Annotated in this window: 49 protein-coding genes and 1 pseudogene; 27 read left to right on the top strand and 23 right to left on the bottom strand. The window is 72.9% G+C overall.

Annotation, left to right across the window (positions count from 1 at the left end; translation table 11 throughout):
* Nucleotides 1–464, top strand: a pseudogene (locus tag AB0I15_RS61010) (hypothetical protein); the annotation flags it as partial.
* 125 nt (nt 465–589) lie between these two features.
* Here the strand turns inward: AB0I15_RS61010 and AB0I15_RS61005 are convergent.
* From AB0I15_RS61005 to AB0I15_RS60995, 3 genes are all read right to left on the bottom strand, one after another.
* Nucleotides 590–1,234, bottom strand: a complete 645-nt coding sequence (locus AB0I15_RS61005) for a TetR/AcrR family transcriptional regulator (protein WP_358118566.1) — start codon at nt 1,232–1,234, stop codon at nt 590–592.
* Between the two features lie 63 nt (nt 1,235–1,297).
* Nucleotides 1,298–2,887 (bottom strand): NAD(P)/FAD-dependent oxidoreductase, encoded by a 1,590-nt coding sequence (locus tag AB0I15_RS61000; RefSeq protein WP_358118564.1) that lies wholly within the window; start codon nt 2,885–2,887, stop codon nt 1,298–1,300.
* On the bottom strand, nt 2,884–3,798 hold the full coding sequence (locus AB0I15_RS60995) for an alpha/beta hydrolase (RefSeq protein ID WP_358118562.1): 915 nt from the start codon (nt 3,796–3,798) through the stop codon (nt 2,884–2,886). The genes AB0I15_RS61000 and AB0I15_RS60995 overlap by 4 nt, the downstream gene beginning before the upstream one ends.
* Before the next feature lie 223 nt (nt 3,799–4,021).
* On the opposite strand from AB0I15_RS60995, the gene AB0I15_RS60990 reads away from it, so the two are divergent.
* The 4 genes from AB0I15_RS60990 to AB0I15_RS60975 are packed head-to-tail and all read left to right on the top strand — an operon-like array spanning nt 4,022 to nt 7,618.
* A complete protein-coding gene (locus AB0I15_RS60990; protein WP_358118561.1) occupies nt 4,022–4,987 on the top strand; it encodes an ATP-binding cassette domain-containing protein in 966 nt (321 codons plus the stop codon).
* The gene (locus AB0I15_RS60985; protein ID WP_358118559.1) at nt 4,984–5,775 is read left to right on the top strand and encodes an ABC transporter permease; all 792 of its coding nucleotides are present in this window, start codon (nt 4,984–4,986) and stop codon (nt 5,773–5,775) included. Before AB0I15_RS60990 ends, AB0I15_RS60985 begins: the two co-directional genes overlap by 4 nt.
* A gap of 11 nt (nt 5,776–5,786) precedes the next feature.
* The gene (locus tag AB0I15_RS60980; protein WP_358118557.1) at nt 5,787–6,983 is read left to right on the top strand and encodes a histidine kinase; all 1,197 of its coding nucleotides are present in this window, start codon (nt 5,787–5,789) and stop codon (nt 6,981–6,983) included.
* A complete protein-coding gene (locus AB0I15_RS60975; protein WP_358118555.1) occupies nt 6,974–7,618 on the top strand; it encodes a response regulator transcription factor in 645 nt (214 codons plus the stop codon). Before AB0I15_RS60980 ends, AB0I15_RS60975 begins: the two co-directional genes overlap by 10 nt.
* 8 nt (nt 7,619–7,626) lie before the next feature.
* Here the strand turns inward: AB0I15_RS60975 and AB0I15_RS60970 are convergent, their stop codons facing one another.
* A complete protein-coding gene (locus AB0I15_RS60970) occupies nt 7,627–8,325 on the bottom strand; it encodes a sulfotransferase family protein (protein ID WP_358118553.1) in 699 nt (232 codons plus the stop codon).
* A gap of 107 nt (nt 8,326–8,432) precedes the next feature.
* Between AB0I15_RS60970 and AB0I15_RS60965 the strand changes: the two genes are divergently transcribed.
* The gene (locus AB0I15_RS60965) at nt 8,433–9,278 is read left to right on the top strand and encodes an aldo/keto reductase (RefSeq protein ID WP_358118551.1); all 846 of its coding nucleotides are present in this window, start codon (nt 8,433–8,435) and stop codon (nt 9,276–9,278) included.
* A 64-nt stretch (nt 9,279–9,342) separates the two neighbouring features.
* On the opposite strand, the gene AB0I15_RS60960 is transcribed toward AB0I15_RS60965, so the two are convergent.
* Nucleotides 9,343–10,089 carry a maleylpyruvate isomerase family mycothiol-dependent enzyme gene (locus AB0I15_RS60960; RefSeq protein WP_358118550.1) on the bottom strand — a complete coding sequence of 249 codons (747 nt, stop codon included), beginning with the start codon at nt 10,087–10,089 and terminating at the stop codon, nt 9,343–9,345.
* Nucleotides 10,090–10,151: 62 nt separating this feature from the next.
* Between AB0I15_RS60960 and AB0I15_RS60955 the strand changes: the two genes are divergently transcribed.
* Entirely contained in the window at nt 10,152–11,066 is a 915-nt protein-coding gene (locus AB0I15_RS60955; protein WP_358118549.1) for a MerR family transcriptional regulator, read from the top strand.
* Between the two features lie 176 nt (nt 11,067–11,242).
* Here the strand turns inward: AB0I15_RS60955 and AB0I15_RS60950 are convergent, their stop codons facing one another.
* Nucleotides 11,243–12,673, bottom strand: a complete 1,431-nt coding sequence (locus tag AB0I15_RS60950) for an MFS transporter (protein ID WP_358118547.1) — start codon at nt 12,671–12,673, stop codon at nt 11,243–11,245.
* An 87-nt stretch (nt 12,674–12,760) separates the two neighbouring features.
* Between AB0I15_RS60950 and AB0I15_RS60945 the strand changes: the two genes are divergently transcribed.
* The 6 genes from AB0I15_RS60945 to boxB all read left to right on the top strand — a co-directional run bounded on the left by AB0I15_RS60945 (nt 12,761) and on the right by boxB (nt 20,757).
* Nucleotides 12,761–13,735, top strand: a complete 975-nt coding sequence (locus tag AB0I15_RS60945; protein WP_358118545.1) for a LysR family transcriptional regulator — start codon at nt 12,761–12,763, stop codon at nt 13,733–13,735.
* Complete coding sequence (locus tag AB0I15_RS60940; protein WP_358118543.1) at nt 13,732–14,079, top strand: hypothetical protein; 348 nt, start codon at nt 13,732–13,734, stop codon at nt 14,077–14,079. The genes AB0I15_RS60945 and AB0I15_RS60940 overlap by 4 nt, the downstream gene beginning before the upstream one ends.
* Nucleotides 14,080–14,117: 38 nt before the next feature.
* Complete coding sequence (locus AB0I15_RS60935; protein ID WP_358118542.1) at nt 14,118–16,754, top strand: hypothetical protein; 2,637 nt, start codon at nt 14,118–14,120, stop codon at nt 16,752–16,754.
* A 94-nt stretch (nt 16,755–16,848) separates the two neighbouring features.
* Nucleotides 16,849–17,709: an amidohydrolase family protein gene (locus AB0I15_RS60930; RefSeq protein WP_358118540.1), complete on the top strand. Its 861-nt coding sequence runs from the start codon at nt 16,849–16,851 to the stop codon at nt 17,707–17,709.
* Between the two features lie 32 nt (nt 17,710–17,741).
* Complete coding sequence (gene boxC / locus AB0I15_RS60925; RefSeq protein ID WP_358118538.1) at nt 17,742–19,346, top strand: 2,3-epoxybenzoyl-CoA dihydrolase; 1,605 nt, start codon at nt 17,742–17,744, stop codon at nt 19,344–19,346.
* A gap of 1 nt (nt 19,347) precedes the next feature.
* Nucleotides 19,348–20,757, top strand: coding sequence for a benzoyl-CoA 2,3-epoxidase subunit BoxB (gene boxB / locus AB0I15_RS60920; protein WP_358118536.1), 1,410 nt, complete (start codon nt 19,348–19,350; stop codon nt 20,755–20,757).
* A gap of 34 nt (nt 20,758–20,791) precedes the next feature.
* Here the strand turns inward: boxB and AB0I15_RS60915 are convergent, their stop codons facing one another.
* Entirely contained in the window at nt 20,792–21,616 is an 825-nt protein-coding gene (locus AB0I15_RS60915) for a PaaX family transcriptional regulator C-terminal domain-containing protein (RefSeq protein ID WP_358118534.1), read from the bottom strand.
* Nucleotides 21,617–21,731: 115 nt separating this feature from the next.
* Here AB0I15_RS60915 and AB0I15_RS60910 point away from each other — a divergent pair, with 115 nt between their 5' ends.
* Nucleotides 21,732–23,336: a benzoate-CoA ligase family protein gene (locus AB0I15_RS60910; RefSeq protein ID WP_358118532.1), complete on the top strand. Its 1,605-nt coding sequence runs from the start codon at nt 21,732–21,734 to the stop codon at nt 23,334–23,336.
* Between the two features lie 14 nt (nt 23,337–23,350).
* On the opposite strand, the gene AB0I15_RS60905 is transcribed toward AB0I15_RS60910, so the two are convergent.
* From AB0I15_RS60905 to AB0I15_RS60870, 8 genes are all read right to left on the bottom strand, one after another.
* Nucleotides 23,351–23,992 (bottom strand): SAM-dependent methyltransferase, encoded by a 642-nt coding sequence (locus AB0I15_RS60905; RefSeq protein ID WP_358118530.1) that lies wholly within the window; start codon nt 23,990–23,992, stop codon nt 23,351–23,353.
* 120 nt (nt 23,993–24,112) lie between these two features.
* Nucleotides 24,113–25,633 (bottom strand): acyl-CoA synthetase, encoded by a 1,521-nt coding sequence (locus AB0I15_RS60900; RefSeq protein WP_358118528.1) that lies wholly within the window; start codon nt 25,631–25,633, stop codon nt 24,113–24,115.
* A gap of 41 nt (nt 25,634–25,674) precedes the next feature.
* Entirely contained in the window at nt 25,675–26,667 is a 993-nt protein-coding gene (locus AB0I15_RS60895; protein ID WP_358118526.1) for an LLM class flavin-dependent oxidoreductase, read from the bottom strand.
* A gap of 14 nt (nt 26,668–26,681) precedes the next feature.
* Complete coding sequence (locus tag AB0I15_RS60890; protein WP_358118524.1) at nt 26,682–27,434, bottom strand: aminotransferase class IV; 753 nt, start codon at nt 27,432–27,434, stop codon at nt 26,682–26,684.
* Nucleotides 27,435–27,456: 22 nt separating this feature from the next.
* Nucleotides 27,457–28,482: a hypothetical protein gene (locus tag AB0I15_RS60885; protein WP_358118523.1), complete on the bottom strand. Its 1,026-nt coding sequence runs from the start codon at nt 28,480–28,482 to the stop codon at nt 27,457–27,459.
* Nucleotides 28,479–28,961, bottom strand: coding sequence for a SigE family RNA polymerase sigma factor (locus AB0I15_RS60880; protein ID WP_358118522.1), 483 nt, complete (start codon nt 28,959–28,961; stop codon nt 28,479–28,481). Before AB0I15_RS60880 ends, AB0I15_RS60885 begins: the two co-directional genes overlap by 4 nt.
* 141 nt (nt 28,962–29,102) lie before the next feature.
* Entirely contained in the window at nt 29,103–30,059 is a 957-nt protein-coding gene (locus AB0I15_RS60875) for an adenylate/guanylate cyclase domain-containing protein (RefSeq protein WP_358118521.1), read from the bottom strand.
* Between the two features lie 34 nt (nt 30,060–30,093).
* Nucleotides 30,094–30,837 carry a FadR/GntR family transcriptional regulator gene (locus AB0I15_RS60870; RefSeq protein WP_358118520.1) on the bottom strand — a complete coding sequence of 248 codons (744 nt, stop codon included), beginning with the start codon at nt 30,835–30,837 and terminating at the stop codon, nt 30,094–30,096.
* Between the two features lie 88 nt (nt 30,838–30,925).
* Between AB0I15_RS60870 and AB0I15_RS60865 the strand changes: the two genes are divergently transcribed.
* From AB0I15_RS60865 to AB0I15_RS60830, 8 genes are read left to right on the top strand one after another with little or no spacing between them, the layout of a single operon-like run.
* The gene (locus tag AB0I15_RS60865) at nt 30,926–32,446 is read left to right on the top strand and encodes an ABC transporter substrate-binding protein (protein WP_358118518.1); all 1,521 of its coding nucleotides are present in this window, start codon (nt 30,926–30,928) and stop codon (nt 32,444–32,446) included.
* Entirely contained in the window at nt 32,443–33,381 is a 939-nt protein-coding gene (locus AB0I15_RS60860; RefSeq protein WP_358118516.1) for an ABC transporter permease, read from the top strand. The genes AB0I15_RS60865 and AB0I15_RS60860 overlap by 4 nt, the downstream gene beginning before the upstream one ends.
* Before the next feature lie 8 nt (nt 33,382–33,389).
* A complete protein-coding gene (locus AB0I15_RS60855) occupies nt 33,390–34,211 on the top strand; it encodes an ABC transporter permease (RefSeq protein ID WP_358118514.1) in 822 nt (273 codons plus the stop codon).
* Nucleotides 34,198–35,112 (top strand): ABC transporter ATP-binding protein, encoded by a 915-nt coding sequence (locus AB0I15_RS60850; RefSeq protein WP_358118512.1) that lies wholly within the window; start codon nt 34,198–34,200, stop codon nt 35,110–35,112. Before AB0I15_RS60855 ends, AB0I15_RS60850 begins: the two co-directional genes overlap by 14 nt.
* Nucleotides 35,081–35,881: an ATP-binding cassette domain-containing protein gene (locus AB0I15_RS60845; RefSeq protein WP_358118511.1), complete on the top strand. Its 801-nt coding sequence runs from the start codon at nt 35,081–35,083 to the stop codon at nt 35,879–35,881. Before AB0I15_RS60850 ends, AB0I15_RS60845 begins: the two co-directional genes overlap by 32 nt.
* On the top strand, nt 35,878–37,056 hold the full coding sequence (locus tag AB0I15_RS60840) for a M20 family metallopeptidase (RefSeq protein WP_358118509.1): 1,179 nt from the start codon (nt 35,878–35,880) through the stop codon (nt 37,054–37,056). Before AB0I15_RS60845 ends, AB0I15_RS60840 begins: the two co-directional genes overlap by 4 nt.
* Nucleotides 37,056–38,513: a P1 family peptidase gene (locus tag AB0I15_RS60835; RefSeq protein WP_358118508.1), complete on the top strand. Its 1,458-nt coding sequence runs from the start codon at nt 37,056–37,058 to the stop codon at nt 38,511–38,513. The genes AB0I15_RS60840 and AB0I15_RS60835 overlap by 1 nt, the downstream gene beginning before the upstream one ends.
* Complete coding sequence (locus AB0I15_RS60830) at nt 38,510–39,937, top strand: aldehyde dehydrogenase family protein (RefSeq protein ID WP_358118506.1); 1,428 nt, start codon at nt 38,510–38,512, stop codon at nt 39,935–39,937. The genes AB0I15_RS60835 and AB0I15_RS60830 overlap by 4 nt, the downstream gene beginning before the upstream one ends.
* 6 nt (nt 39,938–39,943) lie before the next feature.
* Here AB0I15_RS60830 and AB0I15_RS60825 read toward each other — a convergent pair whose 3' ends face one another.
* The 5 genes from AB0I15_RS60825 to AB0I15_RS60805 form a co-directional block, all read right to left on the bottom strand.
* Nucleotides 39,944–40,705: an SDR family NAD(P)-dependent oxidoreductase gene (locus AB0I15_RS60825; RefSeq protein WP_358118505.1), complete on the bottom strand. Its 762-nt coding sequence runs from the start codon at nt 40,703–40,705 to the stop codon at nt 39,944–39,946.
* A 104-nt stretch (nt 40,706–40,809) separates the two neighbouring features.
* Nucleotides 40,810–41,352, bottom strand: coding sequence for a GNAT family N-acetyltransferase (locus tag AB0I15_RS60820; protein WP_358118503.1), 543 nt, complete (start codon nt 41,350–41,352; stop codon nt 40,810–40,812).
* A 41-nt stretch (nt 41,353–41,393) separates the two neighbouring features.
* Nucleotides 41,394–42,218 carry an SDR family NAD(P)-dependent oxidoreductase gene (locus AB0I15_RS60815; RefSeq protein WP_358118501.1) on the bottom strand — a complete coding sequence of 275 codons (825 nt, stop codon included), beginning with the start codon at nt 42,216–42,218 and terminating at the stop codon, nt 41,394–41,396.
* A 36-nt stretch (nt 42,219–42,254) separates the two neighbouring features.
* A complete protein-coding gene (locus tag AB0I15_RS60810; protein ID WP_358118499.1) occupies nt 42,255–42,875 on the bottom strand; it encodes an HAD-IA family hydrolase in 621 nt (206 codons plus the stop codon).
* Between the two features lie 10 nt (nt 42,876–42,885).
* Nucleotides 42,886–44,301 carry an MFS transporter gene (locus AB0I15_RS60805; RefSeq protein ID WP_358118497.1) on the bottom strand — a complete coding sequence of 472 codons (1,416 nt, stop codon included), beginning with the start codon at nt 44,299–44,301 and terminating at the stop codon, nt 42,886–42,888.
* A gap of 182 nt (nt 44,302–44,483) precedes the next feature.
* Here AB0I15_RS60805 and AB0I15_RS60800 point away from each other — a divergent pair, with 182 nt between their 5' ends.
* Together AB0I15_RS60800 and AB0I15_RS60795 are read left to right on the top strand one after the other, a co-directional pair.
* The gene (locus tag AB0I15_RS60800) at nt 44,484–45,170 is read left to right on the top strand and encodes a TetR/AcrR family transcriptional regulator C-terminal domain-containing protein (RefSeq protein WP_358118495.1); all 687 of its coding nucleotides are present in this window, start codon (nt 44,484–44,486) and stop codon (nt 45,168–45,170) included.
* 42 nt (nt 45,171–45,212) lie between these two features.
* On the top strand, nt 45,213–45,737 hold the full coding sequence (locus AB0I15_RS60795; protein WP_358118493.1) for a type II toxin-antitoxin system prevent-host-death family antitoxin: 525 nt from the start codon (nt 45,213–45,215) through the stop codon (nt 45,735–45,737).
* A 75-nt stretch (nt 45,738–45,812) separates the two neighbouring features.
* Here the strand turns inward: AB0I15_RS60795 and AB0I15_RS60790 are convergent, their stop codons facing one another.
* Nucleotides 45,813–45,995 carry a DUF1918 domain-containing protein gene (locus AB0I15_RS60790; RefSeq protein ID WP_358118492.1) on the bottom strand — a complete coding sequence of 61 codons (183 nt, stop codon included), beginning with the start codon at nt 45,993–45,995 and terminating at the stop codon, nt 45,813–45,815.
* A gap of 81 nt (nt 45,996–46,076) precedes the next feature.
* Entirely contained in the window at nt 46,077–46,928 is an 852-nt protein-coding gene (locus AB0I15_RS60785) for an NAD(P)-binding domain-containing protein (protein ID WP_358118490.1), read from the bottom strand.
* A 57-nt stretch (nt 46,929–46,985) separates the two neighbouring features.
* Between AB0I15_RS60785 and AB0I15_RS60780 the strand changes: the two genes are divergently transcribed.
* Complete coding sequence (locus AB0I15_RS60780) at nt 46,986–47,642, top strand: TetR/AcrR family transcriptional regulator (protein ID WP_358118489.1); 657 nt, start codon at nt 46,986–46,988, stop codon at nt 47,640–47,642.
* Between the two features lie 22 nt (nt 47,643–47,664).
* Here AB0I15_RS60780 and AB0I15_RS60775 read toward each other — a convergent pair whose 3' ends face one another.
* Complete coding sequence (locus AB0I15_RS60775) at nt 47,665–48,312, bottom strand: helix-turn-helix domain-containing protein (RefSeq protein WP_358118488.1); 648 nt, start codon at nt 48,310–48,312, stop codon at nt 47,665–47,667.
* Between the two features lie 194 nt (nt 48,313–48,506).
* Here AB0I15_RS60775 and AB0I15_RS60770 point away from each other — a divergent pair, with 194 nt between their 5' ends.
* Nucleotides 48,507–49,013 carry an isoprenylcysteine carboxylmethyltransferase family protein gene (locus AB0I15_RS60770; RefSeq protein WP_358118486.1) on the top strand — a complete coding sequence of 169 codons (507 nt, stop codon included), beginning with the start codon at nt 48,507–48,509 and terminating at the stop codon, nt 49,011–49,013.
* Between the two features lie 118 nt (nt 49,014–49,131).
* The coding region (locus AB0I15_RS60765) for a hypothetical protein (protein ID WP_358118484.1) at nt 49,132–49,360 on the top strand (229 nt) is incomplete at its 3' end.

The raw sequence follows: 49,360 nt of genomic DNA, 5'->3' as shown, positions 1-49,360 counted from the left end.
GTTCGCGACGCCGGGCTGAAGGCGGCCGGCCGCGAGGGGGTCATCACCTACAGCACATGGCCGCCCTGCTCGACGGCGACGCGCAGGGCGCAGGGGCGCCGCTCGCCGCCGCGGCGGAGCTGGCCGGTGAGCTGGCCGGTGAGGTGGCCGGTGAGGTGGCCGGTGAGGTGGCTGGTGAGGTGGACCTGCCGGTCCTGGCCGCCGTGGCGCACCTGCGGGCCGCCGTCCTGGCCGGCGACGATCCCGCCGGGGCCGCCCGCCTGCTCGGCGCGGCGACGGCGCTGCGCGGGACGGCGGACCTGAGCGGGTTCGACAACCTGCTGCGTCCCGCCGAGCGGGCCCGGGAGCTGCTCGGCGCGGCGGCGTTCGAGGCCGCCTACGGTGACGGCGCCGCGCTCCCGCGCGACGCCGCTGTGCTGACCGTGCGGTCAGTTGTTGGAGTGGATGGTTCCGCCGTGGGCTGACGCCTGTGGAGCCAGGGCGATCGAGAACGAGAACAGGCCGGCAGCCGAGATCGCGATGATGGCGATGACTCGTTTCATGCGGCCGAGGGTAACAGCGGGGGCGTCGGCGCCTCCAGACCAATCGGTCAGCCCGGCGAGGGGCAGGGCGGGGGGTAGATCGCGACGGCGGCGGTGAGGACGAACGTCGTGATGTCCTCGACGTAGCGGGCGCTCTGCGCGGTCATCTCCGGCCGCAGCTCCTCCGGTGTGGCCAGCACGTGGTTGAGCAGCCCGCCCACCAGCGTGTCGAGGATGAGCGACGGGGACGCCTGTTCGCCCAGCTCGCCCCGGGCGATGGCGCGGCGGATGATCGCGCGGGCCTCCAGCACCCGCGTGCGCCGGATCCCGGCCGCCAGCTCGCCGAACAGCGTGGGATGGGCGCGGGCCTCGACGTGCAGGCGCAGGCCCGCCAGCCCGTACGGGCCGAGGTAATGGTCCATCGTGGACCGTGCCAGCGCGCGCAGGTCCTCCCGGAGCGTGCCGGTGTCGATCACGGCCTCGGGCAGCAGCAGGGCCGCCTTCATGGCGTCGGAGACCAGCCGGTCGCGGGCCGCCCAGCGCCGGTAGATCGCCGCCTTGCCGATGCCGGCCCGCCGCGCCACCGCGTCGAGCGTGAACTTGGCCCAGCCGAGCTCCGCGTAGAGCTCGATCGCGGCCTGGAGGGCCTTGCGGTCAACCTCGGCGTCCCGGGGCCGGCCGGGACCGGCTGTGCCGGTCGAGGACTCGGGCACGGCGTCACCTCCAGGGTGAACAGTAGTGACCTCACCGTCTCGCCCGGAGGAGATCCCGCAAGGTCAGGCCGACAGGACGAAACCCCGGTAACCGTCCGCCGCGACCTGGTCGCACAGCACCCGGTACGCCCCCACCCCGCCCGCGTACGGCATGAACACCCGGGGCTTGCCCGGGATGTTGGCGCCCAGGTACCAGGAGTCGGCCCGGGGGAAGAGCGTGTATCCGGCGACCTCGTTGACGTGCTCCACCCACGCGTCCTCGGCCAGCGGGTCGGCGTCGATGGTGGCGACCTGCCCGTCCCGCAGCCATCCCAGGCATCCGGTGATCCAGTCCACGTGCTGCTCGATCGAGACGATCATGTTGCTCAGCACGGAGGGGCTGCCGGGGCCGGTGATGGTGAACAGGTTGGGGAAGCCCGCCGTCATCAGCCCCAGGTACGTCCGGGGCCCCGCCGCCCACTTGCGCCGCAGCGACAACCCGCCCTTGCCGGTGAGGTCCATGGCGAGCAGCGGCCCCGTCAGGGCGTCGTAGCCGGTGGCGTAGACGATCACGTCGGCGGGGTACTCGGCGTCGGCCGTGCGCACACCGGTCGGCGTGATCTCCTCGATCGGGGCGCGGCGCACGTCCACCAGGGTCACGTCCGGGCGGTTGTAGGTGGCGTAGTAGCCGGTGTCCACGCAGATGCGCTTGCTGCCGATCGGATGGTTCCTGGGCGAGAGCAGCTCCGCCACCTCGGGGTCGGTCACGATCTCGCGGATCTTGCCGCGGACGAACTCGGCGGCGATCTCGTTGGCCTCCGGGTTGACGGCGATGTCGCCGAAGGAGGCCATGAAGGACACCCCGCCCTTCGCCCAGCGGGACTCGAACACGCGGGCGCGCTCCTCCTCGCTGGCCTCCAGCGCGGAATCGGGATTGGGGTCGCTCAGGATGCCGGCCGCGGACTCGCGCATGGTCGTGCGCAGCCCGGCGTGGCCGGCCTTGAACCAGCCCTGGTACTCCGGCTCCATGGGCCTGTTGTGGGCGGGCAGGCTGTAGTTCGGGGTGCGCTGGAACACCGTCACGTGCGCGGCCTGCGCGGCGATGACCGGGATGGCCTGGATGCCGGACGAGCCCGTGCCGATGACGGCGACCCGCCGGCCGGTGAAGTCGACGCCCTCGTGCGGCCAGCGCCCGGTGTGGTAGCTCGGCCCCGGGAAGGAGGCGGCGCCGGGGAAACCGGGCACGCGGGACGCCGACAGGCAGCCGACCGCCGTGATCAGGTAGCGGGCCGCCACCCGGTCGCCGCGGTCGGTCTCCACCCGCCACAGGTTCGCCGTCTCGTCGTAGGCCGCCCGCGTCACCCTGGTCTCGAACTGGATGTCGCGGCGCAGGTCGAAGCGGTCGGCGACGTGCTCGGCGTACAGGAGGATCTCGGGCTGGGACGGGTAGCGCTCGCTCCACTCCCATTCCCGCTGCAGCTCGTCGGAGAAGGAGTAGGAGTACTGCAGGCTCTCCACGTCGCAGCGGGCGCCGGGGTAGCGGTTCCAGTACCAGGTGCCGCCCACGCCGGCGCCGGTCTCGTACGCGCGGACGGACATGCCCAGGCCGCGCAGCCGGTGCAGCATGTACATGCCGGCGAAGCCCGCCCCCACCACCACGGCGTCGTACGTCATCGCAGGCTCCCGTCGACGGCCCCGGTGATCAGGTCGAGCGCGGCGGCGCTGCCCGGCAGCACGTTCACCATGGTGAAGAAGGCGTGCATCTGGCCGTCGAACCGCCGGAACTCCACCGGCACCCCCGCCGTGCGCAGCCGCTCGGCGTAGGCCTCGCCCTCGTCGCGCAGCACGTCGTGCTCGGCGGTCAGCACCACGGCGGGCGGCAGGCCCGACAGGTCGGCGGCGCGCAGGGGCGAGGCGTCGGGGGACGTCCGCCGGGCCGGGTCGGGGGCGTAGTGGTCCCAGAACCAGATCATCGTGTCCCGGCTGAGCATGAGCTGGTTGGCCGGGTCGGTGTAGGAGGCGTTGTCCAGGTCGCAGTCGGTCACCGGGTAGACCAGCACCTGCAGTGTGATGGCCGGGCCGCCCTCGTCCCTGGCCCGCTGGGTCACGACGGCCGACAGGTTGCCGCCCGCGCTGTCGCCCGCCACGATGATCGGCAGGTCCGGCAGGGCGGCGGCGGCCCAGAGCAGCGCGGCGTAGGCGTCGCGGGCCGCGACCGGGTGGCGGTGCTCGGGGGCCAGGCGGTAGTCCACCAGGACGACCGCGCAGCCGGTGCGGTGGGCCAGCTCCCTGGCCAGGGTGTCGAACTCGTCGAGGCCGCCGATGACCCAGCCGCCGCCGTGGTAGTACACGATCACCGCTCTGGGGGAGGGCGACGGGGTCAGGACCCGGGCCGGGAACGTGCCGCCGTCCTCACCCTCGATGCGCACCTCGTCGACCTGGGCCATGTCGGGGCCCTTGCCGTACAGGTCGCTCAGCGCGGCGGTGAGGGCGCGCGCCTCCTCGGGCGTCATCTCGTGCAGCGGCTTGCCGCCCGCCTCGGCGAGCTGCTGCAGGAATCGTGTGGTCGCTTCGTCAAGGGACATGGGCGCGTCACCTCAGGGGTCCGAGCGAAAGGTCCCCTCAACGTAAGATCCCGGGTGCTTCGCGTCAACGGACGGAAGTCGTCCGGTTTTGGGGGCCAGTCGCGGGAGCAGCCGCGGTCACCGTCGCGCGGGACGACTGTGCTCGTATTGCGGTTTCCCGCCATTGAGGTCGGCGGTCCGCCCCCATGGTGGCGGGGACGGCCGCTGCCTAGCGTGGGGCGGCATGATCAGTCTGAAGGGCTTGAGCAAACGGTACGGCGACCGGCTCGCGGTCGGCGACCTGTCACTGGAGCTGAAGCCGGGCACCGTGACCGGGTTCCTCGGGCCGAACGGGGCGGGCAAATCGACCACGATGCGCCTGATCCTCGGCCTCGACCGGCCCACCTCGGGCGTCGCGCTCATTGGCGGAGTCCCGTACCAGCGGATCAGGAACCCGCTGCGCACCGTGGGCGCGCTGCTCGACGCGCGGGCCCTGCACCCGGGCCGCAGCGGTCACGCCCACCTGGTGGCGCTGGCCCGCGGCAACGGCATCGCGCGGCGGCGGGTGGGCGAGGTGCTGGAGACGGTCGGGATGGCGGGCGCGGCCCGCAAGCGCGCCGGAACCCTGTCCCTGGGCATGAGCCAGCGGCTCGGCATCGCGGCGGCGCTGCTGGGCGATCCCGAGGTGTTGATGTTCGACGAGCCCGTCAACGGGCTCGACCCCGACGGGGTGCGATGGGTACGCGGGCTCATGCGCTCGCTCGCCGCCGAGGGCCGTACCGTGTTCGTCTCCAGCCACCTCATGAGCGAGATGCAGCTCACCGCCGACCACCTCGTGGTGATCGGCAGGGGCCGGCTCATCATGGACGCGCCGCTCGCCGAGGTCATCGCGGGCAGCTCGCTGACGGCCGTCCTCGTACGCAGCCCGCACGCCGGCGACCTCGCGGCCCGCCTGCGCGCCGACGGCATCACCGTGGGCCGCCTCGGCGAGAACGAACTGGAGGCCACCGGCGCCCCCATCGAGCGGATCGGCGACCTGGCGCACGCGGCCGGGATCCGGCTGCACGAGCTGCGTACCAGGGAGGCCTCCCTCGAACAGGCCTACCAGGAGCTGACATCGGAGAGCGTCGAGTACGGCACTGGACACGGCACTGGACACGGCACTGGACACGGCACTGCTGCACACGGCGCTGGGAGGGCACGGGTATGAGCACGCTGAGGCAGGCCGTCGCGGCCGAGTGGGGCAAGCTGTGGTCGGTCAGGTCCACGTGGTGGTGCCTGGCCTGCGCGCTGGCGCTCACGGTGCTGACCGCGGTCACGCTGGGCGGCGGCATCGCCACCGAGGCGCTGCGGGAGGGCGCCGCGGGCGTGCGGGTGACGGCGAGCGAGCCCGTGGTCTCGGCCACGTCGTTCGTGCAGTTCGCGCTGGTGGCGCCGGCCATGCTGACGATCACCTCCGAGTACGCCTCCGGCGGCATCCGCGCCACCTTGCAGGCCACGCCCGTGCGGGGTGTGGTGCTGGCGGCCAAGGCGCTGGTGGTGGCGCCGGTGATGTTCGTGACGGGGGTGGTGACGGGCGCGGTGGCCACGGCGGCCGTGTACGTGGTGCTGTCGGCGGAGGTGTTCGGCGGGCTCGTCGTGCTGCCGGCCGGTGAGGCCGCGCTCGACCTGCTGGGCGTGGGCGTGTTCTTCGCGCTGGTGTCGGTGATGACGGTGGGCGTGGGGGCGGCGATGCGCAGCGCGGCCGGGACGCTGACGGTGGTGTTCATGCTGCTCATGGGCCTGCCGCTGATGCTGCTGATGACCGGGAGCCAGGCGGCGGTGGACGCCTCGATGCGCATGCCGATGTTCGCCGGGCTGGCGTTCATGGGCAGCACCGACAACCTGACCGGCGGGCCCATGCCGTACTCGGCGGGGGAGGGCCTGGTCTGGCTGCTGGCCTGGACGGCGGCGGGCGTGGCGGCGGGCCACGCGGTGCTCCGCCGCCGCGACGCCTAGACTCGACGCCCGTGTCAGACGGCAAGATGTCAGACGGCTCCGACAGCTCAGACGGCAAGGTGTCGGGTGGCCGGATCGTTCGGGTGCTGGCCGGCGTCCTCCTGGGGATGGCTCTCGGCCTCGTCGAGCTGGCCTTCGTCTGTGTCGCGTGGCCCGCGTCCCAGATCCCCGCGCTGCGGCCCGCCGTCACGCGCGGGCTGGCCGCGCTCATGACCCTGGAACGCGCCCGGCTCTCCCGCTGGCTCGGTCACGACGCCACCGAGCGGGACGGCGGCCTCGTCTTCCTGGCCGCCCGCGCCGTGCTGGGCGTCCTGGGCGGGTACGCCTGCTCGGCGACCCTCTTCGTGGCCGGTCTGCTGCTCTTCGGCGGTTTCTGGGACCTGCTCCGCGGCGGGTCGCCGGCGGTCCCCCTCACCCTGCCCGGCGTCAGGATCGTCACCAGCGGCTGGGCGCTCGGCCTGTCGGGCGGGGTGGTCCTGCTGGCCGTGGCGGCCCTCATGGTCCTGGGCGTGGCGGCCCTCGAACGCCGCCTCGCCGGCCACTTCCTCGGCCCCGGCGACCAGGAGCTGATGCGCCGCCGCATCGCCGAGCTGACCGCGACCCGCTCCGGCATCGTCAGGGCCGTGGACGACGAGCGGCGCAGGATCGAGCGCGACCTGCACGACGGCGTCCAGCAGCGGGGTGTGGCGCTGGCCATGCTGCTCGGCCGCGCCCGGCACAGCCCCGACCACGCCAAGACCGCCGAGCTGGTCGCACAGGCCTACACCGAGTCGCGCCGGCTCCTCGACGAGCTGCGCAGCGTGGCATGGCGCGTCTACCCGACCGCACTGGACGAGCTGGGGCTGCGCTCCGCGCTCGCGGGCGTCGCCGAGCGCTCCAGCGTGCCGGTGACCGTGCACGACGGCCTGACCGGCCGGCCCGTCTCCGAAGTCGAGACCGCCCTGTACTTCGTGGCCCGCGAGGCGATCACCAACGCGATCAAGCACGCCGGCGCGCATGACATCCTGGTCGTGCTGAGCGAGGACGAGCGGACGGTGAGCGTGGCGATCTCAGACGACGGCGGGGGCGGGGCCGACCCCGCGGGCGGCGGCCTGTCCGGGCTGGCCCGGCGGGTGCTGGCGCTCGACGGCACGTTCACCGTCGACAGCGCGCCCGGCGGGCCCACCAGGATCGCCGCCACGCTGCCGAAGGTGCCGCCGTGCGGGTGATCCTGGCCGACGACTCCGTGCTGCTGCGCGAGGGCCTGACCCGGCTGCTCGACGACGCCGGGCACGACGTCGTCGCCGCCGTCGCGGACGCGCCCGCGCTGCTCGACGCCGTCGAGCGGCACCGGCCCGACGTGGCGGTGATCGACGTGCGCATGCCGCCCACCCACAAGGACGACGGCCTGCGGGCGGCGCTGGAGATCCGCGAGCGGCTGCCGGACGTCGGCGTGCTCGTCCTGTCGCAGTACGTCGAGCCGCACTACGCCGCCCGGCTCCTGGCCGGCTCCACCGAAGGGCTCGGCTACCTGCTCAAGGACCGGGTCTCGGAGGTGGCCGAGTTCCTCGACGCGCTGGAGCGGATCCACGCCGGCGGCACCGCGTTCGACCCCGATGTCGTCCGGCGGCTCCTGGCCCGCACCACCCACGCCGACCCGCTGAGCAGGCTGAGCCCCCGCGAGGGCGAGGTGCTGCGACACCTCGCCCAGGGGCTGATGAACACGGCCATCGCCGAGCGCCTGCACGTCTCGCTCAGCACGGTCGAGAAGCACGTCAACGCCATCATGGACAAGCTCGACCTGCCCCACGACCCCGGTTACAGCCGCCGTGTGCTGGCGATCCTGCGCTATCTCGAGAGCTGAGCGGTCCCTCAGGAGAAGGGCGAGACGATCGTGCCGTCGGTGGCCAGCCGGTCCAGCGTCCGGCGCATCGACTGGGCGTCGTTCAGATGCGGGAACGGCTCCTCTCCGGGGACGTCCACGCCCAGGAACCGGCAGAGCGGCTCCCACCCCTCACGAACGTCGAACACCAGCAGCCGCTCCGCGGGCAGGGCCGCCTTCACCGCGGCCACGTGCCGCTCGAACGCCGCCACCGCGCTCTCCTCGTCGGGCAGGCCCTCCCTGAACGGCCGGTCGGTGTCGAACATCGTCCGGGAGATGTGGTCGAGCAGCGGGCCGAGCCGCATCATGGTTCTGAACACGACCGCGCCCGCCTCGGGCATGTCGTCGGGCAGGATCCGCTGGGGGCCGATGGCCATGAGCGCCCCCATGCTGAGGTACCAGGCGTGCGGGTCGCGTACGGTGAGGACGATCTTCGCCTTCGGATACGCCTCGGCCTGCTCCCGCCAGAAGGCGGAGGCCGGCCAGTCCTGTGCGGAGCGGTAGCCCTCGAACAGGTGGTCCCAGTCCACTTTCGCGCCCTCGGCCAGGGGCAGCCACCTCTCCACGCGCCCGGGAACGGTCATGAGGTCGAACATGTGGTGACAGGGACCGAATCCGAGGCGCTCCAGCGCCGCCTTCATCGAGCTGGTGCCCGTACGCGGTAAACCCGCTCCTATCACGGTCAACATAGTGCACCTCCCTTTGTGATCTACCTCATCAGAGGCTGACCGGGGGGCGAGTGTGACATTCCCCGGCGGATTGGCGGGGTGGCGCCGGGGTAAGGACACTCAGCTCTATGGAGGGGGAGGACATGACCGTCATGCTGGCCGACGGGCGCGAGATGCCGCGTCTGGGCCTGGGCACCTGGCCCATGGACGACGACGAGGCTCGCCAGGCCGTGGCCCACGCCGTCTCGCTCGGCTACCGGCTGATCGACACCGCCGCCAGTTACGGCAACGAGGCCGGCGTGGGAGCCGGTGTGGCGGACGCGGGCGTGGCGCGGGACGACCTGTTCGTCACCACGAAGCTGCGCGGCTCCCAGCACGGATACGACGCGGCCATGCGCGGCTTCGAGGAGAGCCGCGCCCGGCTCGGCCTCGATTACGTCGACCTCTATCTCATCCACTGGCCGCTGCCGGGGCGCGGGCTCTACACCGACACCTGGCGGGCCTTCGTGCACCTGCGGGAGCAGGGCCTGGCCCGCTCGATCGGCGTCTCCAACTTCACGCCCGAGCAGATCGAGCGGGTGGCCGGGGAGACCGGGGTGTGGCCCGCCGTCAACCAGGTCGAGCTCCACCCTGGCTTCTCGCAGCGCGACCTGCGGGCCTGGCACGCCGAGCACGGCATCGTGACCGAGTCGTGGAGCCCCCTCGGCGCCGGGAACAAGCTGCTCGACGACCCCGCCGTCACGGGCGTGGCCGCGGCCCACGGGCGTACGCCGGCCCAGGTGGTGCTCCGCTGGCATGTGCAGCTCGGCGCCGTGCCCATCCCCAAGTCGTCGAACCCCGAGCGCATGCGGCAGAACCTCGAGGTGTTCGACTTCAGCCTGTCGGAGGAGGAGATGGCCCGCCTCGACGCCCTTGACGCCCCCGGCGGCGGAGGGCGCCTCGGTGGCGACCCCGACACCCACGTCGAGCTCTGACCTGCTCCCGGATCTCTGACCTGCCGCCGGATCTCTCGCCTGCTCCCGAACGGCCGGCCGGCCGTCAGAACGCGGTGTTGGCCAGCCAGTGCTCCAGCAGCGCCCGATCCCCTGACACCCGCCCCGGGGGCACGCGCCGTGTGAACACCAGCATGAGCTCCCGCACCGGTCCCGACACCACGACGTCGCCGTCAGCGCGCCCGAGCTCCCAGCGGACCCCCTCGGGCGTCCTGACGATGAGCCAGCCCTCCATGCCGTCCGGCCGGACCCCGATGCTCTGGCCGCTCCCGCGCAACTCGGCCAGCTCCGGCTTGAACGTCTCCACCCCCGGCGCCGACAGCAGCTCCAGACCCTCCCGCAGCACGTCGGCCGCCAGGTCCCCGGCGAGCTCGTGCGGGACGCCCGTCGTGGCGGACGCGTCGTAGCGGTGGACGATCGTGTCGCAGAGGATCCTGCGCAGCCAGAACCTGGCCGGCGCCGGGCCCAGAACCGACCACACCTGGGCGTCCCGCGGCGACTCGACGACCGCGGCGATCAGCTCCTCGGCGCCGTCCCGCAGCCACCGCGCCCAGCTCTCCGGCGCGACCCGCTCGGCCTCGAAGGGGTCGGGGATGGGCAGGGGCGCGGTCGTGCGCACCAGCTCGGCCGCCCAGCGCTCCGCCTGCCCGATGTGCCCGACCAGGTCCCGCAGCCGCCATTCGGGGCAGGTGGGCACCTTGGCCTCGGGATCCCCTCCGGCGACCGTGCGGGCGAACGCCTCGATCTCCTCGCGCATCCCCTCCACCAGCCGCCCGGTGTCCAGCGTGGTCATGACGTGACTCCTCTCAACGGGTACGCCGATACGGTAGAAACTCCAGCCGAGTGGAGGTTCAAGTGCCTTTACGCGATGAAACGCTCGGGATCGGGGATCTGGCCGGTCTCACCGGCGTACCGGTGCGGACGATCCGCTTCTACTGCGACGAGGGGATCATCGAGTCGGTGCGCAGCGCCGGCGGCCACCGCAGGTTCGACCGGGCGGCCGTCGAGCGGCTCGGCCTGGTCAGACGGCTGCGCGGGCTCGGGCTCGGGCTGAGCGCGATCGCCCGCGTGCTCAGCGGTGAGCGCTCGGTGGCCGAGGTGGTCGCGGCCGAGCGGGCGGCGCTCGACGTACGGCTGGCCGAGCTGGCCTGGCGGCGGGCCTCGCTGCGGGCGGTCGAGGAGGCCGGCGCCGGCGACCGGGCCGCCCGGCTGGAGCTGCTGGCGGCGGTGGAGGACGGCACCGCCGCCCGTGACACGCTGGTCGGCTTCTGGCGGCGGCAGATGATCGCGCCGATCGCCGACGAGACGTTCGGGGCGTTCGTGGCCATGGCCGTGCCCGAGCCGCCGGTCGCCCCGAGCCCGCCACAGGTGGTCGCGTACGCCGAGCTCGTCGCCCTGGTCGGCGACCGGTCGCTCACGCGGCGGCTGCGTGCCAGAGGGCTGGTCAACGTCCGCGAGATCGGCGACGAGAACGCGTTCATGTTCGGCGTCGGTGAGGCGTGCACGCTGGTGGAGCCGCTCGTGCTGGCCGGCGAGCCGCCGCGCGAGGGGCCCGAGCTGGCCCACTTCGTGGCCGTCCACGCTTCCGTACGCGGCCGCCGCGACAGCCCTGGGTTCCGGCGCGAGCTGCTCGCCAACGTGGCGCCCGACCGCGACCCCCGCATGCGCCGCTACTGGCGGCTCGTGAGCGAGGTCAGCGGCGACCGCGCCACGCTCGGTGCGACCCACCTGTGGCTGACCGACTCCCTCGAACGCTCGATCACCCCGTGACGGCCCCGCCATCCTCGAGCTCTGGCCGTCACGGCTTTCGGCCCCGCCATCACGCGAACTGAGTGCGAACTGAGCGCCAGGCCGCTCGACGCCGTCTCCCGGCCCGGCCCGCCGTCTCCCGTGCCCGGTCCGGCCCACGGTCCCGGTCCGGCTCGCCCGGCTCCTGACTTATGTCGCTAGGTTCCTGGCTTGGCTCGCAAGGTTGGTGGGTGTCTGCGGCTGACGAGGACGGCGATGGCGGCCAGGAGCAGCCAGGCCGAGGTCAATGCGATCAGCCAGGTCCAGCCCGCGTGGCCGTACACGATGCCGCCCGCCGTGCCGCCCGCGCCGCTGCCCAGGTAGTAGCAGAGCGTGTAGACGCCGGCGGCGCGGCCACGGGAGTGCGGGGGTGCGGCGGCGGTGACCCAGGCGTTGGCGATCGCGTGGGCGGCGAAGAACCCGGCGGTCAGTACGGCGAAGCCGAGTGCGACGACGGGGAGCGCGGAGTGGGCGGTCAGGACGGTGCCGACGACGGTGGCGAGCAGCGCCGTGACCAGCGTCGGAGTACGGCCGAGCCGGTTCACCATGCGGCCGGTGGCGGCGGAGGAGGCGGTGCCCATGGCGTAGGACAGGAAGACCAGGGAGGCGGCGGCCGGGGTGAGGGAAAGGGGCGGCGCGGCGAGCCGGAAACCGGCGGCGTTGTACAGCGCCACGAACGCCCCCGTCGCCAGCGTCCCCACAGCGAACGGCCCCATCAGCCCCCATCCCAACCGCTCCCGCCGCCCATCCACCACCGGCCTGCCCGGCATCTCATGCTTGGGCCCGTCCGGCATCTCACGCCTCGCCCCGCCCGCTACCTCACGCCTTGAGTCGCCTGGCACCTCACCCCGCCCGGTCCCAGGCCCGTCCATCGACTCGCTCTGGCGGAGGTCGCCGACCCCGATGGCCGGGCTCGGTCCTGCGCCGACCGCCACGCCGGACCGGGCCCCCAGTTCGTGCGTGACCCGTTCGGGTGCCGCCGGCTCACGGGGGTCCGGCCCGTCCGGTTCGCCGGGGTCGGGGCGGGGTGTTCCGGGGGCCTCTCGTGGCAGGGTCATCACCGTGAACAGCACGCACACCAGCGACACCCCCGCCACCGCCACCAGCGCCGCGTGCCACCCCAGCGGACCGGCCGTGAACCCCGCGCCCAGTCTGCCGAGCATCCCGCCGACCGAGTTGCCCGCGATCATCGCGCCCACTGCGCCGGGCAGTCGCGCCGTACCGACCTGATCGGCCAGGTACGCCGCCGCCACCCCCGCGAACCCCGCGATCGCCACCCCCTGCACCCCGCGCATCACCAGCAGCGCGGGAAAGGACGGGGCCAGCGGCAGCAGCAGCCCGATCAGCGCCGACACGACCACGGACCAGAGGATCACCCGCCGCCGTCCCACCCGGCCGGCGACCCAGGCCAGCGGCAGCACGGCCACCGCCAGCGAGGCCGTCGCCACCCCGATGGCCAGCGACGCGCTCCCCGGATCCAGCCGGTACGCGGCCGCGAGCTGCGGAAGGACGGGCTGCGGGACGTACAGCAGGGCGAACGACGACAGCCCGGCCGACGCCACGGCCGCACTGACCCGCCGCGTGTTCACCGGGGGAGCCTGGGTAACCACCACACCCGCAACGCTAAGCAAGGCTAATAAATACGTCTAATGCACAAATAGGCGATAATTCATACCATGACGTATGAGTCCGACGACGAGCTGGCCGCCCGCCTCGCCCCCGCCCTGGCCCTGCTGGCCGCCGTCGGCGAAACCGGCCACGTCACCCGCGCCGCCGAACTCCTCGGCATCCCCCAGCCCACCGCCAGCCGCCGCCTGGCCGCGCTCGCGGACCTCGTCGGCGCCCCGCTCGTCCTCCCGTCGGGCCGTGGCATCCGCCTGACCAGGGCGGGCCGGATGCTCTCCGCCGCCTCCACCCGGGCGCTCGCCGCCATGGCCGCCGCCGCCCGAGAGGTCCGCGAGGAGATCGACCCGGGCACCGGCCGCGTCGTCCTCGGCTTCCTGCACCTCCTCGGCCGCACCCTCGTGCCGTCCCTCATCGGCGGGTTCCGCGAGCGCAACCCCGGCATCCGCTTCAGCCTCGCGCAGGGCTCCCGGCAGGACATGCTGCGCGCGCTCCACGAGGGCGAGATCGACCTGGTGTTCGTCGCCCCCATGCCGCTGGACGACCCCGACCTGGCCAGCCGCCCCTTGGCCGAACAGGAGCTGGTGCTGTCGGTCCCCCCGTCCCACCGCTTCGCCGCCCGCAGGCGGGTGCGGATCGCCGACCTGGCGGAGGAGGAGCTGGTGACGCTAGAGCACGGGTACGGGCTGCGCCAGATCACCGACGACCTGTGCGCGGAGGCGGGGTTCGAGCCGCGGATCGCGTTCGAGGGGCAGGAGTCGGAGACCCTCCGCGGTCTGGTGGCGGCGGGCCTGGGCGTGGCCGTCCTGCCCCGCTCCGGCCAGCCGCCCGCCGGGGGCGTGGTCGAGATCCCGCTGTCGCCGCCCCTCTTCAGGACGATCGGGATCAGCTGGCCGAGGGGCGAGCGCCTCACCCCGGCCGTACGCGCCTTCCGCGACCACGCCTCCTCCGGCCGCACCGACCTCGGCCCCGGCTTCCGCCCCGCCCCTGACCAGGCGCGGACGCCTGCGCCAGACTGGGGATCATGACACATGACGGTGACGCGGGCGTACCGGGCTCGCTGGCGAGGGTCCTGGCGGACGTGGCGGCCGAACGCGTGGCCCAGGACGTGAGGTGGGGCATGCAGGTGCTGCCCGACGGCACCGGAGGTGCGGAACTGGTGGCCGAGTCCGGCGTGGCCAGGCTGAAGACGGACACCGCGGCCGAGGACGGCGCGCTGACCTGGCGGCACATCTTGGCGGAGGAGGTCCTGGAGGCGTTCGCGGAGTCGGACCCCGACCGGCTGCGTGCCGAGCTGATCCAGGTGGCGGCGGTGGCCGTCAAATGGACCCAGTCCCTCGACCGCCGCCCGTCGAGGGAAAACGCGAAGTGACGTCCGGAACGACATGACTTTTCGTACGATCTCTGGTCATGAAGATCACCGACTGGCCCGAGACCGGGCCGGAGGCGTTCGAGGCCGCGTTGCGGGCCACGGACTGGAGCGCGTTCGTCCCCGAGCGGGACCTCGTCCCGTTGCGCACCGCCCTCGCCGGCCTGGAGCGGCGTCACGGTGTCGGCGACGCGCACCGGTACGCGACCGAGCGGATCCGGGAGCGCGGCGTGCTGCTGCGCCATCCGGACGTCCACCAGGTCGAGATCACCGCGCAGCGGCTCAGCCCGTCCGGCAGGTATCTGGCGGTGGGCGACTTCGGCGGCGACGACTACGAGCGCGGAGCCACCCTGCAGATCTGGGAGGTCACCACCGGGCGGTGCGTCAACGTGATCGACTGGATCGAGGGCGGGATCGGCTGGCCCGGCTATGGCGAGGTCATCCAGTGGTCGGCGGACGAGTCGCGCATCGCCCTGGCGTACAGGTCGAACAACGTGGGCGTCTGGGACCCGTTCGGCGTCAGGAACGCGCCCATCGGAACCGCGCGCCTCACCTACTCGGGGCGCCCGGACCCGTACGCCCTCGCGCCCGGCGGCGAGCGCGCCTACGTGCTCCAGGAGGAGGACCCCCGCGCCCACGGCGCCGTCGTCCCGCTGGACGACGGGGAGGTCTGGCCCGGGGACTCCAGGATCGAGCCGCTGTCGGACCTCGGCCGGTTCGTTCTCGACCGGGTCGCCTGGTCGCGCGACGGCCGGCGGCTCTACGGGCACCTGCACGAGGGGCGGGTCTGCTCGATCGACGCCGTGTCCGGCGGCGTCGTCTGGATGGCCGAGGGCGAGCGGAACCGCACGTGGCCGTCGGCCGAATGGAGCCGGGACGAAAGCCTCGTCGCCTACCACCACGCCGGCAACCTGGTGATCGCGGACGCGCTGACCGGCCGGCGGGTGGCCGAGGGGCCCGGATACGCCAAGATGACGTTCATGTCGTGGGGCACGCGCCTGGCGATCGTCGAGTGCGGGTCCCGCGTCGGAGTCGTGGACGGCACCGGACAGCACCGCTACGACCTCGACCTCGCCCTGCGGGAGCCGGGCTACGAACTGGACGTGCGGCCCTGGGCCTGGGCGCCGGACGGCGACCGTGCCGCGTGCCTGACCGCGGAGGGCCGTGTCGAGATCTGGTCGCTCGGTGACGAGCCGGGCGGACGCCTGCGCTCCTTCGACGCGCCCGCCGAGGCCACGGGCGTGCACTGGGGCGCCGACGACGTGCTCGTGCTGCTGGGCCCGGCGGTGCTGCGGTTCCTGCGCGCGGACTCCGGCGAGGTGATCGGCGACTTCAGGTTGCTGCGGCAGCCGTCCGCGCCGCGCCCCCTGATGCTGGCGGACGAGGATTTCGGGGAGGACATGTACCCCGAGCCCAACCCCACGTTCGCGCTGGACGACGACACCTGGGCGGTCGCCCTGCCGCCCGGGCTCGTGATCGCCCCTCCCGGGCGGGAGGACGACCTGGCCGCGACCCTCGCCTGGGCGCTCGACGGGCGGTTCGCCTGGCCCGTGCACTGGGGCGAGCTGGAGGTCGTCCCCGACGCGCCCGCCGCGGCCGAACGCGTGCCCGAGCCGCTGTACGCCTACTTCGAGCCCTTCCGCGACCGGGTGATGCCCGAACCGGCTCCCCAGGAGTGGCCGCCGCCCAACACCGCCACCGTCGAGGACCTTTTCCAGGCCTTCCGGGAGGCGGTCGTGGCGTACGGGGTCGACCACCACCACTTCTGGGCCGACGAGGCGCTCCGCTCCGCGGCCGTGATCCGGGCGCTGCGCGGGGAGACGGAAGGGGCGCGGGAACTGATCGGGACCTGCCTCGAACGCCACCGGCCGGGCGTCGCCGCCGAGGTGGCGATGCTCCTCGCGGCCTCGGGGCTGGAGGACGACGCCCGTTCCGTCTTCGACCCGTACGACGCGGCCTTCGAGGACATGCGGGACGAGCCGGCCTCAGCGGCGGGCGCCGTGGCCGCCGCCTGTGCGCTGCTGGGCGACGGTGAACGCGCCGACGCGTGGTTCGGCCGGGCACGGGAGAAGGTCCGCGAGCGGGGCGGCGGCTGGGATCACGCCCTCCCGGTCGTCCGGGCCCTGATGGAGTGCGGCCGTACGGACGAGGCGCGGGCGCTGCTCGCCGAGGGGAGCGGCGCGGCCGGCGGCGACGTCGGCATCCCGTTCCTGGGCTACCTGCTGCGCAAGGGCGAGGTGGAGCTCGCCGAGCAGTTGCTCGGCTCCGGTGACGGCTGGTTCCGGGACTGGGGCGCGCAGCGGCTCCTCGTCGTGCACGGCCTGCCGCGCATGCTCGTGGACTGGGGTGAGCGCTACAACTGCTGGGTGGAGGACGCCGTGCCGATCGCGGAACGCAACGCCGCGCACGGCCGAGCGGCCGAGCCCGGCGACGCCGACCTCGAGGTCCTCACCCAGGCGCGTGCCGAGCTGCTCCGCACGCCGCCGGGCCGCCGTCAGGTCCCGACCTTCGACCTCGCCATCAAGGCCGCCAAATGCCGCCACCTGAGCGCGGTGCTCGCCCTGCTCCCCGAGCTGCCGATGCCGGCCTATGGCGGCATCGGCTCGCACGACCGCCCGTGGGTGGCCTCCACGGCCCTGCGCATCGTCACCACCGGCGCCGACGTCGATCCCTGGTGACGTCGGGGCGCACGGCCCCCGCTTCCCCCGGCAGCGGCACGGACCCTCTACATTCCATTGATGCAGCGCCATGGGTCTGTATACAGTCGAGGCCATGCTGGACGGACGACTCCTGGTGGACGCCCACCTCCATCCCCCGAGACTGTCCACCCTCAAGCCCGCCTGGTCCCGGTGGGCCGAGCAGTTCGGGGCCCCGGGCTGGCGGTCGGCCTTCGACGAGGACGGCGTGGTGGTGCCGGCCGCGTTCGACGAGCTGCTGGAGGGCGAGGGGGTGGACCGGGCGATCCTGCTCTGCGAGTACAGCCCCAAGGTCACCGGCATCCAGCCCGTCGAGGACCTGCTGCCGATCGTCAAGCACAATCCCGACCGGTTCGCCTTCCTCGCCAACGTCAACCCCCACCTGCACTACCCGATCGCCGCCGAACTGCTGAGACAGGTGGAGCTCGGCGCCGTCGGGCTCAAGGTCCACCCGGTCCACGGCGGCTTCTCGGCGGCCGACCCGATGCTCTACCCGGCCTATCAGGCCTGCGTCGAACGCGGTCTGCCGGTGGTCGTGCACTGCGGCACGAGCACCTTCCCCGGCTCGGTGAACTCCGTGGCCGCCCCCGAGCTGCTCGACCCGGTCCTGCGCGACTTCCCCGAGCTCACGGTGGTGCTCGCGCACGGCGGCCGCGGCTGGTGGTACGACCAGGCGGCCTTCCTCGCCCTCATGCACGACCACGTCTGGATCGAGCTGTCCGGCCTGCCGCCCGCCCGGCTGCCCGACTACTACCAGCGTTTCGACCTGCGGCGCCTGGCCCGGAAGTTCATCTTCGCCACGGACTGGCCCGGCGTCCCCGGCATCGCCCGCAACGCCCGCGCCGTGGCGGCGCTCGGCCTCGACGCGGACACGCAGGCCATGGTGCTCGGAGGCAACGCGCTGCGCGTCTACTTCAAAAGCTCTACACAGGCTTGACGTACCTGGTCTCCACTGTTGAACTTGGAGACATGACCGGACAGCCAGAGGTCTCCTTCGCCACAGATCCCGGCAGCTACCGCCACCTCCGGCTGGAGACGGACGGTGAGATCGCCCGGCTCGTGCTCACGGTCGACGAGAGCGCCGGCATCGTCCCCGGCTACGACCTCAAGCTCAACTCGTACGACCTCGGGGTCGACATCGAGCTCTACGACGCCGTGCAGCGTCTCCGCTTCGAGCACCCCGAAGTGCGGGCGGTGGTCCTCACCGGAGGGCTGGAGAAGGTCTTCTGCGCCGGGGCGAACATCCGCATGCTCGCCCAGTCGTCGCACGCCTGGAAGGTGAACTTCTGCAAGTTCACCAACGAGACCCGCAACGCCATCGAGGACGCCACCGCCCATTCGGGACAGACCTACCTCGCCGCCGTCAACGGCACCGCCGCGGGCGGGGGATACGAGCTCGCGCTGGCCTGCGACCGCATCATCCTGATCGACGACGGCTCCACGGCGGTGTCCCTGCCGGAGGTTCCCCTGCTCGGGGTGCTGCCGGGCACGGGCGGGCTGACCCGCCTCACCGACAAGCGCGGGGTGCGCAAGGACCTGGCGGACGTGTTCGCCACCCGGAGCGAGGGGGTGCGCGGGCAGACCGCGGTGGCCTGGAAGCTGGTCGACGAGGCGGTGCCCCGCAGCCGGTTCGAGGAGACGGTGCACCGTCGCGCCACCGAGGCCGCCGCCCGTTCCCCTCGCCCGCCCACGGCCCCGCCGATCCCGCTCCCGCCGCTCGACCCGGACGGGTACGTCTACTCCACCGTCAAGGCCGAACTGGACGACCGGTGCCAGGCCACCATCACCGTGTACGGCCCGGGAAGGGGAACCCCGCCTGACGACGGCCGGTGGCTGCTCCGGATGACCCGGGAGCTCGACGACCTCATCCTCCGCCTGCGGACGAACGAGCTGGAGCACGGCACCTGGATCATCAGAACCGAGGGCGACCCCGACGCCGTCCTGGCCTGCGACCTCGACACCGACGACTGGCCCCACGGCGAGATCAGGCACTACTACAAACGGACGCTGAAACGCCTGGACGTCACCAGCCGCAGCCTGATCGCCCTCATCGAGCCCGGTAGCTGCTTCGCCGGCCCGCTGCTGGAGCTGGCCCTGGCCTGCGACCGCCAGTACATGCTCGACGACCCCGAGAACCCCGACGGCAACGCCGTCCAGTTGTCCCGCGCCAACTTCGGCGCCTATCCGATGGGCAACGGGCTGTCCCGGCTCGCCTCGCGCTTCCACGCCGAGCCCGATCACGTGGCCAAGCTGGAGCAGGAGGCCGGGCGGCGGATCGGGGCGGCCGAGGCGCTGGAGCTGGGGCTGGTGACGTTCGCCCCCGACGACATCGACTGGGACGACGAGGTACGTCTGGCGCTCGAGGAACGCGCGGCGCTGAGCCCCGACGCGCTCACCGGCATGGAGGCCAACCACCGCTTCGCCGGCCCCGAGACCATGGAGACCAAGATCTTCGCCCGCCTCGCCGCCTGGCAGAACTGGATCTTCACCCGCCCCAACGCCTCGGGCCCCGAGGGCGCCCTGCGGCGCTACGGCACCGGCCGGCGGCCCGAGTTCGACCGGAAGCGAGTCTGAGATGAGCATCGACTACTCCGAGCGCATCCCGAACAACGTCAACCTGGCCGAGGACCGCCGCCTGCGGCGGGCGCTGGAGTCGTGGCAGCCGCGCTTCCTGCAGTGGTGGTCGGAGATGGGCCCGGCCCTGCCCACCCAGGACGTCTACCTCCGCACGGCCGTCGCGGTCGGGCGCGAAGGATGGGCGCACTTCGATCACGTGGCGCTGCCGGAGTACCGCTGGGGCATCTTCCTGGCCGAACGGGACACCGACCGGCGCATCGGGTTCGGCCAGCACAAGGGCCGGCCGGTGTGGCAGCAGGTGCCCGGCGAGTACCGGGCCGACCTGCAGCGGCTCATCGTCATCCAGGGCGACACCGAGCCGGCCAGCGTCGAGCAGCAGCGGCGGCTCGGCCTGACCGCCCCGTCGCTCTACGACCTGCGCAACCTCTTCCAGGTCAACGTGGAAGAAGGGCGGCACCTCTGGGCGATGGTGTACCTGCTGCACGCCTATTTCGGCCGTTCCGGCCGGGACGAGGCCGAGGCGCTGCTGCTGCGCAACTCGGGCAGCGAGGACTCGCCGCGCATCCTGGGCGCCTTCAACGAGGAGACGCCTGACTGGCTGTCGTTCTACATGTTCACGTACTTCACCGACCGGGACGGGAAGTATCAGCTCGGGACGCTGAAGGAGTCGGCGTTCGACCCGCTCAGCCGCACCTGTGAGTTCATGCTCAAGGAGGAGGCCCACCACATGTTCGTGGGGACCACGGGCGTGGACCGGGTGGTGGAGCGGGCGGCGCAGCTCATGCGCGAGCACGACAGCGACGACATCAGCAAACATGGCGGCATTCCGCTTGAGGTCATTCAGAAGTACATCAACTTCCACTACAGCGTCAGCCTCGATCTCTTCGGCGGCGAGACGTCCACCAACGTGGCCAACTACTTCACCGCCGGGCTCAAGGGGCGCTGGCAGGAGGAGCGGCGCAAGGACGATCACCTGCTCACCGAGTCGGTCGCCGTCGTCCCGTACGTCGAGCAGGGACGCCTGACCGACGTCCGGCTGCCCGCCCTGACGGCGCTCAACGCGGATCTGCGCGGCGAGTACGTCGCCGACTGCGGCACCGGCGTGAACCGGTGGAACCGCATCCTCGCCGACCACGGGCTCGACACGACGCTCTACCTGCCGCACGTGGGCTTCAACCGCCAGGTGGGCACGTTCGCCGGGCACCACGTCTCACCGGACGGGCGGCTGATCGACCAGGCGGCCTGGGAGGCGGGCCGCGACCGGTGGCTGCCGACGGCCGAGGACAAGACGTACGTCCAGGCGCTGATGCGTCCCGTCTACGAACCGGGGAAGATCGCCGCCTGGGTGGCCCCGCCGCGCAACGGCATCAACGGCCGGCCGCTCGACTACGAGTACGTCCACCTCTGATCGGCCCGCCGTCCAGGATCCGGGCGTCCAGGACCTAGGTGGAGCCGAGCTGGGACCAGCGCTCCTGGGCGCCGGGCCGCCAGCCGTTGTGCAGGTCGTTGAAGACGTTGGCCGCGCGTATGCCGATCCAGTCCGGCGGCAGGAGCTCCAGCGGCAGCTCCGGATCCAGCATGGGAAAACGCCGCCACTCGTGCACGAGCCGGATCTGGGCCAGCAGGACCGGGTCGCCCGTTCGGGGCCGCATGCCGGCGAAGTCGTGGATGAACCGCTCGTACTGGCCCGCCAGCTCTCCCAGATGCCACGCCTGGTCGACGAGCGTGCGTTCCGAGCCGATGCCCGCGTAGGGGCCGTTGAAGGAGTGTGCCGACAGGTCCAGGCCCAGGCCCTCGACGACCTGCTTGGCCTCGGCCTCGCGTGAGGCGTGCGGGCTCACCCACACCCCGGGCACCGGGCTGCCGAAGCCCGCCCAGGTCAGGCCGGTGCGGAGCTGGTGGCGCAGCTCCCGCCGGGACTCCGGCACGGTCGTGATGAGGACGACCCAGCGGCCGTCCCACGACTCGCGGCGCCGCCCGAAGGCGTAGATGCGCTCGGCCCCCTCCGTCAGCAGTTCGCGCCCCCGTCGCGTCAGGGCCCAGCGCACCCGCCTGCCCGAGCGTTCCGAGGTGATCCAGCCGTCGGCGGCCATGCGCGACAACGCCTGCCGGGCCGACTTCTCCTCCACGCCGAAGCCGCCGAGCACGTGGAGGAGCGAGGACGTCCAGGCCGGCCGGTCGTGGGGGAGGACGAACTCGCCGAGCACCGTCAGCAGCAGCGACCGGGCGCTCGCCTGACGCCACGGCCGTCCCAGCGACTGGCTCAAGGCGGGGGCTCCTTTCGTGCGGTGACCGCATCAATGCTACAAGTCATTGACGCAGCATCAATTCTATGTAGAAGATTTGCCTACGAATGTCGGGTGCCTGCGGATGGGGACGGCCATGACGTCCGAGTCTTTCAACGCCAGCGTCTATCTCGTCGATCGCCAGGTCGAGGCGGGCCGTGGGGATCATGTCGCCATCACCGGCCCCGCCGGCACGCTCACGTACGCCCAGCTCGCCGCCCACGTCGCGGAGCTGGCCACCGGCTTACGGGTGCTCGGCGTCCGGCCGGAGGAGCGGGTCCTGCTCGTCATGTCCGACCGCCCGGAGACCGCGATCACCATTCTGGCCGTCATGCGCATGGGCGCGGTCGCCGTGCCGGTGTCGACCATGTACAACGGCACCGAGCTGGCCACCCTGATCAGGGACTCGCGGGCGCGGGTCGTCGTCGCCACCCCCGAGTTCGAGACGGCCGTCCACGAGGCCCTGCGCGACGCCCCCGAGGTGGTGGCCCTCGTGCCCACGCAGGCCCCGGCCGGCCTGGCGGGCACGGCCATGGCGGACGTGGGGGTGCCCGTGTGCCTGTGGTCGGACGTGCTCGAGGCCGGCAGGACGGCCGGCCGGCCGCGCGAGATCCCCGACCCCCCGTACGAGACCTGGTACGACTCACCCGCCCTCTGGCTCTACACCTCCGGCACCACCGGCGCCCCCAAGGCGGCCATGCACCGCCACGGCTCGATCAGGCAGGTCTACGAGACCTACGGCCGCCAGGTCCTGGGCATCCGCCCGGACGACCGGTGCTTCTCGGTGGCGCGCCTGTTCTTCGCGTACGGCATCGGCAACTCGATCTTCTTCCCCCTGGCCGCCGGCGCCACCGCCATTCTCGACCCCGCCCGCCCCACCCCCGCCGGCGTGCTGGCCAGGGTCACCGACGCGGCCCCCACCCTGTTCTTCGCCGGCCCCACGTTCTTCGCCGCCCTGCTCGCCTCCGACGCCCCCGACGACACCTTCGCCCCGGTCCGCCTGGCGGTCTCGGCGGGCGAGGCGCTCCCGGCCGAGATCTACCGCCGCTTCACCGGCCGCTTCGGCGTGGACATCATCGACGGCCTGGGCTCCACCGAGGCCCTGCACATCTTCATCAGCAACCACCCCGGCCAGGTACGCCCGGGCACCTCGGGCCGGGTCGTCCCCGGCTACGAGGTCAGGCTCCTCGACGAGACCGGCGCCCCCGTCGCGGACGGCGAACCGGGACACCTGTACGTCCGCGGCGACTCCATCGCCACCGGCTACTGGTGCCGCACGGCCACCACCCGGCAGGTGTTCCAGGGCGAGTGGCTGCGCACGGGGGACACCTACGTCCGCGAGGACGACGGCTTCTACCGCTGTCTCGGTCGCTCCAACGACATGATCAAGGCGGGCGGCATCTGGGTGTCGCCCATGGAGGTCGAGGCCAGGCTGCTGCAGCACGAGTCGGTCGGCGAGTGCGCCGTCGTCGCCTACGTCGACGGCGAGGGGCTGGAGAAGCCGGTGGCGTGCGTGGTCTCCGCCCAGGGCCACCGTGTGGACGCCGGCGAGCTGATCGGCTTCTGCAAGGAGGGCCTGGCCTCGTTCAAGCGCCCCCGCGAGGTGCTGGTCCTGGACGAGCTGCCCAAGACGGCGACCGGCAAGATCCAGCGCGTGGTGGTCCGCCGGATCGCCGCCGACCTCCTGGACAAGCACCCCTGACGCCGGGCAGGTGGTCAGCCCGCCCGCGTCTCGTAGACCGTGATGGCGAACGGCCGCGGACCGCCCTTGTAGACCTGTTCGGTCAGCCGCGACAGCGCCGCCTGCGCGTCCAGGTAGCCGTGCAGCCGCGTCGCCTCCGGCCAGGGGTGCACGGCCACGAGGACGCCGTCCGGCACCAGCAGCGCGCTCAACTGCGCCGAAGCGTGCCGCAGCCGCTCATGGCGGCCCAGGTAGTAGAGGGTCTCCGAGCAGAACGCCAGGTCGAAGCTCCGCTCCGGCGGGTGGGTGAGGATGTCGGCGCGGATGAAACGTACGCGCCCGTCGTCCGGCACGCGCGCCCGCGCCCGCGCCAGGGCCCGCTCGGAGACGTCCACCCCGACGATCTCGGCCTCCGGGTACGCCGCCGCCAGCGCGTTCGTGAACACCCCCTCGCTGCACCCCACCTCGATGATGCGCCGGTAGGGCCTGGGCGGCAGCAGCTTGAGCGTGGAGCGGTATTTCTGCTGCTCGTAACTGTCGGTCGCGAGCCTCCACGGGTCGGGGACGCGGTGCCGCCAGTCGAAGTAGCGGCGCAGGACCGTCCCCTGGCCCTGGGGGGAGAGCAGGGAGAGCGTACGGAAGAACGTACGGTGCATGAGCTCGGGAAGGCTTGGCATGCGGCCTCTCTCTGTCGAGACGGAGGAGTTGTCCCGGGACTTGAGGTGAAGTCGTCGCCGAAAGGGGATTCCCACTAGGGGAGGGAATAACGCCTGGTCGTGCCCACGTCATGAACATCTTTACGACATGGTGTCGCGCAGCTCCCGCTTGAGCACCTTGCCCGAGGCGTTCTTGGGCAAGGCGTCCACGAACACCACCCGCTTGGGCGCCTTGAACGCCGCCAGCCGCTCCCGCAGGAACGTCACCAGCTCACCGGCGGTCAGCCCGGCCCCCTCGCGCAGGACCACCGCGGCCGTCACCGCCTCGATCCACTTCTCGTCCGGCACCCCGAACACCGCCGCCTCCGCGACCGCCGGATGCTGGTAGATGGCCTCCTCGACCTCGCGGCCGGCCACGTTCTCGCCGCCCGACTTGATCATGTCCTTCTTCCTGTCCACCACGGACAGGTAGCCGTCGGCGTCCATGACGCCCAGGTCGCCGCTGTGGAACCAGCCGCCCCGGAACGCCTCGGCGGTCTTGTCCGGGTCGTTCCAGTAGCCGAGCATGGCGTGCGGGCTGCGGTGCACGATCTCGCCGACCACGCCGGGCGGCACGGGCCGGTCCTGGTCGTCGACGATCCTGGTCTCGACGTTCAGCGCGGGCCGGCCGGCCGAGCCCAGCCGGGTGAGCTGCTCGTCGGGCCCGAGGATCGTGGCGACGGGCGCCATCTCCGTCTGGCCGTAGAAGTTGAACAGGCGCACGTCGGGCAGCCGCGCCGCGATCTCCTTCAGCACCTCCACCGGCATGATGGAGGCGCCGTAGTAGCCCTTGCGCAGCGACGACAGGTCCCTGCGGTCGAAGTCGGGGTGGCGCAGCAGGGAGATCCAGACGGTCGGCGGGCAGAACAGCTTGGTGGCGCGCTCGCCCTCGATCGTGGCCAGGATCGCCGCCGCGGTCGCGCCGGGCAGGACGATGTTGGTGGCGCCCAGATAGATCCCCGGCGTGAGGAAGCAGTGCAACTGCGCGCAGTGGTAGAGGGGCAGGGCGTGCACCTCGACGTCGTCGTGGCTCATCTCGCCGTCGATCACGCACGTGACGTACTGGGCGATCAGGCCGCGGCTCGACAGCGTGGCGCCCTTGGGCCGGGACTCGGTGCCGCTGGTGTACATGAGCTGGATCGGGTCGTCGTCGCCGATCTCGGCCCGCGGCTCCGCGGGGTCGTCGAAGGCCGCCCACGCGCTGAACGGCTCCCAGCCGTCCTGGGCCGCGCCGATCACGCCGCGCACGGTGACGCGCGGTCCGGCCGCCGCGGCGGCCACCGGCAGCAGCGCCTCCTCCGCCAGCATCCCGGTCGCGCCCGAATGCTCCAGGATGTACGCCACCTCCCCGGCCCCCAGCATGAAGTTGACCGGTACGGAGATCGCCCCCAGTCGCGCCAGCGCGAAGTACGCCACCACGAACGCGTGGTTGTTGTGGCTGAACACGGCGAACCGGTCGCCCTTGCCCACGCCCCGCGCCGCCAGCGCGTTGGCCGTCCTGTTCACCGCCGCGTCGAGATCGGCGTAGCTCTGGCGCACGTCGCCGTACACGAGCGCGGTCTTGGCGGGGTAGCGGGCGGCCGAGCGCCGCAGGAGGTCACCGATGGCGTGCTGACGGGTCATGCGGGCACCCTTCGATCGCGCAGAACGATGTTCGGGGAATCCTAACCCGCGACGACCTCCGCGAGCCGCCGGTAGGAGTCGAGGCGGCGGTCGAGGTCGTAGGTGTTCATGGTGACCAGCACCTCGTCCGCGCCGACCGTGGCGACCAGCGAGCCGAGCGCCACCGCGACCTCGTGCTCCGTGCCGTGGATCTGCCCCTTGAGCGACTCGTCCAGGTATGACCGCTCCCGCGCGCTCATCTCCATCTCCGCGATCTCCCCGGCGGGCGCCAGCGGCGGGAAGGCCCCGCTCGTCCGCGAGCGCGCCGTCGCCCACGCCTCGGGCAGTTGCAGCAGCGCCGCCTCCGCCCGCGTCGCGCCGACCGCCACGTTCGCCGCCACCATCACGTACGGCTCCGCCGCCCACCACGAAGCCCGGAACCCGGCCCGGTAACGCGCCACGGCGTCCACCGCCCGCGCGCCGGACCCGATCACCATCGGCAGCCCGTGCGCCGCCGCCACGTCCGCCCCGGCCCCCATGGCCAGCACGAACACCTGCGGCCGCAGCCCTTCGGCGGGCAGCGCGTGCACCCCGGGGTGGGCCGCCTGCGTGCCGGTGAAGTAGCCGAGCAACTCGCTGAGCCGGCCGCCGAACGCGTCCGCTTCGTCCTTGCCGTGCCCGAGGGCCCTGCGGATGCCGCCCGTGAAACCCACAGAACGCCCCAGGCCCATGTCGATGCGGCCAGGGTAGAGCGATTCCAGCACGCCGAACTGCTCGGCCACCACCAGCGGCCGGTGATTGGGCAGCATCACACCGCCGGTGCCCACCCGGATCCGAGACGTGGCGGCGGCCACGGCCGCCGCCAGCACCGTCGGGGCCGACCCCGCCACGCCGGGCACGCTGTGGTGCTCGGACACCCAGAACCGGTGGTATCCGAGCTCCTCGACCTGCCGCGCGAACCGTACGGTCTCGCGCAGCGCCGCGGCCGGAGTCGAGCCCTGGCGGACGAGTGAACGGTCGAGAATCGAGTAGGCGGTCACGTACGGGTGCAACACGCCCGGCCCCTGGATCAATCCAGCGGATCGCCCGGGACGCCCTCGTAGTGCTCGCGCACCCGCGCCATCAGCCCGGCGTCCTGGCGCAGCGGCACGCCGTCCACCTCGCCGACCTCCATCACGCCCCAGGAGTTGCACAGGAACACCTGGTCGAGGCCGGTCAGGTCGGCGACCCTCAGCGGCCGGCGCTCCTGCGGCACGTCCATGCGCTCCAGCAGCCGCATCGTGATCCCGTGCAGCATCGGCGCGTCCGGCCAGACCAGCCGGCCGCCGTCGAAGCCGCCCAGGTTCGTGATCGAGCCCTCGCTGATCAGGCCGTCCGCGGTGGTGAGCAGGGCCTCGTCGAAGCCCTCGCGCGCGACCACCCGCCCGATGTGGGCCTGCTGGAACCCGGACGCCTGCTTGATGTGCGCCAGGTAGCGCTGGTAGACGACCGGCTTCACCTTCAGCGGGCCCTTGAGCGGCTCGTGTGGCGAGGCGGCGGTGGTGACGACGCGCGGACCGTCGGAGTCGAGGACGTAGACGCGCACGCTCGCGTCGCGGGCGTCACCGAGCACGGCCCTGATCGACTCCAGCACCGCCGCGCGGTCGAGCCCGGTGCCGAACAGCTCCAGCCCGGCCCTTTCGAGCCGCTCGAAGTGCAGGCCGAGCCCGCGCACCCGCCGGTCCCTGACCTGCATGGCGGTGAAGTGGCCGTAGCGGGAGCCGAGGAGGCGGCGCGCGTCCTCGCCGACCAGCCTGCCCTCGATCGCGGCACGTTCCGTCACAGCATCTCCTCACCTGGCGGCCTCACTTCTTGTACACCCCGATCGCCCAGTCCACCGGCCGGTTGGTGGACTCGCCCCAGAGTCCCACCTGAGCGGTGACGGTGACGCGCTTGCCCTTGGGCAGCGTGAACTCCGCCATCGCCATCGGGAACGCGCCCTTCTTCCAGACGCCGCAGCCCGAGGTCGCGGGCGACTCCTTGCCGTCGACCCGATACCTGAACCACATCCGCCCGGCCAGGTCGCCCGAGCAGATCTGGTCGATGCCGATGGTGCCGCCCGTGCCCACGACCTCGACCTCGAAGGTGGAGTCGCCCGGCCAGACGCCGGTGGACTGGGAGATCAGCCTCTTGCCGCCCAGCCGCCCGGGCAGCGCCCTGACCGGCTCGGGGGTGACGGGCCGGGCGGGCGGGGTCCACTCGTAGACCGCCAGGTCCCAGCCGGCCCGCCTGGGCTTGACCGGCACGCACGGCCCGTTCCTGGTCCGCGTGGCGCAGGCCGACCCGGAGGTGGTCGTGTCGAACGTGACCGTGACCTCCTTGGCGCCCTCCGGCACGACCAGCGGCTGCAGGTCCATGCCCGTGGGGCACGGCGCGAAGCCCCGCGGGCCCGTGTGCCTGCCGTCCACGAGGATCCGCGGCGCCCCGCTGCCGAACTCGCCGTCGCACCGCGCCGCCACGTCCAGCGGCAGCCCGGAGAGCGGGATCGTGACCGAGGTCTTCTTCGCGCCCTCCGCCGTGAGCCTGGCCGTGGCCAGCCGGCGGTACGCGGTGCCGTCGGGCGCGGTGTACCGCTCGGGCAGGCCGGACGCGGGTTCGGCGGTCACCGTCGTCGCGGGGGGCGGCTCCTCGGCCGTACCGGGAAGCAGGGCCACGACGGCCACGACGGCCACCACCGACGCCATTGCCACCACCGCCCCGCCCGCCATCGTCCGCCGGCGCAGGCGGGTCCTGCGGATGCGGGCGCGGACCTCGTCGTGGCGGCGCGGGTTCGCGGGCGACGGCCCCTCGGCCCGCTCGCGCAGGACGTCACGCAGATCTTGCACGGTCATCGGCGCAGCTCCCTCACGATCGCCTCGTCCACTCGCAGCTTGGCCAGCGCCTTCGCGGTCTGGCTCTTGACCGTGCCCTCCTGGCAGCCCAGCAGCCCGGCCACCTCGCTCACCGGCAGGTCCTCGTAGAAGCGCAGCACGATCACCGCGCGCTGGCGGGTCGGCAGCCGGCCCACCGCCCGCCACAGCTCCGCCCGCCCGTCGTCTCCCGGGTCGTGCGTCACCGCCTCGGGCAGTTCGTCGCTGGGCAGTTCCCGGCGCCATCGCCGCCGCCACCAGGACGTGTACGTGGTCACCAGCGCCTTGCGCACGTACGCCTCGGGCTCGTCGATGCCCGGCCAGGCGAACCACGCCTTCGCCAGCGACTCCTGCAGCAGGTCCTCCGCGACGCCCCAGTCCCGGGTCAGCAGGTACGCGGTCCGTAACAGCCGGTCCGACCGCGACACCACGAAGTACTGAAATATCGCCCTATCCGCCAACTTGACGTGCCTCCTGTGCGAGCCGGTTGACGGTAGTGACGCATCGAACGCCCCACCAGGTTGCCCGGCCCCTCAGACCCGCCCCGGGCCCGCTCTCAGGCCCGCACGGCCGCGCCCCGGCCCGTACGACCCGGCCCGCTCTCAGGCCCGCATGACCGTGAACGGCGCCAGCTCGCCCAGCCCCCGCACCGACAGCCGGTTGACCTCCCGCAACCGGAAGGCCCGGTCGCCCTCCAGCTCCTCGGCCAGTTGCGGATCGGCCAGGATCGTGCCCGGCAGCGACAACGCGGTCAGCCGGCTGGCCAGGTTGACCGTGGTGCCGAACACGTCGCCCATGCGCCACATCACCGGCCCGGCCGCCAGCCCCACCCGCAGCTCCGGCATGTCCTTGCCGCGCGCGTGCGTCTCCACCAGCCGCAGCGCGATCTCCGCCGCCACGTGCGACTTCTCGGCCACGAACAACACCGAGTCGCCCAGCGTCTTGACCACCCGCCCGCCCGAGGAGGTCACCAGGTCGGCCGAGCGCCCCTCGAACCTGTCGATCAGCCGCGCCAGCTCGGCGGCGGTGATCTGCCTGCTCAGCCGGGTGAACGCGACCAGGTCGGCGAACCCGACCGCCAGCCGCACCGCGCTCATGTCCTGGTCGGCGATGCGTCCGGCGGCGGCGGCGAGCTGGCGCTGCCAGGCGTAGACCAGCAGCCGCGCCAGATCGGGCACCACCCGCTCGGCCCGCCTGCGCCAGGCCCGCGGCCGCTCGGCCAGCGGCACGCCCGCCTGGTCGAGCGCCTCGGCGCCCAGCTCCGCCTGCGACTCGGCCAGCCGCGCCGTGGCCCGGCCGAGCGAGCGCGCCATCAGCAGCACGTGTTCCTCGTCGTAGACGCCGGAGGTCACCATGCCGAGCAGCGTCTTGAGCGCCTCGACGTCGGAGTCGGTGAACTCCACGGCGTCGTCGGGCACGTTGGCGAACCCCAGGGCACGCCAGAAGCGCCGCGCACGATAGACGGGCACCCCGGCCATCTCGGCGACCTGGTGACTGGTGTATCGGCGCGGCTCGCGCAGGAAGGCCTCCGCCAGCCCATCCCCGTCCACGCGCGCCACGTGGGCAACATAACACCCTGTGGGCCAGGTCACCTCACTCGAGGAGCGCCCTGAGCGCGGCCCGCTCGGCCACCGGCACGTAGGCCGCGTAATAGTCGTACATCGCCTTTCTGGACAGCCGGGCCGCCAGGGGGCCGTCACCGGCGCGTACGGCGGCGATGACCTCCTCGTGATGCCGGATGCTCTGCTCCATCAGGGCCCGCCGGTCCGGCGCGGCGGCGATCTTCTCGGCGATCAGCTTGACCACGATCGAGCGCACCACGTCCGTGCAGACCTGGATGAGCTTGTTCCCGCTCGCCCGCGCGATCGCGTCGTGGAAGGCGACGTCGGCCGCGCCGAACCCGGCCTCGTCCGCCTCCCTCATCCGCGCGACGGCCTGGCTCATCTCGGCGAGCTGCTCCTCGGTGCGCAGCCGCGCCGCCAGCAGGACGGCCGAGGAGTCCAGCACCATCCTGAACTGCACCAGCTCGGCCAGCGACAGCTCCGCCACCCGCGCGAGCGTGGTCATCGACTTGTGCAGGGCGGCGGGCGTGAACGGCAGCACCTCCGCCCCGTTGGGGTCGCCCGGCCGCGACCGCACCAGGCCGCGCGCCTGCAGCACGCGCAGCGCCTCGCGCACGGTGGAGCGGCTGACCGAGAACTGCACCATCAGCTCGCGCTCACTCGCCAGCCGCTCGCCCGGTGAGAGGGAGCCGCTCTCGATGGCCTCCTCGACCTGCTCCACGACCCGTTCGTAAGCGCGTACGGTACGCACCGGCTCGAAGCGCGGACCACCCATGCAAGCCCCCTTGACCCGAGCCGTCGACGACTGGCAATGTGCTGAGCCTACTGGTCCGACCAGTGCACTAGCCAGGAGGCTGTAAGACATGAGGCGAATCGGGATCTGGATCGCCGCGGGCGGTCTCCTGCTGGCCACGGCGGCCTGCGGCGGCGGTGCCGGTGGTGGTGGTGCCGGTGGTGGTGGCGGCACCGGGGCGACCGGTGGCGCGTCGAAGGCCCAGTCACTGTCCGTCGGATTCGTGGCCGAGCCCGCGAACCTCGACTTCACCTCCACCGAGGGCGCCGCCATCCCCCAGGCCCTGCTCGTCAACGTCTACGAGGGCCTGGTCAAGCTCGACCAGGACGGCGAGATCGTGCCGCTGCTGGCCGAGAAGTGGGACGTCTCCGAGGACCGCAGGACCTACACGTTCACGCTGCGCCAGAACGTCACGTTCAGCAGCGGGGCGCCGTTCACGGCCGACGACGCGGTGTTCTCGCTCGACCGGGTGAAGTCGGACTGGAAGCTGAAGATCAAGTCGCAGCTCGACGTCATCGACAAGGCCGAGAAGAAGGACGACGCCACGGTCGTCGTCACGCTCAAGCGGCCGAGCAACGGCTTCCTCTACGCGATGGCCACCCGGCTCGGCGCCATGTTCAGCCGCACCGGCGTCGCCGACCTGGCCAACAAGCCCGTCGGCACCGGCCCCTACGTGCTGGGCTCCTGGCGCCGCGGCGACTCCATCCAGCTCGGCGCCAACCCCTCCTACTGGGGCACGAAGCCGCCGCTGTCGGCGATCACGCTGAAATACTTCAAGGACGCCACGGCGATGAACAACGCGCTGCTGACCGGCGGCATCGACGTGATCTCCAGCGTGCAGGCGCCCGAGTCGCTGCAGCAGTTCGCCGACCCCAACCGGTTCCAGACCGTCGAGGGCACCACGAACGGCGAGGTGGTGCTGTCGATGAACAACGGCCGCCCGCCGTTCGACGACAAGGCGGTCAGGCAGGCGGTCCGGCACGCGATCGACCACAAGGCGCTGCTCGACACCGCCTGGGCCGGGCGCGGCCAGCTCATCGGTTCGATGGTGCCCCCCACCGACCCCTGGTACGAGGACCGCACCGGCGACTACCCCTACGACCAGGCCAAGGCCAGGCAACTGCTCGGCGGCAAGACGTACACGGTGAAGATGCGCATCCCCAACCTGCCGTACGCGGTCAACAGCGCCCAGGTCGTCAAGTCGCAGCTCGCCCAGGTGGGCATCACGGCCGAGATCGAGCCGCTGGAGTTCCCGGCCCGCTGGCTCGACGTGGTGTTCAAGCAGGCGGACTATGACCTGTCCATCATCAACCACGTCGAACCCCGAGACATGGGCATTTTTGCTGACAAGTCGTACTACTTCCGTTACGACAATCCCGAATTCGGCAAGCTCCTCGCCGCCGCCGACGAGGGCACCGAGCAGCAGCAGACCGACGACCTCAAGCAGGCCGCCAAGCTCCTGTCCGACGACGCCGCGGCCGACTGGCTCTTCCTCTTCCCGAACCTGATCGTGGCGAAGAAGGGCGTCACCGGGCTGCCGAAGAACGCCATCGCGGAGTCCTTCGACTTCACCGCGCTCGCCAAGCAGTGACGCTCTACCTGCTCAAGCGGCTGGCGGTGCTGATCGCGAGCACCGCCGTGGCCGGAGTGGTGGTGTTCGCGTTCATGGCGCTGCTGCCCGGAGACCCGGCCGAGGTCGCGCTGGGCGTCAACGCCACCCCGGAGGCGGTGGCCGAGCTGCGCCGCCAGTTCGGCACCGACCGGGCGCCCGTCGCGCAGTTCCTCGACTGGTTCGGTGGCCTCGTCCAGGGCGACTTCGGCACCTCCTACGTCACCAGCGCGCCCATCGGCCCCCAGATCGCCGACCGGCTCGGCGTGACGATCGTGCTGGTGCTCGGCGGCATGGCGGTGGCGCTGGTGATCGCGGTGCCGCTGGGCACGTACGCCGCCGTGCACCACCGCGACCCCCTCGGCGCGGCCATCAGCGCCGTCAGCCAGCTCGGCATCGCCGTCCCGGCGTTCCTGGCCGGCATCCTGCTGGTGTACGTGTTCGCCGTCCAGGCCCAGGCGCTGCCCTCCGGCGGCTACGTGCCCATCGCCGAGAACCCGGGGGAGTGGCTGCGCGGCCTGCTGCTGCCGTGGGCGTCGCTCGGCCTCGTCCAGGGGGCGGTGCTCACCCGCTACGTGCGCAGCGCCGTCCTCGACGTGATGCGCGAAGACTACCTGCGCACCGCCCGCGCCAAGGGCCGGGGCGGCACCGGCGCGCTGTGGCGGCACGGCCTGCGCAACGCCTCGATCCCCGTCGTCACCGTGCTCGGGCTGCAACTGGCCACGCTGCTGGTCGGCGCGGTCGTGGTCGAGCGGGTGTTCGTCCTGCCCGGGCTCGGCGACCTGCTGCTCAGCGGCGTCGCCGGGCGTGACCTGCTGCTCGTCCAAGGCGTGGTGATGGTGCTGGTGGCGGCCGTCCTGCTGATCAACTTCGTGGTGGACGTGACCTACCACCTGCTCGACCCGAGGCTGCGATGAGAGGCCGGATGAACGCCGGCCTGCTGGTGGGCGGCGTGCTCGTCGGGCTCGTGACGCTCGCGGCCCTGGTGTCGTTCCTCTGGACGCCGCACGACCCGACGCTCGTGGACGCCGCGCAGCGGCTGCGCGAGCCCGGCGGCGGCTACCTCCTGGGCGCCGACAAGTACGGCCGCGACACCTTCAGCCAGATCATGGTCGGCGCCCGCACCACCCTCTACGTCGGCATCGTCGCGGTCGGCATCGCCGCCGTCCTCGGCGTCCCGCTCGGCGTGGTCGCCGGGATGACGCCGAGCGGCTGGCTCTCCGAGCTGATCATGCGGGTCAACGACCTGGTGTTCGCGTTCCCGGCGCTGCTGCTGGCCGTCATGCTCGGCGCCGTCTACGAGCCCGGCACCCTCACCGCGATGATCGCCATCGGGGTGGCCACCGTGCCCGCGTTCGCCCGCGTGGCCCGCGCCGCCACACTGCAGGTCATGGTGACCGACTACATCCTGGCCGCCAGGGCCGCCGGGCGACGCCGCCCCGCCATCGCCGTCCGCCATGTGCTGCCGAACATCGGCTCCGTCCTCATCGTGCAGGCGTCGGTGTCGTTCGCGATCGCGATCCTGGCCGAGGCGGCGCTGTCGTTCCTCGGCTTCGGCACCCGCCCGCCGACCCCGTCCTGGGGACGGATGCTCCAGGAGTCGCAGGACCTGCTGTTCTCCACCCCGCGCCTGGCCCTGTGGCCCGGTCTCGCGATCGCGCTCGCCGTGCTCGGCTTCAACCTCCTCGGCGACGGCCTGCGCGACTACCTCGACCCCAAGCTCAGGAGGATCCGTGCTGAAGGTTGAGGGCCTGACCGTGCGCGCGGACTCGGTCGAGCTCGTCCACGACCTGTCGTTCGCGATCGCGCCGGGGGAGCGGGTCGGGCTGATCGGCGAGTCCGGCTCCGGCAAGTCGCTGACCGCGCTGGCGCTCATGGGCCTGCTCCCCGAGGGCGTCACCGCGTCGGGGCGGGCCAGGCTGGGCGATCGCGACCTGGTCGGCGTGCCGGAGAGCCGGATCAAGGACCTGCGCGGCCGCGAGGTGTCCATGGTCTTCCAGGAGCCGATGACCGCCCTGAACCCGCTCATGCGCGTCGGCGCCCAGGTCGCCGAGGTCATGACCCTGCACGGCCGGGCCCGCCCCGAGGCCCGCGAACGGGCGGTCGAGCTGCTGGAGCGCGTACGCCTGCCCGATCCCGGCCAGATCGCCCGCGCGTACCCGCACCAGCTCTCCGGCGGCCAGCGCCAGCGCGTCATGCTCGCCATCGCCCTGGCCAACGCGCCCGGGCTGCTCATCTGCGACGAGCCCACGACCGCGCTCGACGTCACCGTCCAGAAGCAGATGCTCGACCTGATCGCCGAGGTCGCGCCCGCCCTGCTGTTCATCACCCACGACCTCGCCGTCGTCGCCTCCGTCTGCGAACGCGTCCTGGTCATGTACGGCGGCCGCGTCGTCGAGTCGGGCCCCATCCGCGAGGTCTTCACCCACCCCCGCCACCGCTACACCGAGGGCCTGCTGGCGGCGTCCAAGCTCACCCCGCGCGGCACCCGGCTGCCCACCATCAAGGGCGGCGTCCCGGCGGCCGGGCGCTTCCCCGGCGGCTGCGTGTTCAGGAACCGCTGCCCCCACGCCACCGCCGCGTGCGAGACGGCGCCGGAGCTGACAGGAGACGGACATGCCCACGCATGCTGGCACCCCGCTGATTGAGGCCCGGGACCTCAATCGCCTCTACCATCGCCCCCGCACCTCGCTCACCAGGCCCGGCGCCGCCGTCCACGCCCTGCGCGACGTCTCGCTGACCGTGCGGCGCGGCGAGCGGTACGGCATCGTCGGCGAGTCCGGCTCCGGCAAGTCCACGCTGCTGCGCCTGCTCTGCGCGCTCGACCAGCCCACCAGCGGCTCCATCCGCTTCGACGGCCAGGAGATCACCGGCAGGCCGGAGCGGCGGCTGCGCTTCCTGCGCGAGAACCTCCAGATCGTCTTCCAGGACCCGATGAGCTCGCTCGACCCCCGCATGCGGGTCCGCGACCTCGTCTCCGAGCCGCTCACCGCCCTCGGCCTGCCGATCGGGGACCGGGTCCCCGAACTGCTGGAGGCGGTCGGGCTGCCGGCGGCGGCGGCCGACCGGTACCCGCACCAGTTCTCCGGCGGGCAGCGGCAGCGCATCGCCATCGCCCGCGCGCTCGCGCCCCGGCCGAAGGTGCTGGTCGCCGACGAGCCCGTCAGCGCCCTGGACGTCTCCGTCCGCGGGCAGATACTCAACCTGCTGGCCGACCTCGTGGACGAGCTGGGGCTCACGCTCGTGTTCGTCTCCCACGACCTGTCGGTGGTGCGACACGTGTGCGAGACGGTCGCGGTCATGAGCGCGGGTGAGATCGTCGAGACCGGGCCGGTGGACGAGGTCTGGGCCGCGCCCGCCCACCCGTACACGCGGGCGCTGCTGGAGGCCGTACCGACTCTGGAGGGATTGCTGTGATCGACGTCGACGCGCGGGGAGTGGTGGAGTTCACGCAGGCGCTGGTGCGCATCCCCAGCACCAACGACCCGGCGCGCGGCCGCAACGAGCGGCCCGCGGCCGAGCTGGTCGAGGCCAAGATGCGCGAATGGGGCTGGGAACCGGTCGTGTCCGAGGCCGCCCCCGGACGCCCGAACGTGGTCGCCGTGGTGGAGGGCGGCGGCGGCGACGGGCCGACGCTGATGTTCGAGGGGCACACCGACGTGGTGACCGAGGGCGACCTGTCCACCTGGACCGTCGACCCGTTCGGCGGCGAGATCCGCGACGGCCTGCTGTGGGGGAGGGGGAGCGCCGACATGAAGTCCGGCCTGGCCGCCACCCTCTACGCGACCCGCGCCCTCCAGCTCGCCGGCCCGTTCCCCGGGCGGATCAAGGTGTGCGCGCTGGCCGACGAGGAAGGCCTCATGCTCGGCGCGCACCACTTCGTGTCCCAGGGCCTGACGGCCGACGTGGACGGCGCGATCGTGGCCGAGCCCGAGGCGGGCGAGATCTGCGCGGTGGCCAAGGGCGCGCTGCGGCTGCGGGTGGACTTCACGGGCAAGATGGCCCACGGGGCGATGCCGCAGCACGGCCGCAACCCCCTCGAGGCGGTGGGTTCCCTGCTCGCGGGCCTGCGCACACTGCAGGCGGAGCTCCAGACGCGCCACCCGGCCCACGAGCACCTCGGCGAGGTGTACGTCACGCCGACCGTCCTGCGCGCCGGCTCCGAGGAACAGGTCAACGTGATCCCGGCGGTCGCCTCGGTCTTCATCGACGTGCGCACCATCCCCGGTGTCGAGCACAAGGAGATCGCCGACCGGGTGGCCGCGCTGGCCCGGTTCGACGGGATCACGGCCGAGGTGTCGGCGCTGGTGGACCGGCCGCCGGTGGACGTGCCGGTGTCCGACCCGGTGGTGGCCGCACTGGCCGCCGCGCACCGGACGGTCACGGGGGAGGAGCCCGTGTACGGCGGGGTGCCCGGCTCGACGGACGGCACCGTGCTGACGCACTGGGGCGGGATCCCCTCGGTGGTGTACGGCCCCGGCGGCAAGTGGATCGCGCACCAGGCGGACGAGTTCGTGGAGGTCGAGGAGATCGTCCGCTGCACCCGGGTCTTCGCCGAGGCCGCCCGCCGCTTCCTGAACGGCGACCACTGATGCGCCGTGCCGGGCCCACGAACTCACTGGTGGACGTGGCGGGCCTGCGGGTCGGGCACGCGCAGCGCGTCGGGGGCGGCTACCTGACGGGCACCACCGTGATCCTCACCCCCGCCGACGGGGCCGTGGGCGGGGTGGACGTCCGCGGCGCCGCCCCCGGGACCCGCGAAACGGAGCTCCTCGACCCGCGCAACCTGGTGGAGCGGGTGCACGCGGTGGTGCTGTCGGGCGGGAGCGCGTTCGGGCTGAGCGCGGCCTGCGGGGTGATGTCCCGGCTGGCGGAGGCGGGGGTGGGGTATCCGGTGGCGGGGGGAGCCGTACCGATCGTGCCGGCCGCCGTCATCTTCGACCTCGGCCGCGGCGGCACCTTCCACGCCACCCCGGACGCCACCCTCGGCACCGCCGCCTACAACGCCGCCACCGCTCCCCCACCGCCCGCGGCCGAGGTCCCTTCGGGTGAAGAGGCCGGCGTTGTGAGTAAGCCCCGGCCTTCCGCCGACGCACTGTCCGCTCCTCCACCGTTCCAAGCGACACCGACCCCAACCGGCGAAGCAGCCGCCTCCCCGTCGTCCGCGGCTGAGGTCCCTTTGGGTGGGGTGGGTGCCGGGCCCGCAGCCCCGACCGGTGAGGCGGCGGCTTTCCCGCCCTCTGTGGCCGGGGTCCCTTTGGGTGAGGGGGGTGGCGGTGCGGGTGAGGCTGGGCGTTTGGCCGGTGCAGCGTCCTCCCCTTCGCCTTTCCAAGGGACATCGGCCCCGGTCGGTGAGGGGGGTGACGTCGGGCCTTCGGTCGGTGCAACGCCTTCCCCTCCGTCCTTCGAAGGGACATCGGCCCTGGGCGGTGGGGTGGGTGCGTTCGTGGTGGAGGTGAGGACGGCGGCGCCGACCGCTTGTGGGTCTGTTGGGGCGGGGACCGGGGCGATGGCCGGGGGGTTGGCGGGTGGGGTGGGAACGGCCAGTGTGGTGCTGGCCGATGGCACCACCGTGGCCGCCCTGGCCGTGGTGAACGCCGTCGGGTCGGTGCTGGACCCCCACGACGGCACCCTCGCCGGCACCAGGTACGGCCTCCCCGGCGAGTTCGACCACCTCCGCACCCCCACCCCCCAGGAGACGGAGGCCTGGAACCCCCGCAACGCCCCCGCCTTCAACACCACGATCGGCGTCGTGGCCACCGACCGCACCCTCACCAAGGCCAAGTGCGGCAAGCTGGCCGCCGTCGCCCATGACGGCCTGGCCAGGGCCATCAGACCGGCCCACACCATGACCGACGGCGACACGATCTTCGCTCTGGCCACCTGCGCGAGCGGCGCCCCCGGTCACGACATCTTCCAGGACGTCCTGGCCGCGGGCGCCGACGTGTTCAGCCGTGCCGTCGCGCACGCCATCCTGGCCGCCACCGGCCGCGAGGGCGCGCCCGCGTACCTCGACGTGTTCCCGAGCGCCCTACGGAAAGAGCCATGACCTTCGACATCCCGTGGCCCGCCGGCCTGCCCATCGGTGACGGATGGGAGGCCACGGCGGACACCACCGACGTGACCTTCCCCTATGACGGATCCCTGGTCGCCCGGGCCCCGCTGGGCGGCCCCGCGCAGGCCGCGCGGGCCGTCGAGGAGGCGCTCGCGGTCGCCCCGGCCATGGCGGCGCTGCCGTCGCACGCCCGCCGCGCCGCCCTCATGCGCGCCCACGACGCCCTGAGCGAACGGCGCGCGGAGTTCGAGCGGCTGCTCGTCCTCGAGACCGGCAAGCCGCTGGTGGACTGCCAGGTCGAGGTGGCCAGGACGCTCGTCACCCTGGTCACGGCCGCCGAGGAGGTCGCCCGGCTGCACGGCGAGACCGTGCCGCTCGACCTGCTGCCGTCAGGGGAGGGCCTGGTCGGGTTCTGGACGCGCCGGCCCATCGGCGTCGTCGTCGGCATCACCGGCTTCAACTATCCCCTGCTCCTCGCCGCCCACAAGATCGCCCCGGCCGTCGCGGCGGGCTGCCCCGTGATCGTCAAGCCCGCCCCCGCCACCCCGCTGGCCACGCTCTGGCTGGTCCACCTGCTTCGGGCGGCCGGCGCCCTGCCCCCGGCCGCCGTGCAGCTCGTCACCGGGGACGTCGAGGTCGGCCGGACGCTGGTGGAGGACCGGCGGATCGGCGCGGTCTCGTTCACCGGCTCGGCCGCCGCGGGGCACGCCATCGCGCGCGCCGCCGCCCCCACGAAGGTGCTGCTGGAGCTGGGCTCGAACGCGGCGCTCGTGGTGGCCGCCGACGCCGACCTCGAGGCCGCCGCCGACGCGGTCGTGCGCGGCGGCTACTACGCCTCCGGCCAGGCGTGCATCTCGGTGCAGCGGGTGCTGGTCGAGGAGCCCGTACGCGAGCGCTTCGTGTCCCTGCTGGCCGACCGCGTCAAGCACGTCGCCGTGGGCGACCCCCGCCTGCCCGCCACCCGCGTGGCCCCGCTCATCGACGAGGCCGCCACCGGCCGCGTCCTGGAGTGGATCGCCGCCTCGGGAGCGGAGGTGGTCACGGGCGGACGCCGCGACGGCCGCGCCATCGCGCCCACGGTGCTCGACGGCGTCGCGGACGGGGCCGCCGCCTGGGACGAGGAGATCTTCGGCCCGGTGGTGTGCGTGCGCTCGGTGCCGGGCCTCGACGAGGCCTTCGCCACGGTCAACCGCTCCCGGTACGGCCTGCACGCCGCCGTGTTCACCCGCTCCCTGGCGACGGCGTTCGCCGCGATCGAGCGGATCGAGGCCGGCGGTGTGGTGGTCAACGAGGTGCCGGGCTTCCGGGCCGACAACATGCCGTACGGCGGCGTCAAGGACTCCGGCATCGGCCGTGAGGGCCCGCGCTTCGCCATCGAGGAGCTGACCGTCACCCGGATGGCCATCATCCGCCCCTAGCGGCGTCTAGTTCGGCGGGTCGAAACGGCCGTCCACGGCGGTCCAGCCGCCGTCCACGTAGAGGACGGAGCCGGTCACGAAGCTCGCCGCGTCGCCGGCCAGGTAGACCACCGCCCCGGCCATCTCCTCCGCCGCCGCCCACCGGCCCAGCGCGCTCTTGGCGGCGTAGGCGGCGTACCAGCCGGGATCGTCCTTGATCTGCCTGGTCAGCGGCGTCTCCACGACGCCCGGCGCGATCGCGTTGACCCGCACGCCGTGCGGCCCGAACTCGGCGGCGGCCGTCCGCAGGAGCTGCACCAGCCCGGCCTTGGTCGCGGAGTAGACGCTCTGGCCCGGCTCGGTGACCGACGCCCTGATCGAGGCGAACCCGATGATCGAGCCGCGCCCCCGCTCCACCATGCCCGCCCCGAACGCCCGCACCACGTCGAACGAGGCCCGCAGGTTCAGCCCCACCACCCGGTCGAACTCCTCGCCCGAGTAGTCGAGCAGCCGCTTGCGGACGTTGGTGGCCGCCGTGAACACCAGCACGTCGGCCGGCGCCTCCTCGGCCAGCGCCCGCACCGCCTCGGGGTCCAGCACGTCGACCAGCCGGGCCGTGCCACCGCAGGCGGCGGCGGTCTCCTGGGCGGAGGTCTCGTCGCGGTCGGCGCACACCACCGAGGCCCCGTGCGCGGCCAGCGCCAGCGACGCCTCCCTGCCGATCCCGCTCCCGGCCCCGATCACCACGGCCCGCCGCCCGTCCAGGCGGAACAGCGCGTCATATCCCATACGTGGCACCCTAGCGACTGGTCGGACCAGTGCACCAGGTCTCGGAGGCAAGCCGAGTCCGGTGTGTAGCGGTCACGTCACTTCTGGTGATGAGGCGGGCGGCCTCACCGCCGGTCGGCCTCCCAGTCGGCGCGCAGCAGCTCGTACTCGACTTCGCCCTGCTCGGAGCCCTCGATGGCCTCGGGCCAGTCGTGGTGGAAGGTGCGGACGAAGCGCAGCCCGCACTTCTCCATGACCCGCCGCGACCCCCGGTTGACCGTCATCGTCTGGGCGAACACGCGGCGCGCGCCCAGCTCGCCGAACGCCTTGTCGATCAGCGCGAGCGAACCCTCGGTCGCGTACCCCTTGCCCCAGGCCGCCTTGTGCAGCCGGTAGCCCAGCTCGGGCTCGTCGGCGGGCCCGTCCTTGGCCGGCCGCAGGTGGAACCAGCCGAGGAACTCGCCCGTGGACCTCTCGACGGCCGCCAGGAATCCGCCCTCGATGAACCTGGGCAGGGTCTGCTCGGCGATCACCTCACGGGGCGTCGGCTTGCCGCCGTTGAGATGGCGCATGACCTCGGGGTCGTTGTGCAGGAGGAACAGCGCCTCCTCGTCGGACGCGGCGAAGGGACGCAGGGACAGCCGCTCGGTCTCCAGGTGAAAGTGCACCGGCACACGCTAGCCGACCGGCCCAGGCGGGCTCGACGGGTTTACGCGCGCGCGTCCGTCAGTGCCTCCGACAGTGCGCGCAGCCGGGCTCTGGCGGCGGGATCGTAGGCCTGCTCCAGCGCCTGCGCCGGCCGGAGGCCGTCGAAGAAGCGCCCGGACACCTCGTCCAGGCCCGGATCGGTGACCAGCCGCGACGTGGCCTCCACACCCTCCCGCAGCTCGCTGGCCGGCGCGGCCGTGACCATCTTGGTCGGCATGTACGTGGCCGGGTGCAGCGCGTTCGCCGTGACCCCCGTGGTCGCCCCTTCTTCGGCCAGGTCGACGGTGAACATCACCTGGGCCAGCTTGCTCTGGCAGTAGGCCCGCACCCCGCTGTACTCCTTGACCAGCATCACGTCGTCGAAGTCGATGGGCGCCTGCCCCAGGCTGGAGACGTTGACGATCCTGGCCGGGGCCGCCGCCCGCAGCGTCGGCAGCAGCAGCCGGGTGAGCAGGTAGCCGGCCAGGTAGTTGACCGCGAACCGCAGCTCGTGCCCGTCGGGGCTCTCCTGCCGCGCCACGCCGCCCGGCACGGTCGGGCCGATCCCGGCGTTGTTGACCAGCGTGTCGAGCCCCGGGTGCTCGGTGGCGACGGCGGTGGCGAGCTCGCGCACCTCCTCGAGCGCGGCCAGATCCGCCCGGTACCAGTGCAGCCGGGCGCCCGGCACGAGGGCGCGGAGCTCATCGAGCGTGTCCTGGCCGCGCCGGTCGTCGCGGCCGTGCACGAGGACGGTCGCGCCCCGGCCGGCGAGATCGGCGGCCAGCGCCCGGCCCAGCCCGTCGGTCGCGCCCGTGACGAGGATCGTGCGCTGCTCCATGGGACGCATGCCCACCTCCAGTACGGCCTCTCCGCTCCGACGCTATCAGCGGGCCCGGCGCAGGGCTTCGGCGAGCTCCGGCATGGACGTGACGTGGTGGTCCGGCCTCTGCCCGGCGTCCGGATGGGCGCCGGTGTCGTCGCTCTGGAACAGGATCGTGCGCATGCCCAGCGCCCGCGCGGGCGCCAGGTTGACCGGCCGGTCGTCGACGAACACCACCTCCGCCGGGGCGACGCCCAGCGCGTCCAGCACCGCCGCGTAGGGGGCCGCGTCGGGTTTGCGCGCCCGCAGGTCGGAGCTGATGAACCAGCGCCCGATGAGCCGCTCCAGCCCGAACCGGCGGCGGACGAGGGCCGACCACGCCGCCGTGTCGTTGCTCAGGCACGCCGGCTCCAGCCCGGCCCCGGCCACCGCCCGGAGCGTCTCGATCGTGCCGTCGGTGAGCGTGTGCCGCCGGCAGTAGTCCGCGTCGAGCGGCGGCAGGCCGAGCGCCGCCCAGAACTCCTCCGTGCTCGTCAGGCCCAGCGTCGCCGCCCGGTAGGCCGCGCGGATCTCCCGCTCGGGCGCGTCGCACCCCTGGTCCCTCAGGTAGGGGATCAGCACCCGGCCCTGGACGTTCCCGTAGCGGTAGAGGACGCCCATCGCGTCGAGCACGACCACCTTCACCCGCCCCACCCTAACGACGCCCGGGCACGGCGGAGGCGGCCACGAGCGCGGCGACGGCCAGCACGGCGAACACCACGAGCGCCGTCGTGTAACCGGACTCGGCCGGTGTGGCCCCGGGGCCGGCGGGGGTGCCGGTGGCGAGCAGGGCGGCGGCGATCTGGGCCCCGATCGCGCCGCCGACCGTGCGCACGATGGTGTTGACGCCGGTGGCCACGCCGGTCTGGTGCGGCTCGACGGCCTCGACGACGAGGTTGCCGATGGAGGCGAACGCGAGCCCGTACCCGGCGCCGACGAGGAGGCCGGCGGCGTACACGTGCCAGAGGCGATCGTGGAAGGCGGCCAGCAGCAGGAACGACGCGGCGGCCAGGGCGGCGCCGGCCTGGAGCGGCAGGCGTGCCCCATAGCGCGCGGCCAGGCGGGGGGCCAGCGGTGTGGCGATCAGCATGACGAGGGCGATCGGGACCATGACCAGGCCGGCCTCGGTGACGGAGGCGCCGAAGCCGTACCCGGCCGTGGGCGGGGTCTGGACGAAGCGGGGGATCAGCGTGATGACGCCGAACATGGCGGCGCCGACGATGAGCGTGGCCAGGTTCGTGGTGACCAGCGCGCGCCGGGCCATCAGCCGCAGGTCCACCAGCGGGGCGGCGGCGCGCAACTGGACCCGGACGAAACCGCCCAGCGCCATGGCCCCGCACCCCCCGGCCACCGCCGCGGGTCCCCAGCCCCACGCCCGTCCCTGGCTGATGGCCAGCAACAACGCCACGAGCGCCCCCGACAGCAACACGGCCCCGCCGACATCCACCCGCCCCCCGCCACGCGTGGCCGCTCCGGGGCCCGCAGCCGAACCGCCGGGTGAGGTCTCCACGGTGCGGGGGAGGGCGGCGGTCGCGGCCAGGGCGGCGGTGGCGAGTGGCAGGGTGCCCCAGAAGAGCCATCCCGTCCCGGCGGCGTCCGCCACCGGTCCCGCCAGCACCATCCCGGCCGACCCGCCGATCCCGAACATGGCGCTGAGCAGGGCGATGACCCCCGGCATCCGGCCCGGCGCCAGCGCGCTTCGCACGATGCCGAACGCCAGCGGGAACACGCCCCCCGCCACCCCCTGCAGCGCCCGCCCCGCCACCATCCAGCCCAGCGAACGCGTCTCGGCGGCCAGCCCGCACACCAGCGTCCCGGCCACGAAGAACCCCAGGCAGGCGACCAGCACCCGCCGATAGCCGAACATGTCGCCCAGCCGCCCCGCGATCGGCGTGGCCACGGCACTGGCCAGCATGAACGTCGTCAGCACCCACGTCACACCGGTCGCCGGCGCCGCCAGCTCCAGCCCCAGCACGGGCAGGACCGCGATCACGATCGTCTGGGAGAGGCTGGCGGTCACCGCCGCCAGCAGCAACGCCGCCACCACCCCCCGCGCTCTCTCCCGCCCCACCTCTGCCCCCTTTTCAACTGCCGGACCAGGACCATCGGGCGCACGGAACCTGCGCCACAACGCGACGCAGACGGCGGTGAGCCCGGCGAGGATCCACACCACGGACCTCCTCGATCATCGAAGTTAGGTAACCCTAAATCTTGCGGACGGCAGTCCGCAAGATGGTCCAGTACGGTTTCCCCGTGGCCCCATCCGCCGAACAGCCCAAGCCCGCCCCGTCAGGCCGCCGCGCCTGGGGCAGCCTCAGCCAGGCCCAGATCGTCGCCGCCGCCCTCGAGATCGCCCGCACCGAGGGCGTGGAGGCCCTGACCATCCGCCGCCTGGCCGCCGACCTCGGCGCCTCCCGGATGGCCCTCTATCGTCATGTGGCCGACAAGGACGCCCTGGTGGACCTCGTGATGAACGCCATCGCCGAGCACGACGTGGTCCCGCCCGGCATCGACGAGGGCCCATGGCAGGAGCGCCTGCGGTCGCTGGCGGCGGCGATGCGGCGGCAGCTGGCGGCGTATCCGGGGATGGTGGCGGTGCTGATGACCCGCGCCAATCACGGCCCCGGCGCGCTGAACCTGGTCGAGGCCATCCTCACGATCCTCGGCGACGCCGGTCTCGGCGACCGCCAGGCGGCCAGGCACTACCTGATCTTCATCGACCTCGTCCTGGGCCGGCTCCACCGCGAGCTGCACGGCGACCCCATCGACCGCCACCGTACGGCGAGCCTGCTGGCCCTGGCCGGGGAGGGCGGTGACCATCCCCGCCTGCGCGCGGCCGAGCCCCACCTGCGGGCCGTCACCGCCGAAGAGGTCTTCGACGCCGAACTGAACATGCTCATCGCGGCGATCGCGGCCGCCGCCGGGTCGCCGAATTCGTAAGGCGGCTTGCGGAAATTCCGTAAGGCGGCTTACGGTGTATGCATGATCGACTCAGAACGGTCCGCGTACCACGAGCTCGAGGCGCGTTTCGGGCCGCCGCTCGGCGTGGAGGACGCCCGCGCCCGCTGGGGCTCGCTCGTCAGCGCCGCCGAGAACGGCACGACCACGCTGATCACGCGCGAGCGCTGGGAGTGGGCCGCGCTGGTGCCGATGTCGGAGGTGCCCGGCCTGCTGTCCGGACTGCCGGTGCTGTCGCTGTCGACGGCGCGGGCCAAGCTGGGCGAGCTCGTCCGCCAGACCGCGCAGCCGTACGACGAGGGTCCCCTGCTGCTGACCCGCCACCGCACGCCCGTCGTCGCCCTGGTCGCGGCCCGCCGCCTGCTCGCCCGGCTCGCGCCCCGGCACCAGCCGGTCGCCGAGAAGCTGCTGTCCGAAGGGCAGAGCATCACCCTGACCCTCGGCCCGCAGGACGAGATCACCGCCATCGCCCGCGACCGCGACGGCACCGTGACCGCGGCCGCCTCCGGCCCGGACATCGCCGAGGCCCTGCGCAAACTGCACGGCTGAGCACCCCGTCGGGCGCTGCCGTCGGGCGGCTCTCCGTGGGTGCCGCGCGCCCCGGGGCGGTTCGGGTCCTCCGGGTCAGGTCGGTTGGACCACCGCGTCGGGGCCGGGATAGATGAGATGCTCGTGCCCGTCCTCGAAGCGGACCATGTAGGGCGGCGAGCCTTCGGCCCCCCGGACCTCGATGATCTCGCCCTTCCTGTCCCGCTGCCCGACGACATGGCCGTGGACGATCAGGTAGTCACCGACTTTCGCCTCCATGGCGGATTCCTCTCAGCCCGGCTGTGGCACCGTTGAGGTTCACTCCCACAGTGCACCAGCCGGGCCGTCACGGAAAGCCGGTCAGCCGAGCTCCTCGATCAGGCTGGTGAAGCCGTCGGCGCCGTGCCCGGCGGAGATGCGGCGGCGGACGAGGGACAGGGCGTCCTCGAGGTGGGCGGTGCCGAGGTTCGCCGTGGCGCGCAGCCGTACGAGGTGCTCCAGCACGGGAGCGTGCTCGGTCAGGGAGGCGGGGCCGCGGGGGTAGGCGCGGTCGCGGACCTCGCGGGCGACGTCGTCCGCCGCCCCCACCACGTGCCCGAGCTGCCTGCCCGCGAAGGGCGCGAACGCCTCCGGCGCCACGTTCCCCGCCCCGCCGACGAGCGCGAGGGCGTTCAGGTAGGCGAGCGCGGCGTCGTACCAGAGGCCGAGCAGGGCCAGGTCGTACACGGCGGCCAGGCCGGGCTCGGCGCCGACGTGGTGGGCCGTCCCGAGCGCGTCGAAGGCCGTCCTGTGGGCCGCGTACGCCTCGGGCGGGCCGCTGTAGAAGAACGTGGCCTGCGGCGTGCCGATCTGCTCGGGCCCCGCCTGGACGACGCCGTTGAGACAGGCGGCGGGACGGACCCGCGCGGCGGTGTCGCGGGCCTGCTCGGGGGAGCCGGTCGTCAGGTCGGCCACCGTACGGCCCGGCAGGGCGTCCCCGGCGGCGTCCAGCACCTGGGCGACCGCGTCGTGATCGGTCAGGCAGACGACCACGAGCGAGCCGGCGGCGACGGCCTCCGCGACGTCGCCCGTCCGCCGCGCCCCTCGCGCGACCAGGTCGTCGCCCCTGGCGGGCGTGCGGTTCCACACCGTCGTCGTCAGCCCCTGGCCGAGGAACGCGCGGGCCAGGGCCGAGCCCATCGCGCCCAGGCCGAGCACGGTCACACCATCCATGACAACCTCCACTTACGTTACGAGTCGTAACGTAACATAAAGGATAGACTGCGTGCCGTGCGACCACGTCAGGACGACAAGCGCGGCGGCAGGCCCCGCGACCCGCAGATCGGCCAGGCCGTGCTCGGCGCCACCCTCGACGTCCTCGACGAGACCGGCTACGCCCGCCTGGCGATCGAGGAGGTCGCGCGGCGCTCGGGCACGACGAAACCGGCCATCTACCGCCGCTGGCCCGACCGGCGGCGCCTGGCCCTCGCCGCCCTCGCCGCCCGCCTCGGCACCCTGCGCGCCCCCGACACCGGCTGCACGCTGTGCGACCTCAACGAGGGGATCGGCGTCTTCGTCGCGGCCTTCCGCCGGATCCGTCCCGACGTGCTGGGCCCGCTGCTCGCCGACTGCGCCGCGGAGCCGGAGCTGCGGGAGACGTTCATGGCCACGCTGTTCGAGCCGCCCAGGGCCGCGGTGGGCGAGATGATCGACCGCGCGGTGTCACGCGGCGATCTGCGCGCCGACCTCGACCGTGCCCTGGTGCTCGACCTGCTGGGCTCGCTGGTGCACTACCGGGCGCTCTTCGGCCACGCCCCGGTCGCCGAGGCGGGCCCGGACGCCGAAGTCGAGAAGGCCGTGGAGACCCTGCTGCGCGGAGTCGCGACCGACTATCCGGCCCTCGTCGAGCACAGCCGCCGCCTCGCGGGCGACCCCCATGGCGCCTGACCGCGGCCGGCGACGCCGCGGGTCACGACGTCTGGCGGCCCGGGTGGTCGAAGCGGAACGGGGCCGGGGGAGGCAGCGGGGCGGCGTTCTCGGCCCTGAACGACTGCAGCAGGTAGGCCACCAGCCGCCGCGACCCCACCGCCGCCGCCTCGCCCGGTTCGGCGGCGACGCCGCAGTTGGCCCTGAGCAGCAGCACCAGATCGGCCGTCGCGAAGTCGGCCCGCAGCCGCCCGGCCTCCTTGGCCCGCCGCACGACGTCGGCGAAGCCGGCCTCCGCCCGCGAACGCTCCCGCTCGTAGTCGATCGCCTCGGGGAACGCCGTCAGGAAGGCCTCGGTGAACCCCTGGTCGGCGACCTGCATCGCGCACACCTTCTCGATCACCGTCTGGAACGCCCGCCACGGATCGGGATCCGCCAGCGCCTCCTCCACGGCCGACCCGCACGCCGCCATCTGGTCCGCGAACACCTCCGTCACCAGTGACTCCCGGGACGGGAAACGCCGGTAGAGCGTGGCCACGCCAACGCCCGCCCGGCGCGCGACGGCCGCCATCGGCACGTCCAGCCCGCGCGTCGCGAACGCCTCCCGCGCGGCCTCGAGAATGCGGTGCCGATTGTCGCGCGCATCCGCCCGCAGCTCCACCGCGGCTGTTTCAGAGTGACGAGCAGGCATGCCGCTCACCTTAACGCAAGTGGACTACCCCTTCCGCTTAGCCGCCAGCGTCGTTCTCGCCAGGCGCATCGGGTGCTGGAGTCGGGCGGCGGGCGCGGCGAGATCGTCGTCCGCGTCGCCTGAACCGTTGACGGCCGCGCTGGACGGTTCTTAAACTCATCGCATAATGAATTTCCGCGTGGAGGAGTGATCCCGTGCGCAGAACGCCCGCCGCCGTCGCCAGCGCCCTCTTCTTCGCCGCCGCCCCCGGAACCGTCACCGTGCTCGGGCCGTACTGGATCAACGGCTGGCGGATGCGCGACCCCTTCCCGGACCAGGTCATGATCCCGCTCAAGGCGCTCGGCGCACTCCTGGTGGTGGCGGGGCTGATCGTGCTGGTCAACGCGTTCGTCAGGTTCGTGGTGGAGGGGCTCGGCACGCCGATGCCGGTCGCGCCGCCCACCCGGCTGGTCGTCGGCGGCCTCTATCGCCACGTCCGCAACCCCATGTACGTCGCCGTCTTCGCCGCCGTCATCGGCCAGGCCATGATCTTCGGCGACCCCTGGCTGCTGTGCTACGTCGCGATCACGGCCGTCCCCGTCTGCTCCTTCGTCCACTGGTACGAGGAGCCGCACCTGCGCGCCACGTTCGGCGCCGAGTACGACGCCTACCGCGCCCACGTCCCGGGATGGTGGCCGCGCGTGCACCCTTACCAACCCTGAGTGGCGAAAAATTTGGGGTCCCATGTCGGGAGCGGTTTGACTCCTAGTGAGGAACTATGGTCGTCTCGTGACCTATGTTTCTGATGGGATGAATTAGATAGGTCCGGGGGAAAGCTTCATGCCGCACGCCCTCCTGCGCGTGCTCGCTTCGACATCCATCGCCGGCACGGTCCTCGCCGCGCTGCCGCCCGCTCTGCCGCCCGCCGAAGCGCAGGCCCAGCCGGTGCAGGCCCAGCCCGTGCAGGCCCAGCCCATGCGGGCGCGGCCCGCGGCGGTCGAGCCCGTGCCGGCCGTCGAGGAGCCGCCGGCCGCCGTCGTGACCGTGCCGACGCGGCCGTCGCTCGCCC

It is taken from the genome of Nonomuraea sp. NPDC050643 (assembly GCF_040654715.1).
In the GTDB taxonomy this organism is placed as follows: Bacteria; Actinomycetota; Actinomycetes; order Streptosporangiales; family Streptosporangiaceae; genus Nonomuraea.
This window is presented reverse-complemented; position numbering and strand designations above follow the sequence as displayed.

Coding starts and splice junctions, on each gene's coding strand:
- AB0I15_RS61000 (WP_358118564.1), bottom strand. CDS start 2,887: ATGACGTACGACGCCGTGGTGGTGGGGGCGGGCTTCGCCGGCATGTAC.
- AB0I15_RS60995 (WP_358118562.1), bottom strand. CDS start 3,798: ATGTCCCTTGACGAAGCGACCACACGATTCCTGCAGCAGCTCGCCGAG.
- AB0I15_RS60990 (WP_358118561.1), top strand. CDS start 4,022: ATGATCAGTCTGAAGGGCTTGAGCAAACGGTACGGCGACCGGCTCGCG.
- AB0I15_RS60985 (WP_358118559.1), top strand. CDS start 4,984: ATGAGCACGCTGAGGCAGGCCGTCGCGGCCGAGTGGGGCAAGCTGTGG.
- AB0I15_RS60970 (WP_358118553.1), bottom strand. CDS start 8,325: ATGTTGACCGTGATAGGAGCGGGTTTACCGCGTACGGGCACCAGCTCG.
- AB0I15_RS60965 (WP_358118551.1), top strand. CDS start 8,433: ATGGAGGGGGAGGACATGACCGTCATGCTGGCCGACGGGCGCGAGATG.
- AB0I15_RS60960 (WP_358118550.1), bottom strand. CDS start 10,089: ATGACCACGCTGGACACCGGGCGGCTGGTGGAGGGGATGCGCGAGGAG.
- AB0I15_RS60945 (WP_358118545.1), top strand. CDS start 12,761: ATGACGTATGAGTCCGACGACGAGCTGGCCGCCCGCCTCGCCCCCGCC.
- AB0I15_RS60940 (WP_358118543.1), top strand. CDS start 13,732: ATGACACATGACGGTGACGCGGGCGTACCGGGCTCGCTGGCGAGGGTC.
- AB0I15_RS60935 (WP_358118542.1), top strand. CDS start 14,118: ATGAAGATCACCGACTGGCCCGAGACCGGGCCGGAGGCGTTCGAGGCC.
- AB0I15_RS60930 (WP_358118540.1), top strand. CDS start 16,849: ATGCTGGACGGACGACTCCTGGTGGACGCCCACCTCCATCCCCCGAGA.
- boxC (WP_358118538.1), top strand. CDS start 17,742: ATGACCGGACAGCCAGAGGTCTCCTTCGCCACAGATCCCGGCAGCTAC.
- boxB (WP_358118536.1), top strand. CDS start 19,348: ATGAGCATCGACTACTCCGAGCGCATCCCGAACAACGTCAACCTGGCC.
- AB0I15_RS60910 (WP_358118532.1), top strand. CDS start 21,732: ATGACGTCCGAGTCTTTCAACGCCAGCGTCTATCTCGTCGATCGCCAG.
- AB0I15_RS60905 (WP_358118530.1), bottom strand. CDS start 23,992: ATGCCAAGCCTTCCCGAGCTCATGCACCGTACGTTCTTCCGTACGCTC.
- AB0I15_RS60900 (WP_358118528.1), bottom strand. CDS start 25,633: ATGACCCGTCAGCACGCCATCGGTGACCTCCTGCGGCGCTCGGCCGCC.
- AB0I15_RS60885 (WP_358118523.1), bottom strand. CDS start 28,482: ATGACCGTGCAAGATCTGCGTGACGTCCTGCGCGAGCGGGCCGAGGGG.
- AB0I15_RS60870 (WP_358118520.1), bottom strand. CDS start 30,837: ATGGGTGGTCCGCGCTTCGAGCCGGTGCGTACCGTACGCGCTTACGAA.
- AB0I15_RS60865 (WP_358118518.1), top strand. CDS start 30,926: ATGAGGCGAATCGGGATCTGGATCGCCGCGGGCGGTCTCCTGCTGGCC.
- AB0I15_RS60855 (WP_358118514.1), top strand. CDS start 33,390: ATGAACGCCGGCCTGCTGGTGGGCGGCGTGCTCGTCGGGCTCGTGACG.
- AB0I15_RS60845 (WP_358118511.1), top strand. CDS start 35,081: ATGCCCACGCATGCTGGCACCCCGCTGATTGAGGCCCGGGACCTCAAT.
- AB0I15_RS60835 (WP_358118508.1), top strand. CDS start 37,056: ATGCGCCGTGCCGGGCCCACGAACTCACTGGTGGACGTGGCGGGCCTG.
- AB0I15_RS60830 (WP_358118506.1), top strand. CDS start 38,510: ATGACCTTCGACATCCCGTGGCCCGCCGGCCTGCCCATCGGTGACGGA.
- AB0I15_RS60825 (WP_358118505.1), bottom strand. CDS start 40,705: ATGGGATATGACGCGCTGTTCCGCCTGGACGGGCGGCGGGCCGTGGTG.
- AB0I15_RS60815 (WP_358118501.1), bottom strand. CDS start 42,218: ATGCGTCCCATGGAGCAGCGCACGATCCTCGTCACGGGCGCGACCGAC.
- AB0I15_RS60795 (WP_358118493.1), top strand. CDS start 45,213: ATGATCGACTCAGAACGGTCCGCGTACCACGAGCTCGAGGCGCGTTTC.
- AB0I15_RS60790 (WP_358118492.1), bottom strand. CDS start 45,995: ATGGAGGCGAAAGTCGGTGACTACCTGATCGTCCACGGCCATGTCGTC.
- AB0I15_RS60785 (WP_358118490.1), bottom strand. CDS start 46,928: ATGGATGGTGTGACCGTGCTCGGCCTGGGCGCGATGGGCTCGGCCCTG.
- AB0I15_RS60775 (WP_358118488.1), bottom strand. CDS start 48,312: ATGCCTGCTCGTCACTCTGAAACAGCCGCGGTGGAGCTGCGGGCGGAT.